Origin of the sequence: Streptomyces sp. NPDC088553, assembly GCF_044752965.1 — a bacterium.
Taxonomy (GTDB): Bacteria; Actinomycetota; Actinomycetes; order Streptomycetales; family Streptomycetaceae; genus Streptomyces.
In genome coordinates this window covers 55,278-110,299 of sequence record NZ_JBIVMG010000015.1, presented here as the reverse complement: position 1 = coordinate 110,299, position 55,022 = coordinate 55,278, and the positions used below count along the sequence as shown (strand labels likewise).

54 protein-coding genes (2 of these 54 cut by a window edge) are annotated in these 55,022 nt (G+C 71.8%); 22 read left to right on the top strand and 32 right to left on the bottom strand.

The genetic code is table 11. The features are described 5' to 3' along the window. On the bottom strand, positions 1-2,342 hold the 5' portion of the coding sequence (locus tag ACIP8Z_RS35645; RefSeq protein WP_402090828.1) for a bifunctional FO biosynthesis protein CofGH. It extends 244 nt beyond the left edge of the window; only the first 2,342 of its 2,586 coding nucleotides appear in the window; it begins with the start codon at positions 2,340-2,342; the stop codon falls past the left edge of the window. Positions 2,343-2,447: 105 nt separating this feature from the next. Then, complete coding sequence (locus ACIP8Z_RS35640) at positions 2,448-3,278, bottom strand: LLM class F420-dependent oxidoreductase (protein WP_402090826.1); 831 nt, start codon at positions 3,276-3,278, stop codon at positions 2,448-2,450. Positions 3,279-3,377: 99 nt separating this feature from the next. On the opposite strand from ACIP8Z_RS35640, the gene ACIP8Z_RS35635 reads away from it, so the two are divergent. From ACIP8Z_RS35635 to ACIP8Z_RS35625, 3 genes are all read left to right on the top strand, one after another. After that, positions 3,378-4,856: a CehA/McbA family metallohydrolase gene (locus tag ACIP8Z_RS35635; RefSeq protein WP_402090824.1), complete on the top strand. Its 1,479-nt coding sequence runs from the start codon at positions 3,378-3,380 to the stop codon at positions 4,854-4,856. A gap of 267 nt (positions 4,857-5,123) precedes the next feature. Beyond that, positions 5,124-5,864: a GNAT family N-acetyltransferase gene (locus tag ACIP8Z_RS35630; RefSeq protein ID WP_402090822.1), complete on the top strand. Its 741-nt coding sequence runs from the start codon at positions 5,124-5,126 to the stop codon at positions 5,862-5,864. A gap of 86 nt (positions 5,865-5,950) precedes the next feature. Next, entirely contained in the window at positions 5,951-6,418 is a 468-nt protein-coding gene (locus ACIP8Z_RS35625) for a carboxymuconolactone decarboxylase family protein (RefSeq protein WP_229315122.1), read from the top strand. A gap of 18 nt (positions 6,419-6,436) precedes the next feature. Here ACIP8Z_RS35625 and ACIP8Z_RS35620 read toward each other — a convergent pair whose 3' ends face one another. Then, positions 6,437-6,907, bottom strand: coding sequence for a GNAT family N-acetyltransferase (locus ACIP8Z_RS35620; protein ID WP_402090820.1), 471 nt, complete (start codon positions 6,905-6,907; stop codon positions 6,437-6,439). An 81-nt stretch (positions 6,908-6,988) separates the two neighbouring features. On the opposite strand from ACIP8Z_RS35620, the gene ACIP8Z_RS35615 reads away from it, so the two are divergent. After that, positions 6,989-7,204 carry a hypothetical protein gene (locus tag ACIP8Z_RS35615; RefSeq protein WP_319319400.1) on the top strand — a complete coding sequence of 72 codons (216 nt, stop codon included), beginning with the start codon at positions 6,989-6,991 and terminating at the stop codon, positions 7,202-7,204. A 95-nt stretch (positions 7,205-7,299) separates the two neighbouring features. Here the strand turns inward: ACIP8Z_RS35615 and ACIP8Z_RS35610 are convergent, their stop codons facing one another. The 7 genes from ACIP8Z_RS35610 to ACIP8Z_RS35580 all read right to left on the bottom strand — a co-directional run bounded on the left by ACIP8Z_RS35610 (position 7,300) and on the right by ACIP8Z_RS35580 (position 16,873). Then, the gene (locus ACIP8Z_RS35610) at positions 7,300-8,883 is read right to left on the bottom strand and encodes an APC family permease (RefSeq protein WP_402090818.1); all 1,584 of its coding nucleotides are present in this window, start codon (positions 8,881-8,883) and stop codon (positions 7,300-7,302) included. Positions 8,884-9,121: 238 nt separating this feature from the next. Further along, entirely contained in the window at positions 9,122-10,573 is a 1,452-nt protein-coding gene (locus ACIP8Z_RS35605; RefSeq protein ID WP_402090816.1) for an aldehyde dehydrogenase family protein, read from the bottom strand. Continuing rightward, entirely contained in the window at positions 10,570-12,297 is a 1,728-nt protein-coding gene (locus ACIP8Z_RS35600) for an amidohydrolase family protein (RefSeq protein WP_402090814.1), read from the bottom strand. Before ACIP8Z_RS35600 ends, ACIP8Z_RS35605 begins: the two co-directional genes overlap by 4 nt. Before the next feature lie 318 nt (positions 12,298-12,615). Then, on the bottom strand, positions 12,616-13,740 hold the full coding sequence (locus ACIP8Z_RS35595) for an LLM class flavin-dependent oxidoreductase (protein WP_402090812.1): 1,125 nt from the start codon (positions 13,738-13,740) through the stop codon (positions 12,616-12,618). Positions 13,741-13,849: 109 nt separating this feature from the next. Further along, positions 13,850-14,611 carry an SDR family NAD(P)-dependent oxidoreductase gene (locus tag ACIP8Z_RS35590; RefSeq protein ID WP_402090810.1) on the bottom strand — a complete coding sequence of 254 codons (762 nt, stop codon included), beginning with the start codon at positions 14,609-14,611 and terminating at the stop codon, positions 13,850-13,852. Between the two features lie 11 nt (positions 14,612-14,622). Next, on the bottom strand, positions 14,623-15,540 hold the full coding sequence (locus ACIP8Z_RS35585) for an LLM class F420-dependent oxidoreductase (protein WP_402090809.1): 918 nt from the start codon (positions 15,538-15,540) through the stop codon (positions 14,623-14,625). Positions 15,541-15,655: 115 nt separating this feature from the next. Next, positions 15,656-16,873 carry an amidohydrolase family protein gene (locus ACIP8Z_RS35580; RefSeq protein WP_402090807.1) on the bottom strand — a complete coding sequence of 406 codons (1,218 nt, stop codon included), beginning with the start codon at positions 16,871-16,873 and terminating at the stop codon, positions 15,656-15,658. Positions 16,874-17,057: 184 nt separating this feature from the next. On the opposite strand from ACIP8Z_RS35580, the gene ACIP8Z_RS35575 reads away from it, so the two are divergent. Beyond that, on the top strand, positions 17,058-20,339 hold the full coding sequence (locus tag ACIP8Z_RS35575; RefSeq protein WP_402090805.1) for an AfsR/SARP family transcriptional regulator: 3,282 nt from the start codon (positions 17,058-17,060) through the stop codon (positions 20,337-20,339). Positions 20,340-20,563: 224 nt separating this feature from the next. Further along, complete coding sequence (locus ACIP8Z_RS35570) at positions 20,564-20,761, top strand: hypothetical protein (protein ID WP_402090803.1); 198 nt, start codon at positions 20,564-20,566, stop codon at positions 20,759-20,761. A gap of 261 nt (positions 20,762-21,022) precedes the next feature. Here the strand turns inward: ACIP8Z_RS35570 and ACIP8Z_RS35565 are convergent, their stop codons facing one another. Together ACIP8Z_RS35565 and ACIP8Z_RS35560 are read right to left on the bottom strand one after the other, a co-directional pair. Beyond that, positions 21,023-21,682, bottom strand: coding sequence for a hypothetical protein (locus ACIP8Z_RS35565; protein ID WP_402090802.1), 660 nt, complete (start codon positions 21,680-21,682; stop codon positions 21,023-21,025). Positions 21,683-21,771: 89 nt separating this feature from the next. Next, positions 21,772-23,322 carry a FadD3 family acyl-CoA ligase gene (locus ACIP8Z_RS35560; protein WP_402090915.1) on the bottom strand — a complete coding sequence of 517 codons (1,551 nt, stop codon included), beginning with the start codon at positions 23,320-23,322 and terminating at the stop codon, positions 21,772-21,774. Between the two features lie 89 nt (positions 23,323-23,411). Here ACIP8Z_RS35560 and ACIP8Z_RS35555 point away from each other — a divergent pair, with 89 nt between their 5' ends. From ACIP8Z_RS35555 to ACIP8Z_RS35545, 3 genes are read left to right on the top strand one after another with little or no spacing between them, the layout of a single operon-like run. Beyond that, positions 23,412-24,554 (top strand): lipid-transfer protein, encoded by a 1,143-nt coding sequence (locus tag ACIP8Z_RS35555; protein ID WP_402090800.1) that lies wholly within the window; start codon positions 23,412-23,414, stop codon positions 24,552-24,554. Positions 24,555-24,567: 13 nt separating this feature from the next. Beyond that, entirely contained in the window at positions 24,568-24,993 is a 426-nt protein-coding gene (locus tag ACIP8Z_RS35550) for a Zn-ribbon domain-containing OB-fold protein (protein ID WP_402090799.1), read from the top strand. Continuing rightward, complete coding sequence (locus ACIP8Z_RS35545; RefSeq protein WP_402090797.1) at positions 24,990-25,775, top strand: enoyl-CoA hydratase/isomerase family protein; 786 nt, start codon at positions 24,990-24,992, stop codon at positions 25,773-25,775. Before ACIP8Z_RS35550 ends, ACIP8Z_RS35545 begins: the two co-directional genes overlap by 4 nt. Positions 25,776-25,806: 31 nt before the next feature. Here the strand turns inward: ACIP8Z_RS35545 and ACIP8Z_RS35540 are convergent, their stop codons facing one another. After that, positions 25,807-26,418 (bottom strand): hypothetical protein, encoded by a 612-nt coding sequence (locus tag ACIP8Z_RS35540; RefSeq protein ID WP_402090795.1) that lies wholly within the window; start codon positions 26,416-26,418, stop codon positions 25,807-25,809. A gap of 125 nt (positions 26,419-26,543) precedes the next feature. Here ACIP8Z_RS35540 and ACIP8Z_RS35535 point away from each other — a divergent pair, with 125 nt between their 5' ends. Further along, positions 26,544-27,176: a hypothetical protein gene (locus ACIP8Z_RS35535; protein ID WP_402090793.1), complete on the top strand. Its 633-nt coding sequence runs from the start codon at positions 26,544-26,546 to the stop codon at positions 27,174-27,176. A gap of 52 nt (positions 27,177-27,228) precedes the next feature. On the opposite strand, the gene ACIP8Z_RS35530 is transcribed toward ACIP8Z_RS35535, so the two are convergent. Then, a complete protein-coding gene (locus ACIP8Z_RS35530; protein WP_402090791.1) occupies positions 27,229-29,697 on the bottom strand; it encodes a PQQ-binding-like beta-propeller repeat protein in 2,469 nt (822 codons plus the stop codon). Positions 29,698-29,834: 137 nt separating this feature from the next. Next, on the bottom strand, positions 29,835-30,620 hold the full coding sequence (locus ACIP8Z_RS35525) for a VOC family protein (protein ID WP_402090789.1): 786 nt from the start codon (positions 30,618-30,620) through the stop codon (positions 29,835-29,837). Positions 30,621-31,005: 385 nt separating this feature from the next. Here ACIP8Z_RS35525 and ACIP8Z_RS35520 point away from each other — a divergent pair, with 385 nt between their 5' ends. Further along, positions 31,006-31,653: a TetR family transcriptional regulator gene (locus tag ACIP8Z_RS35520; RefSeq protein ID WP_319319436.1), complete on the top strand. Its 648-nt coding sequence runs from the start codon at positions 31,006-31,008 to the stop codon at positions 31,651-31,653. A 138-nt stretch (positions 31,654-31,791) separates the two neighbouring features. Here the strand turns inward: ACIP8Z_RS35520 and ACIP8Z_RS35515 are convergent, their stop codons facing one another. Together ACIP8Z_RS35515 and ACIP8Z_RS35510 are read right to left on the bottom strand one after the other, a co-directional pair. Next, complete coding sequence (locus ACIP8Z_RS35515) at positions 31,792-32,262, bottom strand: nitroreductase family deazaflavin-dependent oxidoreductase (RefSeq protein WP_402090788.1); 471 nt, start codon at positions 32,260-32,262, stop codon at positions 31,792-31,794. Further along, the gene (locus ACIP8Z_RS35510) at positions 32,263-33,465 is read right to left on the bottom strand and encodes an acyl-CoA dehydrogenase family protein (RefSeq protein ID WP_402090786.1); all 1,203 of its coding nucleotides are present in this window, start codon (positions 33,463-33,465) and stop codon (positions 32,263-32,265) included. A 105-nt stretch (positions 33,466-33,570) separates the two neighbouring features. On the opposite strand from ACIP8Z_RS35510, the gene ACIP8Z_RS35505 reads away from it, so the two are divergent. The 3 genes from ACIP8Z_RS35505 (at position 33,571) to ACIP8Z_RS35495 (ending at position 36,913) form a co-directional block, all read left to right on the top strand. After that, a complete protein-coding gene (locus ACIP8Z_RS35505; protein WP_402090785.1) occupies positions 33,571-34,818 on the top strand; it encodes a thiolase C-terminal domain-containing protein in 1,248 nt (415 codons plus the stop codon). Positions 34,819-34,958: 140 nt separating this feature from the next. Beyond that, positions 34,959-36,263: an FAD-dependent monooxygenase gene (locus tag ACIP8Z_RS35500; RefSeq protein ID WP_402090783.1), complete on the top strand. Its 1,305-nt coding sequence runs from the start codon at positions 34,959-34,961 to the stop codon at positions 36,261-36,263. Continuing rightward, positions 36,260-36,913: a pyridoxal 5'-phosphate synthase gene (locus ACIP8Z_RS35495; protein WP_402090781.1), complete on the top strand. Its 654-nt coding sequence runs from the start codon at positions 36,260-36,262 to the stop codon at positions 36,911-36,913. The genes ACIP8Z_RS35500 and ACIP8Z_RS35495 overlap by 4 nt, the downstream gene beginning before the upstream one ends. 27 nt (positions 36,914-36,940) lie before the next feature. Here ACIP8Z_RS35495 and ACIP8Z_RS35490 read toward each other — a convergent pair whose 3' ends face one another. The 4 genes from ACIP8Z_RS35490 to ACIP8Z_RS35475 all read right to left on the bottom strand — a co-directional run bounded on the left by ACIP8Z_RS35490 (position 36,941) and on the right by ACIP8Z_RS35475 (position 41,733). Next, positions 36,941-38,824, bottom strand: a complete 1,884-nt coding sequence (locus ACIP8Z_RS35490) for an AMP-dependent synthetase/ligase (RefSeq protein ID WP_402090780.1) — start codon at positions 38,822-38,824, stop codon at positions 36,941-36,943. Positions 38,825-38,989: 165 nt separating this feature from the next. Continuing rightward, positions 38,990-39,634: a TetR/AcrR family transcriptional regulator gene (locus ACIP8Z_RS35485; protein WP_402090779.1), complete on the bottom strand. Its 645-nt coding sequence runs from the start codon at positions 39,632-39,634 to the stop codon at positions 38,990-38,992. Positions 39,635-39,757: 123 nt separating this feature from the next. Then, a complete protein-coding gene (locus ACIP8Z_RS35480; RefSeq protein ID WP_402090777.1) occupies positions 39,758-41,098 on the bottom strand; it encodes a dicarboxylate/amino acid:cation symporter in 1,341 nt (446 codons plus the stop codon). Positions 41,099-41,472: 374 nt separating this feature from the next. Next, complete coding sequence (locus tag ACIP8Z_RS35475) at positions 41,473-41,733, bottom strand: DUF4229 domain-containing protein (RefSeq protein WP_402090775.1); 261 nt, start codon at positions 41,731-41,733, stop codon at positions 41,473-41,475. Positions 41,734-41,877: 144 nt separating this feature from the next. Here ACIP8Z_RS35475 and ACIP8Z_RS35470 point away from each other — a divergent pair, with 144 nt between their 5' ends. After that, positions 41,878-42,411 (top strand): GNAT family N-acetyltransferase, encoded by a 534-nt coding sequence (locus ACIP8Z_RS35470; RefSeq protein WP_402090773.1) that lies wholly within the window; start codon positions 41,878-41,880, stop codon positions 42,409-42,411. 118 nt (positions 42,412-42,529) lie between these two features. After that, positions 42,530-43,408, top strand: coding sequence for a GyrI-like domain-containing protein (locus tag ACIP8Z_RS35465; RefSeq protein ID WP_402090771.1), 879 nt, complete (start codon positions 42,530-42,532; stop codon positions 43,406-43,408). Positions 43,409-43,475: 67 nt separating this feature from the next. On the opposite strand, the gene mqnE is transcribed toward ACIP8Z_RS35465, so the two are convergent. Then, the gene (mqnE, locus tag ACIP8Z_RS35460; RefSeq protein WP_402090769.1) at positions 43,476-44,639 is read right to left on the bottom strand and encodes an aminofutalosine synthase MqnE; all 1,164 of its coding nucleotides are present in this window, start codon (positions 44,637-44,639) and stop codon (positions 43,476-43,478) included. A gap of 48 nt (positions 44,640-44,687) precedes the next feature. Next, positions 44,688-45,143, bottom strand: coding sequence for an Lrp/AsnC family transcriptional regulator (locus ACIP8Z_RS35455; RefSeq protein ID WP_030324379.1), 456 nt, complete (start codon positions 45,141-45,143; stop codon positions 44,688-44,690). Positions 45,144-45,256: 113 nt separating this feature from the next. Here ACIP8Z_RS35455 and ACIP8Z_RS35450 point away from each other — a divergent pair, with 113 nt between their 5' ends. Then, positions 45,257-45,394, top strand: coding sequence for a hypothetical protein (locus tag ACIP8Z_RS35450; protein WP_402090767.1), 138 nt, complete (start codon positions 45,257-45,259; stop codon positions 45,392-45,394). Here the strand turns inward: ACIP8Z_RS35450 and ACIP8Z_RS35445 are convergent. The 3 genes from ACIP8Z_RS35445 to ACIP8Z_RS35435 form a co-directional block, all read right to left on the bottom strand. Continuing rightward, positions 45,391-46,062, bottom strand: coding sequence for a UbiX family flavin prenyltransferase (locus ACIP8Z_RS35445; RefSeq protein WP_266973575.1), 672 nt, complete (start codon positions 46,060-46,062; stop codon positions 45,391-45,393). The genes ACIP8Z_RS35450 and ACIP8Z_RS35445 overlap by 4 nt on opposite strands. A gap of 85 nt (positions 46,063-46,147) precedes the next feature. Further along, the gene (gene mqnP / locus ACIP8Z_RS35440; protein WP_402090765.1) at positions 46,148-47,050 is read right to left on the bottom strand and encodes a menaquinone biosynthesis prenyltransferase MqnP; all 903 of its coding nucleotides are present in this window, start codon (positions 47,048-47,050) and stop codon (positions 46,148-46,150) included. Beyond that, positions 47,047-48,504, bottom strand: a complete 1,458-nt coding sequence (locus ACIP8Z_RS35435; RefSeq protein WP_319319460.1) for a menaquinone biosynthesis decarboxylase — start codon at positions 48,502-48,504, stop codon at positions 47,047-47,049. Before ACIP8Z_RS35435 ends, mqnP begins: the two co-directional genes overlap by 4 nt. Before the next feature lie 89 nt (positions 48,505-48,593). Here ACIP8Z_RS35435 and ACIP8Z_RS35430 point away from each other — a divergent pair, with 89 nt between their 5' ends. Next, the gene (locus tag ACIP8Z_RS35430) at positions 48,594-48,986 is read left to right on the top strand and encodes a PLD nuclease N-terminal domain-containing protein (RefSeq protein WP_402090762.1); all 393 of its coding nucleotides are present in this window, start codon (positions 48,594-48,596) and stop codon (positions 48,984-48,986) included. Next, positions 48,986-49,870, top strand: coding sequence for a LysR family transcriptional regulator (locus tag ACIP8Z_RS35425; protein ID WP_402090760.1), 885 nt, complete (start codon positions 48,986-48,988; stop codon positions 49,868-49,870). Before ACIP8Z_RS35430 ends, ACIP8Z_RS35425 begins: the two co-directional genes overlap by 1 nt. Here the strand turns inward: ACIP8Z_RS35425 and ACIP8Z_RS35420 are convergent. The 4 genes from ACIP8Z_RS35420 to ACIP8Z_RS35405 all read right to left on the bottom strand — a co-directional run bounded on the left by ACIP8Z_RS35420 (position 49,773) and on the right by ACIP8Z_RS35405 (position 52,839). After that, a complete protein-coding gene (locus tag ACIP8Z_RS35420) occupies positions 49,773-50,702 on the bottom strand; it encodes a DMT family transporter (RefSeq protein ID WP_402090758.1) in 930 nt (309 codons plus the stop codon). The genes ACIP8Z_RS35425 and ACIP8Z_RS35420 overlap by 98 nt on opposite strands. 134 nt (positions 50,703-50,836) lie before the next feature. Next, a complete protein-coding gene (locus ACIP8Z_RS35415; RefSeq protein ID WP_383586178.1) occupies positions 50,837-51,028 on the bottom strand; it encodes a hypothetical protein in 192 nt (63 codons plus the stop codon). A gap of 204 nt (positions 51,029-51,232) precedes the next feature. Continuing rightward, complete coding sequence (locus ACIP8Z_RS35410) at positions 51,233-51,985, bottom strand: hypothetical protein (protein WP_402090756.1); 753 nt, start codon at positions 51,983-51,985, stop codon at positions 51,233-51,235. Between the two features lie 89 nt (positions 51,986-52,074). Further along, a complete protein-coding gene (locus tag ACIP8Z_RS35405) occupies positions 52,075-52,839 on the bottom strand; it encodes a multiprotein-bridging factor 1 family protein (RefSeq protein WP_402090754.1) in 765 nt (254 codons plus the stop codon). 119 nt (positions 52,840-52,958) lie between these two features. Between ACIP8Z_RS35405 and ACIP8Z_RS35400 the strand changes: the two genes are divergently transcribed. From ACIP8Z_RS35400 to ACIP8Z_RS35390, 3 genes are all read left to right on the top strand, one after another. Then, positions 52,959-53,144, top strand: coding sequence for a hypothetical protein (locus tag ACIP8Z_RS35400; protein ID WP_402090752.1), 186 nt, complete (start codon positions 52,959-52,961; stop codon positions 53,142-53,144). Next, positions 53,128-53,598: a glycine-rich domain-containing protein gene (locus tag ACIP8Z_RS35395; RefSeq protein ID WP_402090750.1), complete on the top strand. Its 471-nt coding sequence runs from the start codon at positions 53,128-53,130 to the stop codon at positions 53,596-53,598. The genes ACIP8Z_RS35400 and ACIP8Z_RS35395 overlap by 17 nt, the downstream gene beginning before the upstream one ends. Positions 53,599-53,667: 69 nt before the next feature. Then, positions 53,668-54,339 carry a class I SAM-dependent methyltransferase gene (locus tag ACIP8Z_RS35390; protein ID WP_402090748.1) on the top strand — a complete coding sequence of 224 codons (672 nt, stop codon included), beginning with the start codon at positions 53,668-53,670 and terminating at the stop codon, positions 54,337-54,339. Here the strand turns inward: ACIP8Z_RS35390 and ACIP8Z_RS35385 are convergent. Then, entirely contained in the window at positions 54,326-54,670 is a 345-nt protein-coding gene (locus ACIP8Z_RS35385; RefSeq protein WP_402090746.1) for a hypothetical protein, read from the bottom strand. The two genes, ACIP8Z_RS35390 and ACIP8Z_RS35385, sit on opposite strands and share 14 nt — an antisense overlap. Next, positions 54,667-55,022 carry the 3' portion of a hypothetical protein gene (locus ACIP8Z_RS35380; protein WP_402090744.1) on the bottom strand. Its footprint extends 4 nt past the window's final position, so the window shows 356 of its 360 coding nt (coding positions 5-360); its start codon lies off the right edge, out of view; it ends in the stop codon at positions 54,667-54,669. The genes ACIP8Z_RS35385 and ACIP8Z_RS35380 overlap by 4 nt, the downstream gene beginning before the upstream one ends.

Here is a 55,022-nt window from a genome sequence, read left to right as displayed (position 1 = left end):
ATTTCGGCGGCGCCTTCGGTACCGAGTTTGACCCAGCTGGTCTGGATGTTGGGGATGTGGGGGTGGAGGAGGAGGCGGGCCATGGCGATGACGGCGCGGTTGTCGCGGTGGGTGGGGCCGGGGCGTGCGATGCCGGCGAGGTAGACGGGTGCGTTGGTGTGGATGAAGGGGAGGGTGACGAACTCGGTGAAGCCTCCGGTCTCCTGCTGGATGCGCGAGAGGGTGCGGAAGTGGCCGAGCCAGTGGCGGGGCTGGTCGACGTGCCCGTACATCATCGTGGAGGAGGAGCGGATGCCGAGTTCGTGGGCGGTGGTGATGACCTCGATCCAGGTGGCGGTGGGGAGTTTGCCCTTGGTCAGCACCCAGCGGACTTCGTCGTCGAGGATCTCGGCGGCGGTGCCGGGGATGGAGTCGAGCCCGGCTTCCTTGGCGGCCGTCAGCCATTCGCGGATCGAAAGGCCCGTCCTCGTGGCGCCGTTGACGACTTCCATGGGTGAGAAGGCGTGGACGTGCATGCCGGGGACCCGCTTCTTGACCGCGCGGGCGATGTCGAAGTAGGCGGTGCCGGGCAGGTCGGGGTGGATGCCGCCCTGCATGCAGACCTCTACGGCGCCGACGTCCCAGGCCTGTTCGGCGCGGTCGGCGACCTGGTCGAGGGAGAGGGTGTAGGCGTCGGCGTCAGTGCGACGCTGGGCGAAGGCGCAGAAACGGCAGCCGGTGTAGCAGACGTTGGTGAAGTTGATGTTCCGCGTCACGATGTACGTCACATCGTCGCCGGAGACGGACTTGCGGACGTCGTCGGCGATGCGGGTGAGGGCGTCGAGGGCGGGCCCGTCCGCGTGCAGCAGCGCCAGCGCCTGGGCGTCGGTGAGTCCGGTCGGGTCGTCGGCGGCGACGGCGAGGGCCTCGCGCACGTCGGAGTCGACGCGCTCGGGCACCATCCCGGGAGCGGCTGCCTCCCGGAGCGCGTCCCAGTCGCCGTAGACGTCGTCGAAGTCGTCGCGGCGGTCGTGGGTGCGGCCGGTGGTGTCGATGGTCGCGTGCAGGTCGGTACGGCCGGACGCGGTGAACGCCTCGTCCGGCTCCTGCCACGGCAGTCCACGCACGGGTGCGTCGGGGTCGGCCAGCCCCGTGGCGGGGTCGGCGAGGGCGCGGACGTGCGGGAGGAGACGCGGGTCGAGCCAGGGCTCGCCGCGCGTGACGAACTCCGGATACACACAGAGCCGTTCGCGCAGTTCGAACCCGGCGGCCCGGGACTTCTCGGCGAGCTCCTCGATCCGGGGCCAGGGGCGTTCGGGGTTGACGTGGTCGATGGTGAGGGGGGAGACGCCGCCCCAGTCGTCGATGCCGGCGGCGATGAGGCGTTCGTACTCGGAGTCGACGAGGTTGGGCGGGGCCTGGAGGCAGGCGGAGGGGCCCATGATGTGCCGGGCGACGGCGACGGTGGCGACGAGGTCGTCGAGCTCGGCGTCCGGCATCCCGCGCATCGCCGTGTCCGGCTTGGCACGGAAGTTCTGGATGATCAGCTCCTGGACGGAGTGATACGCCCGCGAGACCCGCCGCAGCGCGAACAGCGACTCCGCCCGCTCCTCAAGCGTTTCCCCGATACCGAGGAGCAGTCCGGAGGTGAAGGGGACGGACGAACGGCCGGCGTCCTCAAGGACACGGAGCCGGACGGCGGGCTCCTTGTCGGGCGACCCGTAGTGGGGGCCGCCGGGTTCCGACCACAGCCGGGTCGCGGTCGTCTCCAGCATCATCCCCATCGAGGGGGCGACAGGCTTGAGCCGCTGGAGATCCGTCCACGACATCACCCCGGGGTTGAGGTGAGGCAGCAGTCCGGTCTCCTCCAGAATCCGGATCGCCATGGCCCGTACGTAGGCGATGGTGTCGTCGTAACCATGCGCGTCGAGCCACTCCCGGGCCTCGGGCCACCGGTCCTCGGGCTTGTCGCCCAGGGTGATCAGGGCCTCCTTGCAGCCCATTGCGGCCCCGCGCCGTGCGATGTCGAGGACCTCGTCCGGCGACATGAACATCCCGTGCCCGTCACGACGCAGCTTGCCGGGGACGGTGACGAAGGTGCAGTAGTGGCACTTGTCCCGGCACAGCCGGGTCAACGGTATGAACACGCTCTTCGAGTACGTGATGACCCCGGGCCGCCCGGCCGCCTCAAGCCCGGCATCACGCACCCGCCCGGCGGACGCGACCAGATCCGCCAGATCCTCCCCCCGCGCCCGCAACAGCACGGCCGCCTCACCGACATCGAGCGCGACCCCGTCCCTGGCCCGCTTCAGGGCACGGCGCATGGCGTTCGCGGTGGGGCGAGCTTCCTGGTCATCCGTCATGGACCGAGCATACGAGCGGGCACCACGGGCAGGCTTCGGGTCCCCGCAGGAAGCGGCGGATCCGGCCACGCGGTCAGCCGGCGTCCTTGGGGCGAAGTCAACAGATCAGAGGTACTCGGCGTACGCGTCCAGGACGCGCAGGACCTCCGGTTCGGCGGCCGGGGGAAGCTGGAGGACGACCTCCTCGCAGCCCAGTTCCGCGTAGTGCGCGAGCTTGCCGCGGGTCGGGAGGACCGCGTACGGGACGATCTCCAGGGTCTTCGGGTCCCGGCCGGCCTCTTCCCACGCCTGCTTCAGGACCGGGAGCGACTCCGTCAGGCCGCGGCCGCCGATCGGCATCCAGCCGTCCGTCTGCGCGGCGATCCGAGCGAAGAGCTTCGGGCCCGCCGCGCCGCCCAGGAGGATGCGGGGCGCGCCGCCCGCGGGCTTCGGCCAGACCTCCGAGGCCCGGACGGAGTGCCCGAACCCGCCCTCGTACGCGGTGGGTTCCGGGGCCCATAGCGCCCGCATCAGGTTCAGCCGGTCGCGGCCGAGCTCCCGGCGGGTGCTCCAGTCCACGCCGTGGTCGGCCGCCTCCTCGCGGTTCCAGCCGAAGCCGAGGCCGAGGGTGAAGCGGCCGCCGGAGACGTGGTCGAGGGTCGCGATCTGCTTGGCGAGGGCGATCGGGTCGTGCTCGGTGATCAGCGTGATGCCGGTGCCGAGCACCAGGCGCTCGGTGACCGCCGCGGCCTGGCCGAGGGCAACGAAGGGGTCGAGGGTGCGGCCGTACTCGCGGGGCAGTTCGCCGCCCGCCGGGTAGTCCGTGTCCCGTGCGACGGGGATGTGGGTGTGCTCGGGCAGGTAGAGCCCGCCGAACCCGCGCTGTTCGAGTTCGCGCGCGAGCCGCACGGGGCTGATGGTCTCGTCGGTCAGGAAGATCGTGGTCGAGATCCGCATAGCGGCACGGTAGGGCGTGCGGCCCGGATTTCCGAGGGGTGCGACACGAGTGCGTTCCGCGTTGGCCGGGCGTTCACGGGTACGCACCAAGGTGCCTCCATGAGCGAACCGAGCAGACGTGTACTCCTCGCGACAGGCATCACGACAGGCATCGCTTCGGCCCTGACGCTGGGCGGTGTGAGCTTCGCCCACGCCGAGGGCGGCGAACAGACGCAGACCGTGACCGGCACCCTGCCGCCCGGCTCCCCCGACTACGTGTACCTCCCCGTCGAGCTGCCCCGCGGCGTCCGCGAGCTCCATGTCGCGTACGCGTACGAGCGGCCGGCCGTCCCCGCCGGCACCCAGGGCAACGCCCTCGACATCGGCCTCTTCGACCGGCGCGGCACCGCGCTCGGCGGGAACGGCTTCCGCGGCTGGTCGGGCGGCGCGCGCAAGGAGTTCTTCGTCCGGACGGACGAGGCGACGCCGGGGTACATCGCCGGACCGCTGAAGGCCGGGACCTGGTACGTCGTCCTCGCCCCCTACACCGTGGCCCCGCAGGGACTCCCGTACAGCGTCACGATCACCCTCCGGTTCGGCGCGGCGCTGCCGGCGCGGCGTCCCGGGTACCCGCCGGAGCGGGCCGCGGGGCGTGGCCGCGCCTGGTACCGCGGCGACTGCCACCTCCACACCGTGTACTCGGACGGGCGCCGCACCCCCGCCGAGGTCGCCGCGCTCGCCCGCGCCGCCGGTCTCGACTTCCTGACGGCCACCGAGCACAACACCCACGGCGGGCACGGCGCGTGGGACGGGCTCGGCGGGGACGACCTGCTGATCCTGCTCGGCGAGGAGGTCACCACCCGCAACGGGCACGTCCTCGCGATCGGGACCGACCCGGGCACGTTCGTCGACTGGCGCTACCGGGCCCGGGAGAACCGTTTCGGGCACTTCGCGCGGGAGATCCGCCGGGCCGGCGGTCTCGTCGTCCCCGCCCATCCGCACGCCACCTGCATCGGCTGCGTGTGGAAGTTCGGCTTCGGCGAGGCGGACGCCGTCGAGGTGTGGAACGGACCCTTCACCCCGGACGACGAGGTGTCCCTGGCCGGCTGGGACGCGGCGCTCGCGCAGGGCCGCTGGACCCCCGCGATGGGCAACAGCGACGCCCACCGCGACCCGGATCGCGTCGGCACGCCGCAGACCGTGGTCCTCGCCGACGACCTGAGCCGGCGGTCGATCCTCGCCGGGCTGCGGGCCGGCCGCTCGTACGTCGCCGAGTCCTCGGCGGTCTCCCTCGACTTCTCGGTGACGGACGGACGGGGGCGGACGGCGGGGATCGGGGAGCGGCTGCGGGTCGGGGAGGACGAGCCGGTGACGGTACGGCTGGGGGTGACGGGTGCGCCGGAGGACGGCGCGGTCCGCTTCGTCACGGATCAGGGGGTGCTGCACACGGCGCCGGTGGGGGCCGGGGCCGCCGAGTGGGTGACGACGGCCGCGTACGCCACGTACGTGCGCGCCGAGGTCCGCCACCCGGCGCCCCTGCCGCCGCTGCCGGGCCCCCTGTCAGCCTTCACGAACCCGGTGTTCCTGGAGACCCGCTGACGGACCCGGGCCGTCAGGGCCGCGCCGCGTCGAGCGCGCCCACCGCTCGCGCCTCGCCCCGGCCTGTGCGGACTGCGCCCTCGCCTCCCGCCGTGTGGGCCGCGCCCGCCACCTTGCGCCGCCGCCCCAGCGGAACAGATGCCCACAACGCGGGTGGCGGGTGGGCGCCGCCCCCGCGGTGGGCGCCGCGCCGGGGGCGGTGGTAGTGGCGCTGGGCTCGCTTTAAATACACGGGCGGTCTTCCGCGGTGGCGCCTAGCGTGGGCCCGTGCTGAAGCGAATCGAGACGTACTACGACGCCGCCCCCCGTTCCGCCGCCCGCGCCGAGGCGTTCGGGCCCCTGACCCTGTTCGTGCGGGAGGGCGCGGGCTGGCCGTACTACGCGCGGCCCGCGCTCGGGTACGACGGGGAGGCGACGGTCGCCGACGTGGACCGGGTGCGGGCGCGGCAGCGGGAGCTGGGGGCGCCCGAGGCGTTCGAGTGGGTGGCGGAGACGACGCCGGGGCTGCGGGCGGCCGTGGAGGCGAGCGGGCTCACCGTCCACGAGCATCCGCTGATGGTCCTGGAGGGCGACGGGCTCCCGGTGGCCGGGCCCGAGGGCGTCACCGTACGGATGGTCGGCGCGCGCGATCCGTTCCTGGCGAGCGCGGTCGCCGCCCCGTACGCGGCCTTCGGCGCCGAGCCGACGCCGGACGTCGTCGCGCAGGTGGCCGACCGGATCACGGCGGGTCTCACCCATCTCTCGGCCGCCCTGGACGACGCCGGCACGGCGCTCTCGGCGGGGCAGCACCAGCCCGTCGGGGCCGTGTCCGAGGTCGTCGGCGTCGGCACCGTCCCGACGGCCCGGCGCCGGGGTCTCGGTCTCGCGGTGACGGCGGCCCTGGTGGCCGACGCCCGGTCCCGCGGCGTGGATCTGGTGTTCCTGTCGGCGTCGGACGCGGACGTGGCCCGGCTCTACGGGCGCCTCGGTTTCCGCACCGTCGCCACCGCCCTCATCGCCGAGGCGTAGCCCGGTTGTCACATTTCCCGCGTCCGCTTCGTCAGTGCGGTGAAGGCAATCGACACCGCACACCGAGACGCTGAGGAGCGATCACCATGGCGCACGCGACCACCCCCCGGATGACCAACCCCGCCTATGTCCTCCCCGGAGCGGGCCCGGCGATCCAGGAGCTGGTGAAGGCGACCCGCGAGGGCGGTGTCCCGGAGTCGACCCTGGAGCTGGTGCACCTGCGGGCCAGCCAGATCAACAGCTGCGGGTTCTGCGTCGACTACGGCGCGAAGAGCGCCCGGAAGAACGGCGTGAGCGACGAGAAGCTGTTCGCCGTCGCCGCCTGGCGCGAGGCCCCGTACTTCTCCGACGAGGAGCGCGCGGCCCTGGCCCTGGCCGAGGCGGCGACCCGGCTCGCCGACACGTCGGACGCCGTGCCGGACGAGGTGTGGGACGCCGCCGCCGACCACTACGACGAGAAGCAGCTCGCCGCGATCGTCCTGATGGTCGCGGTCACCAACCTGTTCAACCGGATCAACGTCACCGTCCGCCAGCCGGCCGGAGTCGCCCTCTGACCGGGGGCGGCCGGCCGGTCAGGCGGGGGCGGCGGCCCGTGGCTCGCGTACGAGCAGGACGTCCACCGGGTCCTCGGACTCGTACGTGAAGCCCTCCCGCTCGTAGAGGCGGCGGGCGGCGCTGCCCTGGAGCACGACCAGGCGGACCGGGGCCTCGGCCCCGTCCGCCCGGGCGAGGAGGTCCCGCAGCACCGCCGTCCCGAGGCCCCGCCCCTGGACCTCGGGGGTCAGGTAGAAGTGCTCCAGGTGGTAGCCCGCACCGGCTTCGTACGGGCGCAGGGTCACGCAGCCCGTGAAGCCGCCGTCCACCTCGATGACCGAGGTGTGCTCCGGCGAGAAGCCGTCCCGCAGCCGCTGCCGCACCCGGTGTTCGTCGTAGCGTCCGAGGCGCTCCAGGTCGTCCCGCATGACGACGGCCCGCAGCTCGGCCATGGCCTCGATGTCCTCGGTCCGCCCGGGGCGCAGCGACCAGTTCGTTTCCCCATACATGGACGCATCCTAGGGATGCGTCCATCGGGGCTTCGGGCGCGCCCACGTAACCGGATCCATGCCGTCCGCGTTGGTGCGGGCATGAAGAAGATGCTCACCGCAGTCGCCCTGACCTGTTTCGCCGCGTCCGGCGGCCTCGCCGCCGCCGGAACCGCCGCCGCCGACGCCGGCGGGGTGAACCTGCCGTCGGTCGTGCCGCTCAGCGGCGTCCTGACCCCGAAGGCCAAGCCGGCCGGTACGCCCGACCTGCCGCCCGCCAACGCGGCGGTGGAGCGCCTGCTCCCCGGACACCACTGAGCCGTACGCGGACGACGAAGGACGAAGGTGGCGGGACCCCCCACGGGCCCGCCACCTTCGCGTTCTCCCGTCGACTCAGGAGGACCGCGCCGGACTCAGTCGGCGACCACCAGCGACGGCGTCTCCTTCGTCAGGACCTCGCCGCGGAAGAACGCGGGGCTCCGGCGCTGCATGACCAGCATGATCACCACGCCGATGAGCAGCAGTCCGACGCCGATCACGAAGACCGAGCCGACGCCGAAGACCGCGGAGCCGGAGCCGTACGCCGGGTCCCACATGTCGTACAGCGTCTTGCCGAAGACGGCGGTCAGCATCAGTCCGCCGAGCAGCGGCATCAGGCCCTTGTAGGCGAAGTCCCGGCCGGAGCGGAAGAGCTCGCCGCGGAAGTACCAGACGCAGGCGAAGGCCGTGAGCGCGTAGTAGAAGCAGATCATCAGGCCGAGCGCGTAGATGGTGTCGACCAGGACGTTCTCGCTGAGCAGGGTCATCACGGTGTAGAAGACGCCGGTGGCGACACCGGCCACGATCGTGGCCTTGCCGGGGGTCTTGAAGACCGGGTGGACCTTGGTGAAGGACTTCGGCAGGGCCTCGTACGTGGACATCGCGAGCACCGTGCGGGCGACCGGGATGAACGTGGTCTGGAGGCTGGCGGCCGCCGAGGCGAGGACCGCGACGAAGAGCAGGATGCCGAGCGTGGGGCCCATGACCGGGCCGGCGAGGGCGGCGAAGACGTTGTCGGAGGTCTCCGGGTTGGCGAGGCCGAGGCCCTCCTCGCCGGAGCCGACGACCATCTGGGCGGCGATGCCGGTGGCCAGGTAGGAGCCGACCAGGACGACCATCGCGATGAGCGCGGCGCGGCCGGGGGTCTTGGCGCTGCCGGTGGTCTCCTCGTTGGTCGCCATGCAGGCGTCCCAGCCCCAGTACATGAAGATCGAGAGCGAGAGGCCGGCGGTGAAGGCGGCGAAGGACTGGACCGCGAAGGGGTTCATCCAGGACCAGGAGAAGTCGACCGAGGTCTCGAAGGAGCCGGCCTTCGTCAGGGCCATGCCCACGAAGACGGCGAGGACGACGAGCTGGAGGCCGACGAGGGTGTACTGGACGCCCTTGGTGGCGGTCATGCCGCGGTAGCTGATCGCGGTGGCCGCGGCGATGAGGGCCAGGCAGGTGACGATGTGGACGGCTTTGTTGTCGTCCAGGGCGGCGATGGACTCACTGCCGCTGATCTCACCGGCGAGGAGCCAGAAGTAGGAGGTCGCGACGCCCGCCAGGTTGGAGAGGACGATGATCGTCGCGATGACGAGGCCCCAGCCGCACATCCAGCCGATGCGGGGCCCGAAGGCCTTCACGGTCCAGGTGAACGAGGTGCCGCAGTCGGGCATGACCTTGTTGAGCTCCCGGTACGCGAAGGCGACGAGGAGCATCGGGAGGAAGCCGGCGAGGAAGATCGCGGGCATCTGCAGTCCGACCTCGCCGGCGGTGGAGCCGAGTGTCGAGGTCAGGCAGTAGACGGGGGCGACGGTCGAGATGCCGATGACGGCACTGCCGAGGAGTCCGACGGAGTTTCCGCCGAGGCCTTTGGTGCGCACACCCTGGGTACCGGCCGCGCCGTCGGTGTCACCCGGGGCGTTGACGCCCCTTACCGTGTCTCCGGCCTGGGGCCGCGCTTCCACCTGAGTCATGAACAGGACGTTAAATGCTGCGGTTTCCATATCCGGAGGATCAAAATCCGCTCATCTGATCGACCACCGCCTTGCATTGCGAGGGTCGAAGCGGGCACGCACCAATGATTGAAAGATCGACCAACGGCACGGGCCGACCAACTGGTAGGTCGGTCGACCCATGTCCGATATGCGGGAACCGCAGCCAGGCCCGAAATGTCCGTTTCGAAATTTTCCCGAGGAATTTTCGGGGACGTCGTCAGCCCGGCCACACCACCGCTTGCAGCTCGCTGTAGGCGTGCAGCGCGTACGAGCCCACGTCCCGTCCGACCCCGCTCCGCTTGAATCCGCCGAACGGCGCCTCCATGTTCCGCCCGATCGTGTTCACGCCCACCCCGCCGGCCCGCAGCCGGGCCGCGATCCGGAAGGCGCGGGCCACGTCGCCCGACCACACGTAGTCGAGGAGCCCGTACTCGCTGTCGTTGGCGAGCGCGATGCCCTCCTCCTCGTCGTCGAAGGGGACCACCACGACGACCGGCCCGAAGATCTCCTCCCGCACCACCCGCATCTCGTTGGTGCAGTCGGCGAGCAGGGTCGGCGCCACGTAGAAGCCCTTCGGGAGGTCAGGCCGCTCACCGCCGACGACGACCCGCGCCCCCTCCTTCCGGCCGAGCTCGACGTACGACTCCACCCGGTCGCGGTGGGCCGCCGAGATCACCGGGCCGACGATCGTGCCCCGCTCCGCCGGGTCCCCCACCTTCATGAAGGCCAGATAGCCGGTGAGCTTCTCGATCAGCCGCTCGTAGATCCCGCGCTGGGCGAGCACCCGGGTCGGGGCCGTGCAGATCTGTCCGCTGTAGAAGGAGAACGTCGTCCCGATCCCCATCACCGCCGAGTCCAGGTCGGCGTCGTCGAGGACGAGCGCGGCTCCCTTGCCGCCCAGCTCCATCAGCTGCCGCTTGAGCGTGCGGCCGCAGACCTCGCCGATCGCCTGCCCGACCGCCGTGGAGCCGGTGAACGACACCATGTCGACGTCCGGGGAGTCCACGGCCGCCTGCCCCGCCTCGGCCGAGGAGCCGGTGACCACGTTGACGACACCCGGCGGGACACCGGCCTCCTCCAGGGCGCGGGTCATCGCGTACACCGAGAGCGGGTCCTGCGGGGCCGGCTTCACCAGGACCGTGTTGCCCATCGCGAGCGCGGGGGCGATCTTGCCGGCCGGGTTGGCCCAGGGGTTGTTGTACGAGGTGATGCAGGTGACCACGCCGACCGGGCGGCGCACCGCCACCGCACCGAACACCCCGGCCTTGCCCATCGGGCCCGCTTCGTTGATCTGCGGGGGCAGCGCCTGCTCGACCGGTTCCATGGCCCCGCGCGCGTACCGCCGGAAGCGGGCCGAGCCGACCGCGACCTGCATGCCGCGCGCCGTGCCGGTGGTGGCGCCGGTCTCGGCGCGGGCGAGGAGGGTGTTCGCCTCGGCGTCCCTGGCCATCAGGTCGGCCGCCCGGTCCAGGATCGCGGCCCGCTCCTCCGGTCGCGTCCGGGACCAGGAGCCGAAGGCCTCGCGGGCCGCGGCGGCCGCCTCGTACACCTGGGCGCGGGAGGCCTCCGGGGCGAGGCCGACGACCTCCTCGGTGGCCGGGTCGATCACCTCGTAGTGACCACCGTCGGGCTCGACCCACGCGCCGCCGATGAAGAGCTTCTGGTTCACCTGGTCGCCACCGTCCTCGTGTCACGGCCGGAGCGCAGTACCTTCCCCGGGACCGCGCCGGTCACCTCGTCGTCCCGCACCGTCTCCACGCCGTTGACCCGTACCGACACGATCCCGACCGCCCGCGAGTCCAGCCGCGGGCTGTCCCCCGGCAGGTCGTGCACGAGGGTCGCAGGGCCCGCGTCGATCCGCTCCGGGTCGAAGAGCACCAGGTCCGCGTGGAAGCCCTCGGCGATCCGGCCGCGCTCGCGGAGCCCGAAGAGCCGGGCCGGGTCGTCGGTCAGCATCCGCACCGCCCGCTCCAGGGGAACGAGCCTGCGGCCGCGCAGACAGTCGCCGAGGAACCGGGTCGTGTACGGCGCTCCGCACATCCGGTCCAGGTGGGCGCCCGCGTCGGAGCCGCCGAGCAGCACGTCCTCGTGGTCCCAGGTCTCGCGGCGCAGCGCCCAGGAGTCCGGGTCGTTGTCGCTGGGCATCGGCCACAGGATCGTCCGGAGCTCGTCGTTGGCGCAGATCTCGACGAGGCACTGGAAGGGGTCCTGGCCGCGCTCGGCCGCGATGTCGCCGACGACACGGCCGGTGAGGCCCTCGTTCTCGGGGCTGTACGTGTCCCCGATGACGTACCGCCCGAAGTGGGCGAGGCGCCGGAAGACCCCGGCCTCCCTGGAGTCGGCGCGCCGCAGCATCTCGGCCCGCACGTCCGGGTCGCGGAGCTTCGCGATCCGGTCGGGGACGGGAAGTCCGAGGATCTCGCCCCATCCCGGGATGAGGTTGAGGGCGCAGAAGGTGCCGAGCGACATGTTCATCGGGGTCAGGATCGGCATGGTGAGCGCGACGATCCGGCCGCCGGACTTACGGGCCCGCTCGGAGGCGGTGAGCTGGCGCGGGACGCGTTCGGGGACGGCGGCGTCGATGGTGAGGACGTTCCAGTTGAGGGGGCGTCCGGCGGCGGCGGTCATCTCGACGAACAGCTCGATCTCGTCGTCGGAGAACTGGTCGAGACAGCCCGCCAGGATCGCTTCGAGCTGGGTGCCCTCGTGCTCGCCGACGGCGCGGGAGAGCGCGATGAGCTCCTCCGGGCCGGCGTGCCGGGAGGCGACGGGGGCGCCGTCGCCGTCGGAGTGGGTGGACGACTGGGTGGTGGACAGCCCCCAGGCGCCGGCCTCCATGGCCTCCTTGAGGAGGGCGACCATCTGCGCGAGCTGCTCGGGGGTGGGCTGCCCGCCGACGGCGTCGGCGCCCATCACGTACCTGCGCAGGGCGCAGTGGCCCACCATGAATCCGGCGTTGACGGCGATGCGGCCGTCGAGGGCGTCGAGGTACTCGGCGAACGACGACCAGCTCCAGTCGACGCCCTCCTCCAGGGCCTTCAGGGCCATCCCCTCGACCTTGGACATCATGCGGCGGGTGTAGTCGGCGTCCTCGGGCCGGTCCGGGTGGAGCGGAGCGAGGGTGAAACCGCAGTTGCCGCCGGCGACGGTGGTGACGCCGTGGTTCATGGACGGGGTGGCGTACGGGTCCCAGAACAGCTGGGCGTCGTAGTGGGTGTGCGGGTCGACGAAGCCGGGCGTGAGGACGAGACCGGTGGCGTCCTCGGTGGTCCGGGCGGGGGCGCCGGGCTCGGCGAAGACGATCCGCCCCTCGCGCATGCCGATGTCGGCGATGTAGCCGGGGGCGCCGGTGCCGTCCACGACGGTGGCGCCCGTGATGAGGTGGTCGAGCATGACGGTCCCTTTCTGGACGTGGACGCGGGTGTGCCCCGGACCGGGGGCCGCCGCGGAACGGCCTCCGGCCGGGGCCGGTACGGGGCGGCGGTCCGGGAAGACACCACCCCGCGCTCGTCGTGCGCGGCCCGCCGAGGTCCGGGCGCACCCGTTGCGGGCTGCGCCCCGCCGCCCCCTCGTTGTGGCCCTTCGCACCGCTGGCCCGGTGCCCACCCGCCACCCACGTCGTGGGCAGTCGTTCCGCTGGGGCGTGGCGGTCCCCCCGGACGGAGTCTGAGGGAGGGACGATCGCCCCACACGAAGGCGGGGCGGGGGCCCTCAGGCGCCCGCGGAGTGGCGGAAGCGGGTCGTGCGGTGGATCGGGTCCGTGTCGATCTTCGGGATCACATGCTCACCGATCAGCTTGATCGAGTTCATCGTGTCCTCGTACGAGATCCCGATCGGCAGCCCGAAGGACAGCTGGTCCGCCCCCGCCTGCTCCCACCGCTTGCACTGCGCCAGGACCTCCGACGGATCGCCGCAGATCATCAGCTCCTCCTGGATGAGGAGTTCGATGATCTCGGCCGAGTACTCCGGCAGGAGCTCCGGCCACTCCGGGATGCCCTCCGGCCGCGGGAAGGTGTCGTGGTAGCGGAAGAGGAGGGACTGGAGGTAGTTCAGCCCGCCGCCGACCGCGATCTCGACGGCCTTGTCGTGCGTCTCGGCGCAGATCGCCGTCGAGGTCACCATGACGTTGTCGTTGACGAAGTCGCCGATCGCCTTGGCCTCCTTGATCGCGGTCTTGTACGACTCGACGACCCACTCCATGTCGGAGACCTTCTGCACGCTGAAGCCGAGGACGCCGAGGCCCTTCCTGCCGGCCATGGCGTACGAGGACGGGGACCCGGCGGCGTACCACATGGCGGGGTGGGACTTCCCGTACGGCTTCGGGAGGACCTTGCGGGGCGGCAGCGACCAGTGCTTGCCCTGGAAGCCGACGTACTCGTCCTGGAGCCACATCTTGGGGAACTCGGCGATCGTCTCCTCCCACAGCTCCTTGGTGTGGTTCATGTCGGTGATGCCCGGCATGAACCCGAGGATCTCGTGGGAGCCCGCGCCGCGGCCGGAGCCGAACTCGAAGCGTCCGCCGGAGAGATGGTCGAGCATGGCGACCTTCTCGGCGACCTTCACCGGGTGGTTGACGGGGGCGAGGGGGTTGAAGATGCCGGAACCGAGGTGGATCCGGTCGGTGGCGTGGGCGAGGTAGCCCAGGTAGACGTCGTTGGCGGAGAGGTGCGAGTACTCCTCCAGGAAGTGGTGCTCCGAGGCCCAGGCGTACTTGAAGCCGGACCTGTCCGCCTGGATGACGTACTCGGTCTCCTCCATGAGCGCCTTGTGCTCGGCTTCGGGATCGGTCTCGGCGCGCTTGCCGACGTATCCCTGTACGAAGATCCCGAATTCCAAGGGGGTTCACCGTCCTCGTGAGTTTCTGACGTGTCGTCAGATTCGTGATGTGCCCGACTGTCGCACCGCGGGGTGGGCCCGTCAATACCTGACGAGCCGTCAGGTAGGACTAGAAGAGGCTGACTCCCGCCAGCCAACCGCCGTCGATCACGAACGGCTGCCCCGTGATGTACGCCGAGTCCTCCCCGGTCAGGAACAGCGCGAGGGCCGCCACCTCGTCCGGGCGCCCGATCCGCCCGAGCGGCACGAGCTTGCGGTACAGCTCGGCCGTGGCGGCCGGGTCCACGCCCTCCGGGTTGCTCATGGGGGTGTCGATGGCGCCCGGGCAGACGGCGTTCACCCGGATCCCCTTCGCGGCCAGCTCCAGGGCGGCCACCCGGGTCAGCCCGAGGACGGCGTGCTTCGAGGCGGCGTACGCGCCGACCCCGGCCATCCCCGTCAGGCCCGTGTACGAGGCCGTGTTGACGATCGTCCCGCCGCCGGCCGCCGCGATCTCGGGCGCGACGGTACGGATGCCGAGGAAGCAGCCGGTCTGGTTGACGGAGACGACCGCCTGGAACTCCTCCAGGGGCGTGGAGAGCAGCTCGTTGAAGCGGAGGATGCCGGCGTTGTTGACGAGCCCGTCGATCTTCCCGAACCGCTCCTTGGCGACGGCCACGGCCGCGGTCCAGTCGTCCTCCCTGGTCACGTCCAGATGGACGTAGACGGCCCGCTCCTCCCCCAGCTCCTTGGCCAGCGTCGCGCCGGCCTCGTCGAGGACGTCGGCGAGGACGACCCTGGCCCCCTCCCCGGCGAACAGCCGGGCCTCCTGCTCGCCCTGTCCGCGCGCCGCGCCGGTGACGAGGACGACCCGCCCGTCGAGTGTGCCCATGTCCGTACTCCCTAGAGGTGAGGGGCGACCTCCGTGCCGAAGGCCGCCATCTGATCGATGAGTTCGGTACGGCTCCGGGAGCGGAACCGGACCTGGATCTGGTGCACGCCCATCTCCCCGTACGCGCGCAGGGAGGCGGCGATCTCCTCCGGGCGGCCGCTGAGGGTGCGCCGGCCGACGGGCCACTCGGGCGTGCCGACGTACAGCGGCTCGGCGATCGCGCCGACGGTGATCGGCTCCGCGATCCCGGCCTCGGCGCGCAGCCGCAGCAGCTTCTGGATCTGCGCGGCGAGCCGCTCTCGCGGGTCGCCCTGCGGGAGCCAGCCGTCGCCCTTGAGCGCGGCGCGGCGCACGGCGGCCGGGGAGGAGCCGCCGACCCAGAGCGGGACGCGCTCCTGTGCGGGCCGGGGCAGCTGTCCGAGGTCCTTGAAGGCGAACCGCTCCCCCAGGTGCTCCGGGTACTCCTCGGGCCCGAGCGCGGCACGCAGCGCGTCCATGGTCTCGTCGAGGACGGCGCCCCGGCGGGCGAAGTCCACGCCGAGCGCCTCGAACTCCTCCTGGACGTGCCCGGCGCCGACCCCGAGGACGAGCCGGCCGCCGGAGAGGTGGTCGAGCGTCGCGTACGCCTTGGCGGTGACGAGCGGATGGCGCAGCCCGACGACGGCGACGTGCGAGAGCAGCCGGACGCGTTCGGTGGCGGCGGCGAGGAAGGAGAGCGTGGCGACCGGGTCGTACCAGACGGTGCTCATGGCCTCGGCGAGCCGGCGCGGGATGGCGACGTGGTCGCAGCTCGCGAGGTAGTCGAATCCGTGCTCCTCGGCGGCGCGGGCGACGGCGAGCAGATCGGCGGCCCCCGCGGCCGCCTCCCAGGGCTCGGCGTAGATCGCGCTCTGCGACTGGACCGGCAGCTGCATCCCGTAGACCACCATGAGGAACCCCCTTGAGCCCTGGCCTCGCGGCCCTTGTCTGACGATCCGTCATTTCATGAGCGGGGCCCATGCTCGTACCTGACGACCCATCAGACAAGGGGTGGGGGTCACCGGTCTACGGGCGCCAGAGGCCGTCCGGGGTGAGGCCGAGGAGGTCGATCGCGTTGCCGCGGACGATGCGCTCGACGACGTCCGGGGCCAGGTGCCCCATCTGCGCCTCGCCGACCTCCCTCGACTTGGGCCAGGTGGAGTCCGAGTGCGGGTAGTCCGTCTCGTAGAGGACGTTCCCTGCCCCGATCGCGTCGAGGTTCCTCAGGCCGAACGCGTCGTCGAAGAAGCAGCCGAAGACGTGCCCGGCGAAGAGCTCCGACGGCGGGCGCAGCACCTTGTCGGCGACCCCGCCCCAGCCGCGGTTCTCCTCCCACACGACGTCGGCGCGCTCCAGGATGTACGGGATCCAGCCGATCTGCCCCTCCGCGTACATGATCCGCAGGTTGGGGAAGCGCTCGAACTTGCCGCTCATCAGCCAGTCGACCATCGAGAAGCAGCAGTTGGCGAAGGTGATGGTCGAGCCGACGGCCGGCGGGGCGTCGGCGGAGGTCGAGGGCATCCGGCTGGACGAGCCGATGTGCATGGCGATGACCGTGCCGGTCTCGTCGCACGCCCGGAAGAAGGGGTCCCAGTGGTCCGTGTGCACGGAGGGGAGCCCGAGGTGCGGCGGGATCTCCGAGAACGCGACCGCCCGCACCCCGCGCGCGGCGTTGCGGCGGACCTCGGCGGCGGCCAGCTCCGGATCCCAGAGCGGGATGAGGGTGAGCGGGATGAGCCGCCCGTGCGCCTCGGGCCCGCACCACTCCTCCACCATCCAGTCGTTGTACGCCCGGACGCAGAGCAGCCCGAGCTCGCGGTCGCCCGCCTCGGTGAAGGTCTGCCCGCAGAAGCGGGGGAAGGTCGGGAAGCAGAGCGCGGACTGGACGTGGTTGACGTCCATGTCGGCGAGCCGCTCGGGCACCGAGTGGGAGCCGGGCCGCATCTGTTCGTACGTGATGACTTCGAGCCGTATCTCGTCGCGGTCGTAGCCGACGGCGGTGTCGAGGCGGGTGAGGGGCCGGTGCAGGTCCTCGTAGACCCACCAGTCGCCGATCGGGCCCTCGTCCCCCCTGGCCCCCATGACGGGGGCGAACTTCCCGCCGAGGAAGGTCATTTCCTTGAGCGGGGCGCGGACGATCCGGGGTCCGGTGTCGTGGTACCGGGACGGGAGGCGGTCCCGCCAGACGTGCGGGGGCTCCACGGTGTGGTCGTCCACCGAGATGATCTTCGGGAAGGTCTCCATGGCTTTCACGGTAGCGCTGATCTGACGACCCGTCAGCTATCGTGCGGGGAATCAGCGGTGTGACGGGCTCACTACGGCCGCATCACGGCCCGGACTACGGCCGACCCGATGCTGACGGACTCCCTCCGGACAAGGCAGACTGTCCAGGGCGAAACAAGCGTGGGCGGTACGGGCAGGGGGAGCGATGGACCGTGAGAGCGGGCCGCGAGTTCCGGTGCAGCGGGCTCCGAAGACGGGCGCGGACGCCGGCACGGGCCTGAGCCCCGACGAGGGCGGTCGCGGACGGGCGGACACGGAGGCGCAGGCCGTCACGGGCCGGGACGGGACCGGAAGCGAGGGCGCGGGCCAGGGCGCGGGTACGAAATCCGGCCACGCCGCGGGTACGGACGCGGGAACGGACGCCGGGCCGGACACGGGTACGAACACGGGACCGGACGCCGGACCGGACACGGGCACACACGCCGGGCCGGACACGGGCACGGACACCGAGCCGGACGCGGGCGCGAACCCGGGAACGGACACCGACCCCGGTTCCCACCCCGCTCCCCACCCCGCCGCCGCACCCGCCTCCGGGCCCCTCCGGTTCGCCGTGCTCGGCCCCGTCCGGGCCTGGCGGGACGGGGAGCCCGTACCCACCGGGTCGCCCCAGCAGCGGGCCCTGCTCGCCGCCCTGCTCCTCCGGGGCGGGCGCACCGCCACCGCCTCCGAGCTGATCGACGCCCTCTGGGGCGAGGAGTCGCCCTCGCAGGCCCTCGCGGCCGTGCGGACGTACGCCTCTCGGCTCCGCAAGGCGCTCGGCCCCCAGGTCCTCGTCAGCGAGTCCGGCGGCTACGCCCTGCGCACCTCCGCCGCCGCCCTCGACGTCGCCACCGCGCAGGAACTCGGCGCCGAGGCCGAGAAACTGCGGGCCGCCGGGGACCGGGCGGCCGCCCGCGACCGGCTCGCGGAGGCCCTGAACCTGTGGGACGGCGAGGTGCTGGCCTCCGTACCGGGGCCGTACGCCGAGACACAGCGGACCCGTCTGGAGGAGTGGCGGCTCACCCTCCTGGAGACCCGGCTCGACATCGACCTGGAGGTCGGCGCGCACGCGGAGGCCGTGTCCGAGCTGACCGCGCTCACCGCCGCCCACCCGCTGCGGGAGCGGCTCCGTGAGCTGCTGATGCTCGCCCTCTACCGGAGCGGACGGCAGGCCGAGGCGCTCGCGGTGTACGCGGACACGCGCCGGCTGCTCGCCGACGAGCTGGGCGTCGACCCCACTCCCGAACTCTCCCGCCTCCAGCAGCGCATCCTGCAGGCCGACGCCGAACTCGCCCGCCCGGTGGAGGAGGCCGCCCCGGCCGCCGCGCCCGTCGCGCGTCCCGCGCAGCTCCCGGCTACGGTCCCGGACTTCACGGGCCGGGCGCCGTTCGTACGGGAGCTGGGCGCCCGGCTCGCCACCGCCGAGGGCCATGTCATGGCGGTGTCGGCGCTGGCCGGCATCGGCGGGGTCGGCAAGACGACGCTGGCCGTGCACGTCGCGCACGAGGCGCGGCCGCACTTCCCGGACGGGCAGCTGTACGTGGACCTCCAGGGGGCGGGCTCCCGCGCGGCCGCGCCTGAGACGGTCCTCGGGTCCTTCCTCCGCGCCCTCGGCACCCCGGACTCGGCCATTCCGGACTCGCTCGACGACCGGGCGGCGCTGTACCGCTCGACGCTGGACGGACGCCGGGTCCTGGTCCTCCTGGACAACGCGCGTGACGCGGCGCAGATCCGCCCGCTGCTGCCGGGGACGGCGGGCTGCGCGGCGCTGGTGACGAGCCGGATCCGGATGGTCGACCTGGCGGGGGCGCATCTGGTGGACCTGGACGTGATGTCCCCGGAGGAGGCGCTCCAGCTGTTCACCCGGATCGTGGGCGCCGAGCGGGTCCAGTCGGAGCGCGAGGCGGCCCTCGACGTGGTGGCGGCCTGCGGTTTCCTGCCCCTGGCGATCCGGATCGCGGCCTCGCGCCTGGCGGCCCGCCGGACGTGGACGGTGTCGGTCCTGGCGGCGAAGCTGGCGGACGAGCGGCGGCGCCTGGACGAACTCCAGGCGGGCGACCTGGCGGTGAAGGCCACCTTCGAACTCGGCTACGGCCAGCTGGAGCCGGCGCAGGCGCGCGCGTTCCGGCTGCTCGGCCTGGCGGACGGCCCGGACATCTCGCTCGCGGCGGCCGCGGCGGTCCTCGACCTCCCGCTCTGGGACACGGAGGACCTCCTGGAGGCGCTGGTCGACACGTCCCTCCTGGAGTCGGCGGCACCGGGCCGCTACCGCTACCACGACCTGGTGCGGCTCTACGCGCGTGCGTGCGCCGACCGGGACGAACAGCCCCCGTCGGGTAAGGAGGCGGCCCTGTCCCGCCTCCTGGACTTCTACCTGTCGACGGCGGCGCGGGTGTACGCGATCGAGCGCCCCGGCGACCGCCTCGTCGACCACCTGGAGCCCACCACCCACGAGGGCCTCACCTTCACCGACCGCCACACGGCCCAGGACTGGCTCTACGCCGAGGCGAACTCCCTCCTGGCGACGGTCCGCCAGTCCGCGGCGTCCCCTCAGGCGCTGCGCCGGGGCGTGGACCTGCTGTGGGCGTCCCTCGACCTCGCGGAGTCGGGCGCGAACTCCAGGGAGTACGAGGCGGTGGCCACGGTCCTGCGGGAGGCGGCGAGCGCGTCGCGCGACGTACGGGCCGAGGCCCGCGCCGCCAACACCCTGGCGTACGTCCACCACTATCAGGGCCGCTTCGACCAGGCCGACCGGGAGGCCGACGAGGTCGTCCGCATGGCCCGCTCCGTCGGCGATCCGCTCCCCATCTGCTGGGCCTCGAACGCCAGGGGGGCCATCGCGCTCTACCAGGCGCGCTACGACGACGGGGACCAGCACCTCACGCTGGCCATCGCCGAGTTCCGCGCGGCGGCGGACCGGGCCGGCGAGGCCGCGGCGCTCTGCAACCTCTCCCGCATCCACCTGGCGACGGGCCGTCGGGAGGACGCCGTGCGCATGGCCCAGCAGGGCACCGACATGTACGACGAGATGGGCCACGCCCTCAAGGGGGCGAACGGCCGGTACGCGCTCGGTCTCGCCCTGACCGAGAGCGGCCAGCTCCCGGCCGCCGGCGAGCGGCTGCGCGAGGCACTCGCCGTCTTCGTCGACAGCAGGCAGAGGCTGTGGGAGGGCATGACCCTCTTCCGTATCGCCGAGGTCGACATCGCGGCCGGCCGGTACGGGGCGGCGGCGGCGGGCGCGGAGAAGGCCTTGACCGTGCTCCGGGGCATCGGGGGCGACTGGCGCCGCGGCAACGTCCTGACGGTGCTCGGCCGGGCCCTGCACGGCATCGGGCAGTCCGGCCGCGCCCAGGTCTGCTGGCGTGAGGCGCTCGACGTCTACGAGGAGCTGTCCGCGCCCGAGGCGTCGGAGGTCAGGGCACTGCTGGCCCCGCAGGCCGCCGTCTGAGGCCCGCTCCCGGCCGGGGCGTTCATCATTCGTTTATCGCGGCCGGGCAGAGTCGTACTCGACGATCCGTCGCGTCGGGGGGCACGCGGGTCGCCCACAAGGTCACCATCCTGACGCACTAGGGTGAGCGGCCCTGAGGAGCCCGTCCGGCCGTCCACGGGCGAACACGCCGGACGGGCTCCACCCAGCACCACCCGGAAGCCACCCACCAGGAGGGGATCACCATGGGCGACATCGACCCGACCGTCACGCCGGACAACCTGCACGCCACGGGGACCGAGGACGAGCAGATCGGCACGAAGAACCTGCACGCCACGTCCGCGCCGGCCAACGCGATCGCGGACAAGGTCCTCACGCAGAACCCGGACGGCGCCGGGGCTTCGACGAACAACCTGCACGCCACGTCGGAACCGGCCAAGTAGACCACTCCTGAAGGGAGTGGTCCGCGGCGGCGACTTCGGGGGAGCCGCCGCGGGCCACCAGGAGGGTCCGGTCGACGGGGGAGCACACGGGCTCGGGGGACACCCGGGACGGAACCAGGGGGGATCCGTCCGGGCAGGGCCCGTGCGCAACGCGATCGGACCACCGCAAGTGGAGGGGCCGGGCAGCTGCCCGGCCCCTCCGGTGTGCGTACGGCGCGATGCCCAAGGGCGGCAACCGGCCGGTCCTCTCGGAGCGCGATGTCAGCGGGCGTACGAGCCGAGGCCGATCAGGCAGTAGACGTACTGGCTGACGACGGCGCCGTTCATCGTGTAGCGGTGCGAGAAGGCGTACTGGGTCTTGGGGTTGGCGTTGCAGCGGTTCATGTCGGAGGTGAACGGGAACGTCTGGATCACCTTGTAGTGGGCGTCGGACGCCGAGCAGGGGACCTCGTCGACGTCGCTGACGGACTGCGCGGTCTCCGAGTCCGGGAGCGAGCCGTTGAGGCAGGTGCCCTTCTCGTACGGATCGGGTTCCTTCTCCGTCGGGGTGGCGCCGGCGGTGGGCGTGCCGTCCACGTCGAAGGTGGGCGGGGGCGGGTAGGAGAACGTCGGGATCGGGCCGGGGCCCGTCGAGCCCGCCGTGTCGTCCTTGTCGTCGCTCAGGAGGTACGAGCCCCCGATGATCGCTCCGATGACGGCGAGCGGGATCAGGCAGCCGAGGAGGCCGCCCTTCTTCTGTCCGCCCGCGACGGTGATGCGCAGGTACACCGTGCCCTCGCCCAGCCGCGCGGCGACGAGTTCGCCGTGGCGGCAGGGGCGGACGCTGAGGTGGGCGGGGCCGGTCGGCAGCGTGACCGCGATGATCACGCCCTGGGCCGCCTGCTGCGGGGTCAGGGTGAGGGGGATCTCTTGCGTCGACACCGGCGCTCCTGGGGAGATGGGGGACGAACGATTGCCCTTATGACGTGTACATGGACGGCATCGGTTGCGCTTCCCCGTTCACGCCTCCGTCAGGACGCCACCCGCGCCCGCAGCTCCCCCTTCACCACCTTCCCGCTCGCGTTCCTCGGCAGCTCCGACACGAACTCGACCTCCCTCGGCACCTTGAAGTTCGCCATCTCCCGCCGCGACCAGGCGATCAGGTCGTCCGCCGTGACCCTCGCCCCCGGCCTCCGGACCGCGAACGCCTTGCCCACCTCCCCCAGCCTCGGGTCCGGGACGCCGATGACGGCGACGTCCGCGATGTCCGGGTGGAGGCCGAGGAGTTGCTCGATCTCGGCCGGGTAGGCGTTGAAGCCGCCCACGATGAACATGTCCTTGAGGCGGTCGGTGATGCGCAGGTTGCCCTGCTCGTCGAGGACGCCGATGTCTCCCGTGTGGAGCCAGCCGTCCTCGTCGATCGCCGCCGCCGTCTCCGCCTCGTCCTCGAAGTAGCCGGCCATCACGTGGTGGCCGCGGACCAGGACCTCGCCCGTCGACGAGACGCGGACCTCCGTGCCGGGGATCGCGCGGCCCGACGTGGTGGCCACCGTCCCGGCCGGGTCCTCGCGGCGGCACATGGTGACGATGCCGCTCGCCTCGGAGAGGCCGTACGCCGTGAGGACCGTGCCGACGCCCAGGTCGGTGCGGAGGCGCTCGACCAGCCGGAGGGGGACCACCGCCGCGCCCGTCACGACGAGGCGGAGGGTGGAGAGGTCGTGGCCCCCACGGGCCGGGTGGTCCAGGAGGGACTGGTGGAGGGTGGGCGGGCCGGGGAGGACGGTGATGCGTTCCGCCGCGATGTTGGCGAGGACCGTGTCGACCGTGAAGACCGACTGCGGGACGATCACCGCGCCCCGCATCAGGCAGGCGAGGATCCCGGCCTTGTAGCCGAAGGTGTGGAAGAAGGGGTTGACCACGAGATAGCGGTCGCCCTCACGCAGGCCCGCCAGTTCGGACCAGATCGCGTAGCAGCGCAGGCTCTGGGCGTGGCTGATGACGGCGCCCTTGGGACGGCCGGTGGTGCCGGAGGTGTAGATGATGTCCGAGGGGGCCGCGGGGTCGATGGCGGCGGCCCGCGCGTGGACCTGGGCCGCCGGAACGGCGTCTCCCTCCGCCAGGAACTCCTTCCAGGTCGTCCACTCCTCGGGCGCGCTGTCGCCGAGGACCACGACCCTCTCCAGGTCCGGGAGCGCGACCCCGGAGCGGCGCAGGGAGGCCACGTACGAGGTGCCGAGGAAGGTGCCGGTGACGAAGAGCAGCCGGGCGCGGGAGCGCTGGAGGACGTACCCCGCCTCGGTGCCCTTGAAGCGGGTGTTCAGCGGGACGAGGACGGCGCCGGCGGTGACGGCGCCGAGCGCGGAGACGATCCAGTCGAGGGTGTTGGGGGCCCAGATCGCGACCCGGTCCCCCACGCGTATGCCGGTGGCGAGACAGGCCGCCGCGGCCCGCTCGACGCGTTCCCCGAGTTCGGCGTAGCCGACGCGGTTGCGGCCGTCGACGACGGCCTCCCGATCGCCGTACCGCTCGGCGGCCGCTCGTACGAGACCGGGGATCGTGCCCCACTCCAGGTCGCCGCGCATGTCCATACCCAACCTCCTGTAGCTGACTATCCGTCAGATTAGTTGTAGCCTGACGCGCTGTCAGCAGTGCTGCCCCATGAGGAGGTTCGGTGCTCAAGGACGCCACGGCCATCGTCGGCATAGGTCAGACCGCCTTCGCGAAACAGCTCCCCGAGACGGAGAAGACACTCGCCTGCCGGGCGATCCTCGCCGCCCTCGACGACGCCGGGATCGAACCCTCCGAGGTCGACGGCTTCGCCTCGTACACGATGGAGGAGACCGACGAGGTCGAGGTCGCCAAGGCCATCGGCGCCGGCGACGTCACCTTCTTCTCCAAGGTCGGCTACGGCGGAGGCGGTTCCTGCGCCACCGTCGGCCATCTCGCCGCCGCCGTCGCCACCGGACAGGCGAGCGTCGGCGTCGCCTGGCGGTCCCGGAAGCGGGGCAGCGGCCCCCGCCCCTGGAAGAACACCGCCGTCCAGCTGCCCACCCCCGGCCAGTGGACCCGCCCCTTCGGCCTGCTCCGCCCCGCCGACGAGATCGGCATGCTCGCCCGCCGCTACATGCACGAGTACGGCGCCACCCGCGACCACCTCTTCAACGTGGCCCTGGCCTGCCGCAACCGCGCCAACCAGAACCCCGCCGCGATCATGTACGAACGCCCCCTGACCCGCGAGATGTACATGACCTCCCGCTGGATCAGCGAACCCCTCTGCCTCTTCGACAACTGCCTGGAGACCGACGGGGCGCTGGCCTGCGTCATCGTCTCCGCCGAGCGGGCCCGCGACTGCCGCCAGAAGCCCGTGTACGTCCACTCCGCCGCCCAGGGCCTGCCCGCCCAGCACCACGGCATGGTCAACTACTGGAACGACGACCCGCTCTCGGGACCCGCCTGGACCGCCGCCCGCCACCTGTGGAAGCAGGCCGACTTCGGCCCCCAGGACGTCGACGTCGCCCAGATCTACGACGCCTTCACCCCGCTCGTCCCGCTCTCCCTGGAGGGCTACGGCTTCTGCGGCCGCGGCGAGGGCGCCGCCTTCACCGAGGGCGGCGCGCTGGAGATCGGCGGCCGGCTGCCGCTCAACACCGGCGGCGGAGGACTCAGCGAGGCGTACGTCCACGGCTTCAACCTCATCAACGAGGGCGTGAAGCAACTCCGCGGCACGTCCACCGCCCAGGTCCCCGACGCCGCCACCTGCCTCGTCACGGCGGGCGAGGGCGTCCCCACCTCCGCCATCCTGCTGCGCGCCTGAGGAGCTGATCCGCATGCTGACCCCCGTCACCGACGAGGACGGCGCCCCCTTCTGGGAGTACGCCGCCCGGGGCGAACTACGCGTCCAGAGCTGCGCCGACTGCGGCGAGCTGCGCTTCCCGCCCCGCCCCTGCTGCCCGCACTGCCAGTCCTTCGCGAGCGAGTGGCGCCCGATGTCCGGCCGCGGCCGGATCTGGTCGTACGTGCTCCCCCACCCGCCCCTGCTGCCCGAGTACGCCGCCCAGGCCCCGTACAACGCGGTGATCGTCGAACTCGCCGACGCCCCCCGCATCCGCCTCGTCGGCAACGTGGTCGCCGCCCCGGACGCGCCCCTGAACTCGGTCGACCCCAGCCGGCTCCGGATCGGCGCCCCGGTGCGGGTGGCCTTCGCCGAGGTCGACGGCGTCGTCGTCCCGCGCTGGCTCCTGGAGCGCGGATGAGCACCCCCGGCGTCACGGTCGAGCGGGACAAGGAGACCGGGGTCGCCGTCGTCACCCTCGACCGGCCGGAGAAGCACAACTCCCTCACCCTGGAGATGGCCCGCGAGCTCGGCGCCGTCTGGCGGGGGTTCCGGTACGAGGACGAGGTCCGCGCGATCGTCGTCACCGGGGCCGGCGGGCGGGCCTTCTGCACCGGCATCGACCGGGCCGCCGTCGGGAACGTGCCGCAGCCCTCGTCCCCGTACACGATCGACGACCCGCTCCTCACGATCGGCCCCAAGGCGAACGACCTGTGGAAGCCGGTCGTCTGCGCCGTCGAGGGGATGGCCTGCGGCGGGGCGTTCTATCTGCTCGGCGAGTCGGAGTTCCTGGTCGCGGGCGAGGACGCCACCTTCTTCGACCCGCACACCACCTACGGCATGGTCAGCGCCTTCGAGACCGTCCACATGGCGCAGCGGATGCCGTACGGGGAAATCGCCCGGATGGCCCTCATGGGCAGCGCCGAACGGATCACGGCCCGGCGGGCGTACGAGACGGGCCTCGTCTCCGAGCTGACCCCGCCCGGCGGCGCGCTGGCCGCCGCGCGCGAGGCCGCCGCGGTCATCGCGGGCCACCCGACGGAGGCGGTGCAGGGGACGGTCCGGGCGCTGTGGTCGGCGAAGGAGGCCGCCAGGGCCCAGGCGCTGGCGCACGCGCCGCACCTGGTCGCCCTGGGCAATCTCACGGCGGACCGTCAGGCGGAGCTGTTCGGGAGGCGGGGGGCGGGGTTCAAGGCGAGGTAGGGGCAGCGGACGGGGTCGCGTCGGGCGGGGTTCAGGACGAGGTGGCCGACGGGGTGGCGGTGGAGGCGGTGGGCCCCGGCACCTCGCCCTCGACGTAGGCGACGCAGTCCTTCACCCGGCCGACGGTCCCGGGGTGGGCCATCCCCACCTCGAAGGTCTTCGTCCCCCTGCGCTCGACCGTGACCGTCGTCTCGGCCTCGTCCACCTTCTTGTAGCCCGCGTCCCTGAACTCCACGTGGACCCGGAACGTCTTCTCCTCCCACGCGTCCGAGGTGATCCTCAGCGTGGTCGTGGTGTCCGCCCGGCGGGCCGGCTTGCCCTTGCGCTTCTTCTGCGCGGGCTTCACGCAGTCGACGGTGGTGACATGGACGGCCGCGGTCGGCGAGGCCGTCGGCGTGGGGTCGTACGTGTACGGCTCGGCGGTGCTGCCGCCGCCCGAGCCGCTGTAGTCGTCGTTGCTCTTCTCGTCGCTTGAGCAGCCGCCGCCGGAGTCGTCGTCCGAGCCGCGGCTCTTGCTCTTGCCGCTCTTGCTCTTGCCGCTGCCGCCACCGCTGCTGCTGCCGCCGTGGCCGGTGTGGAAACCGGTCAGCGCCAGCACCACCACCGTGAGTGTCGCCGCGAGCTTCAGGCGTGTGCGTACCATCGCCGCCCCCCGTCTTCCCTGTCGTGTTCGCGCCACTTTAGCGGCGCGACTCGGCCGCGTGGCGGGGCCCCCACAGCGGGCGTAGCGTCGGGAACGAGAGCCGGACCGTCAAGGAGGCCGCATCGATGATCCGCAACATCGCCGGCTCGGTCCTGGCTCTCGCCGGAGCGACGGCCGCCGTCTGGAGCCCCTTCCGTGCCTGGTACGACGGCCGTCACGGACGGGACTACGCGATCGACGAGCTGTTCACCGGCATCACCGACGCCAAGGGCGAGCTGCTCGCCTCGATGCTCGCGCCGTTCCTCTTCGCCGCCCTCCTGACCCTCCTCGGAGTGGTGCTGCGCTCCCGGCTGCTCGTCGCGTTCGCCGGGCTCGTCGTCCTCGGCTTCACCGTCCTGTGGATGGTGCGGGTGGGGCAGGCGGAGGGCAGCCTGACGATCGGCGGCGACGGTACGGGGCTCGGTGACGGGGTCGCGGCCGCCTTCGGCGGCGGGATCCTGCTGCTGCTCGGCGCGCTCGTCATGTCGGGCAGATCCCGCCCGCCGCACCACGTGGACCGGCCGCCGCGACCCACCCACCCCACGCTCGACGGGCCACCCCCGGACGACACCTCCACCCTGGAGGCGCCGCGCGCGCACCCGCAGGCCCCGGCGCCGTACGCGACGACGCAGACGTACGACGCACCGGCCTGGGACGACGCACCGGTCCGGGACCCGGAACAGGAGCAGGAACGGGGAAACCCGCCGCCGCAGCGCTGAAGCGCTTCGGCGGCGGGTCCCCGTCCGCGCGTCGTACGGCCTGCCGGCCCCGCTACCGGCCCCCGGCCCCCCGGCCCGTGGCCGTGCCCTTGACCGCGTCGAGCGCGTACACGCAGCGGTCCTTGCTGCAGGCGTACACGACCCCGTTCCTGACCACCGGCGAGCCGGTGATCTCGCCGCCGGTCGCGAGCTTCCAGCGGAGCTGCCCGCCGGTCGCGTCCAGGGTGTAGAGGACGTGGTCGGCCGAGCCGAAGTGCACCCGGCCGTCGGCGACGACGGGCGAGCCGACCAGCTCGCCGCCCGCCGCGAACCGCCACCGGGGCGTGCCGGTGACCGCGTCGAGCGTGTACAGCGCGCTGCCGCTGCCGACGTGGATGTTGCCGTCGGCGACGAGGACCGGCTCGGTCGACTGGCGCGGCTCGGTCGCGATGCGCCAGCGGTCCTGACCGGTGGTGGCGTCGATGGCGTACACCGTGCCGAGGTGGTCGGAGAGGTACACCCCGCCGCCGGTGACCGCCGGGCCCGGCGCGAACGCCGGCGGGGAGGTGAAGACGGCCGGCGCCTCGAAGTGCCAGCGGACGTGACCCGCGGCGACGTCGATCGACAGGACCCGCGTCCCGGCGGAGACGTACACACAGCCGTCCTCGGCCGGGGCCACCCGGACGGGCACGTTGGCACAGGAGGCGGCGTCGCCGATCGGGTACGACCAGCGCTCCACGCCGGTGCGGGCGTCGAGGGCCTGGAGCCGGGCGTCCCGCCACACGTACACGGTGTCGCCGTGCACGGCGGGCCCCGCCTCCGGGGTCTCGAAGTCGGTCTGGGCGCCGGTGATCTCCCACAGCTTGGCGCCGTTGGAGGCCTCCCAGCCCTGCACTCCGCCGCCGCGCGTGCCGGTGACGACGGTGCCCCGGTCGACCTGGAGCGAGTACACCCAGGCGTCCGTCCGCAGCCGCCAGCGCTCGGCGCCGTCGGTCGCGTCGAGGGCGTAGAGCGTGGGCCCGTCGGAGGCGTGGATACGGCCCGCGGCGACGGCCATGGACCAGGCCACGTCCCGGGTCTTGAACTGGCGCCGGCCGCTGCCGGTGTCCAGGGCGTGTACCTCGAAAGAGGTCACGTACAAGAGGTCGCCGTCCACCACCGGGGTGCCCCAGACGTCGTTCGACATCCGGAAGCGCCACGGCCGCCAAGGGCCGGCTCCGGCCGGCGCTGCCTGGTCGGAGCCCTGCGGCGGCACGTTGACCGGGCGGGAGCCTGGCGGCGGGCCGGGCTCCCCGGCGTAGGAACCGGCGTACGAACCGTGGTCCACGCCGTGCGGGCCGCCGCCGGGCGGACGGATCCAGCCGGTCGCCGGGCCCGCGTCGGCGCCCCGGCCGACGGCGAGCGCCGCACGCGTGTCGGCGACCCGGGGGCCGGGGCCGATCGGGACGGTCGCGCCGCCGAGGCGTACGGGACCGCCCGAGCTCTCGGCGGGCCCCGCGTGCCGGCCACCGCCGACGGGCGCGGGCTCGGCGTGCCGGCCACCGCCCCCGACGGGCGCGGGCTCCGGGAAGCGCGGGTCGCCGCCCCTCTCGGCGGGACCCCGGGGCGGGCGCGGCGGCATCGGCGGCGCGGTCGACGCCGGAGCCGGGCGGCCGCCGCGGCGGGTCTCGATCATGTCGGTGGCGCTCCGCGGCAGCCAGGCCGAGGCCGTGCCGCTGTCGTCGCTGCCGGGGCCGAAGAGATGCGGGGCCAGCTGGGCCTGGAGGTCGGCCGGGGTGGGCCGCCGGCTGACGTCCGTCTGCATGCAGGAGTCGATGAGGGGCCGCAGCTCGTCGGGCAGACCCTCCAGGTCGGGGCCCTCGCGCAGCAGCATGAAGACGGTCTCGACCGGGTTGGCGCCGTGGAACGGCGCGTGACCGGTGGCGGCGAAGACCAGCATCGAGCCCAGCGAGAAGACGTCGCTCGCGCCGGTGACGCTGCGCGAGTCGCGGGCCTGCTCGGGCGACATGTAGGCCGGGGTGCCGACGGCGACATTGGTCATGGTCAGGCGCGTGTTGGAGACGCCCGACGCGATGCCGAAGTCGATCACCCGGGGGCCGTCCTCGACGACGAGGACGTTGGAGGGCTTGAGGTCACGGTGGACCAGGCCCGCGCCGTGGATGGACTGCAGGGCCTCGGCGACGCCGGCGGCCAGCCAGCGCACGGCCTGGGCCGGGAGCGGTCCGCACTCGTTCACTATCTCTTCGAGCGAGGGCGCGGGGACGTACGCGGTCGCCAGCCAGGGCACGGCGGCCCGCGGGTCGGCGTCCACGACGGCGGCCGTGTAGAAGCCGGAGACCGCCCGCGCGGCCTCCACCTCACGGGTGAAGCGGACCCGGAACAGCTGGTCCTCAGCGAGCTCCGTGCGCACGGTCTTGATCGCCACGCGCCGGCCCGAGGCCGAGCGCGCGAGATAGACCAGGCCCATTCCGCCCGCGCCGAGCCGGCCCAGCACCTCGAAGGGCCCGATACGTCTCGGGTCGTGCTGCGTCAGCTGTTCCACTTGCCTGCCACCTCCCCGTACGGGCCATGAGGGTACGGCCCCGTGGCCCTGATTCTTCCTGTCCGAGGGCCCGGTTGCGAACCCGGGGGCGGATCGGGGTGTCTCAGGTCATATGGAAGCCATCCGGAGGGGAAGCCTCAGGTCGTGCCGGACGGCTCCGAGAGGACCGCGAAGCGCGCGCCCTGGTTGTCGTGGAGGACGGCGACGCGGCCGTGCGGGGTGTCGAAGGCGGGGGTGGCGACCCGGCCGCCGAGCCGGACGGTGGTCTCGCAGGCCTCGTCGCAGTCGCGGACGGCGAAGTAGACGAGGACGTGTCCCGGCATCTCGGCGGGGAAGTCGTCGCTGATGACGGCACGTCCGCCGAAGGCGCTGTCGTCGCCGGTCCGGGAGCCGGGGGGCGACCAGACGCGGTAGTCGAAGCCGGCGTCCCTGCCCTCCGCGTCGGCGTCTGCCTGCCGGCCGAGGTAGCCGAAGACGCTGGCGTAGAAGGTGTCGACGGCGTCGGGGCGGCGCGTGTACACCTCCATCCAGCAGAAGGAGCCCGGTTCGTCGGTCGTCTCGAAACCGTCGTCGTCACCGGACTGGCGGAGGCCGAAGACGGCGCCGCCGGGGTCGGCGGCGAGCGCGAGGACGCCGAAGGGGCCGACGGGGTAGGGCTCCATGACCATCTGGCCGCCGGCGGCCTTGATCCGGGCGGCGAGGGTGCCGGCGTTCTCGGTGGCGAGGTAGACGGTCCAGGTGGTGGGCATGCGACCGTCGCGCTTGGGGAGGAGGCCGGCGACGCGGCGTCCGTCGAGGAGGGCCTCGTCGCGCTCGGGGTCGAAGGTCCAGCCGAAGAGCTCGCCGTAGAAGCGCTTGCCCGCCTCCAGGTCGGGGAGCTGCGCGTCCACCCAGCAGGGGGTGCCCTCAGTGCGTACGGCCATGTCCACACGCTAGGTCGGCGGGCACCGTCCCGCAGCGTCCGCCACCGCCCGGAAATACGAACAAAGTGGCGATTTATCGGCCCAGAACCCTTGGGGCGCTTGAGTTGTCCACCGAAGTTGTCCACAGGCTGTTCATAAGCCTATTCGGGTACGGGAAGCCCTCGGTGATCACGCGGCCCGGGTACGCGAATCCCCCGGTCCGGGTGCGAAGATCCCGCCGACCTCCCGCCCGCCCGTCACAAGTGGCGCGATCCCGCCCCTCCCCCGCGCTGCCGCGCCCGGAGAGACACGCGTGCCGACCTCGGAGAACACGAGTGGCCGGGGGGTGCACCCCATTTGCAGTCGGCCGAATCGCGCGCCGACACCCCCTCGGTAAGCTGACGGCATGACAGGACAAGTACGCACCGTCGACGGCCGCGTGGCCGGACGACGCGGCCAGGCGACGCGGCAGAAGCTGCTCGACTGCCTCGGTGAGATGCTCAGCTCCTCGCCCTACCGGGACGTCAAGGTCATCGATGTGGCCCGGAAGGCGGGTACTTCACCCGCGACGTTCTATCAGTACTTCCCGGACGTCGAGGGAGCGGTTCTCGAGATCGCGGAGGAAATGGCCAAGGAGGGCGCCGGGTTGACCGAGCTGGTCTCCGGCCGTTCCTGGGTCGGCAAGGCCGGCTGGCAGACCTCCGAGGAACTCGTCGAAGGCTTCCTGGACTTCTGGCGGAAGCACGACGCCATCCTCCGGGTCGTGGACCTCGGCGCCGCGGAGGGCGACAAGCGGTTCTACAAGATCCGCATGAAGATCCTGAACTCGGTCACCAACTCCCTCACGGACGCGGTGAAGGAGCTCCAGGCCAAGGGCAAGGTCGACAAGGAGGTCAGCCCCGCCGCCATGGCCGGCTCGCTCGTGGCGATGCTGGCCGCGGTCGCCGGCCACCAGAAGGGCTTCACGACCTGGGGCGTGAAGCAGTCCGAACTCAAGCCCAACCTCGCCCTGTTGGTGCATCTGGGCATCACCGGCAAGAAGCCGACCCGATAGCCCACCCGCCCTCCTCCACCCGTCCTGTCGTCGACGCCGACGGCGGCCCGTCCCCACGGACCGCCGTCGGCGTCGCCGTGTCCGGACGGGCCCCGCGCCCCCGCCGTACGGGCCACGGGCGGCGCCGGCCGCGAGGCCTCACCGCCTGCTCAGCCGGAAGAGTCTGATCTCGCGCTCGATCCGCGCCTGGTACGTGGCGTACGGGGGCCAGAACACGAGCGCCGCCCGCCATGCCTCCGCGCGTTCCTCCCCCGCGAGCAGCCGCGCCCGTACGGGGATGTCCTCGCCCTTCCAGTTCACCTCGACGTCCGGATGGGCGAGCAGGTTCGCCGTCCACGCCGGATGTCCGGGGCGGCCGAAGTTGGAGCCGATCAGCAGCCAGCCGCCGTCCGGCTCCGGCATGCAGGCGAGCGGGGTGACCCGGGGCAGCCCGCTCCTCGCACCCCGGGCGGTGAGCACGACGCCGGGCAGCATCTGGGCGCTGAGCAACACCTTTCCCCTGGTCAGCCGGTGCACGGCCTTGTCCATGGCGGGCACGACGTGCGGCCCGATCCGGGCGAAGGTCCTGGTCGAGGACATCTTCTGCATCAGGGTGCGTCCGACGGGCATCTACGCCGCCACCTCTCCGAAGAGTCCGGTCCGTTCCGCCGCGCGGGCGCGCAGCCGCCGCACGGGCCCGAAGAGCAGTTCGTCGGAGGCGGCCCGCTTGAAGAAGAGGTGCGCCTCGTGTTCCCAGGTGAAGCCGATGCCGCCGTGGAGCTGGATGGACTCGCCCGCGGTGGCGCGGAGCGCCTCCAGGGCGTGGGCGAGGGCGAGCGGCCCGCTGTCGGGCCCTGGCCCTGCTTCCCCGGCCGCGCAGGAGGTGAGCGAGCCGGCGGCCTCGACCTGGACGTACAGGTCGGCGAGGCGGTGTTTGACCGCCTGGAAGGAGCCGACGGGCCGGCCGAACTGTTCGCGCGCGCCGACGTGGGCGACGGTCCTGTCGAGGGCCTCCCGGGCCGCGCCGACGGCTTCGGCGGCCAGCATGACGGCGGCGGCGCGGCCGGTGACGGCGAGCGCGCCGAGGACGTCGGCCGGTTCCTCGCCGAGGAGTTCGGCCTCGGTGTCCCTGAACTGGACGGTGGCCTGGGTCCGGGTGGAGTCCAGGGTGGTCTGCCGGGTGCGGACCAGTCCGACGGCCGGCGAAGCCCCTGCCCGTACCAGGAAGAGCAGGGTGCGGCTGCGGGCGAAGCCGCCGGTGTGGGCGGCGACGAGCAGCAGTCCGGCACTGTGTCCGTCGAGCACCTGGGCGGCCTCGCCGTACAGCCGCCAGCCTCCGTCGACGGCGCGGGCCTGGACGCCGCCCGCGCGGCCGCCGCCGGACCAGTCCTCGGCGCTGTTGTCGCCGGTGAGGCCGAGGGCGAGCGCGAGTGAGCCGCCGGGGACGGCGAGGGCGCAGGTCAGGCTGCCGTCGGCGAGCCTGGGGAGGAGTGCGGCGCGCTGCTCGGGGGTGCCGAGGGCGGCGAGGAGCGGGGCGGCGAGGACGCTGGTCGCGAGGAGCGGGGAGGGGGCGAGGGCGCGGCCGGCCTCCTCGCAGGCGAGGGCGAGTTCGGCGGGCCCGCAGCCGACTCCTCCGTACTCCTCGGGGAGGGCGAGCCCGGCGACGCCGAGGGTGCCGGACATCCGGGCCCAGAGGTCGGGGTCGTACCCCTGCGGGGTGGCGGTGGCCGCGCGGTTCTGCTGCGGTCCGGCCCGTTCGGCCAGCAGGTCGCGCAGGGTGCGGCGGATCTCCTGCTGCTCCTCGGTGAGCGGGACGGCGAGCGAGGCGTCCATGAGGCTCCCTCCGTTTCTGACGGTGCGTCATGCTAGGCCCGCGCCGGGCCGGTTGCCAGAGTCGCGCCGGTTCCGTTCAGATGAATCTGATGTACCGTCAGATTCATGCCGACCACTGTGCCGCCCATCGGGCCGACCACCGTGCAGCCCGACGCGCCCGCCACCGCGCCGACCACCGCCGGCGCCCCCGCACGCACCACCGTCCGCCGCCCCCGCCGCGTCGCCGTCGCCGGCGTCGCCCTCGCCGACTGCGGCCGGGTCGACGAGGCCACCCCCTACGCCCTGCACGCCCAGGCCGCCCGGCGCGCGCTGGCGGACAGCGGCCTGGACCGCTCGCTGATCGACGGCCTCGCCTCGGCGGGCCTCGGCACCCTCGCCCCGGTCGAGGTCGCCGAGTACCTCGGGCTCCGGCCCCGCTGGGTGGATTCGACCGCCGTCGGCGGCGCCACCTGGGAGGTCATGGCCGCGCACGCCGCCGACGCGATCGCCGCGGGCCACGCGAACGCGGTCCTCCTCGTCTACGGCTCCACCGCGCGCGCCGACATCCGCGCCCGGCGCCGCACCGCGAACCTGTCGTTCGGCTCGCGCGGCCCGCTCCAGTTCGAGGTCCCGTACGGGCACACCCTGATCGCCAAGTACGCGATGGCCGCCCGCCGCCATATGCACGAGTACGGGACGACCCTGGAGCAGCTCGCCGAGGTGGCCGTCCGGGCGCGGGCGAACGCGGCCCTCAACCCCGAGGCGATGTTCCGCGACCCGATCACCGTCGACGACGTCCTGGCCGGGCCGATGATCGCGGACCCGTTCACCAAACTGCACTGCTGCCTGCGCTCGGACGGCGGCTGCGCGGTGCTGCTGGTCGCCGAGGAGTACGTCCAGGACTGCCGTACAGCCCCGGTCTGGGTGCTCGGCACGGGCGAGCACGTCTCCCACACCACGATGTCGGAGTGGGAGGACTTCACCGTCTCCCCGGCGGCGGTCAGCGGCCGGCTCGCCTTCGAGCGGGCGGGCGTGACCCCGGCGGACGTGGACCTCGCCGAGGTCTACGACGCCTTCACCTACATGACCCTGGTGACCCTGGAGGACCTGGGCTTCTGCGCGAAGGGGGAGGGAGGGGCGTTCGTCCAGGAGAAGGACCGGCTGCCGGTGAACACCGACGGCGGCGGGCTCTCGGCCTGCCATCCGGGGATGCGGGGGCTCTTCCTGCTGGTGGAGGCGGTACGGCAGTTGCGCGGGGAGGCGCCGGGGCTCCAGGTGCGGCGGCCGGACGGAAGCCTGCCGGAGGTGGCGGTGGCCTCGGGCACAGGGGGCTGGTTCTGCTCGTCGGGGACGGTGGTCCTCGGCCGGTCGTGACCCGCGGCGGGTCGTGACCCGCGCCCGGGATCCGACGACCAGGAATCTATACAAGCGTCATAGACAGGCGTGTAGGACATCCGTATAGTCATGTCCGCGGGCAGGGGAACGGCCCGCAGCCACCGACAAGGAGTCCTGCCGTGAACAGCACCGCGAACAGCACCCCGAACACCGCCGCACACACCCCCGCGAGGACCGTCCTCATCTCGGGCGCCTCGGTCGCCGGCCCCGCCCTCGCCCTCTGGCTCCACCGCTACGGCTTCACCCCCACCGTCGTCGAGCGCGCCCCCGAACTCCGCACCGGCGGCTACAAGGTGGACATCCGCGGCACCGCGATCGAGGTCTGCCGCCGGATGGGCATCCTCGACGACATCCGCGCCAACTCCACCGACATGCGCGGCGGTTCCTACGTCGACGACCGCGGCCGCACCATCGGCGAACTGTCCGCCGACATCTTCGGCGGACGCGTCGAGGGGGACGACGAGATCATGCGCGGCGAACTGGCTCGCATCCTCCACGAACGGACCCGCGACGACGTCGAGTACCTCTTCGACGACTCGATCGCCACCCTCGACGAGGACACCGACGGCGTCACCGTCACCTTCGAGAGCGGCACCGTCCGCCGCTTCGACCTGGTCGTCGGCGCCGACGGACTGCACTCCCACACCCGGCGCCTGGTCTTCGGCGAGGAGAAGCGCTTCAAGCGCCACCTCGGCGCGTACGTCTCCATCTTCACCGCCCCCAACCACCTGGGCCTCGACCGCTGGGAGACCTACCACGCGCTCCCCGGCAAGCTGGTCTGCGTCTACAGCTCGGCCGGCGAGACCGACGCCAAGAACCTCTTCATCTTCTCCTCGCCCGAGGAACTCCCCTACCACCACCGGGACATCACCGCCCAGCGACGCCACCTCACCGAGGCCTTCACCGGCGACGGCTGGGAGATCCCCCGGCTCCTCGGCCACGCCGCCGACGCCGACGACCTCTACTTCGACTCCATCTCCCTCATCGAGATGGACCGCTGGTCGAAGGGACGCGTCGTCCTCATCGGCGACGCCGCCCACTGCTCCTCCCCCGCCTCCGGCCAGGGCACCGGACTCGCCCTCACCGGCGCGTACGTCCTGGCGGGCGAACTGGCCCGGGCCGGCGGCGACCACCGCGTCGCCTTCGAGCGCTACGAGGCGCACATGCGGCCCGGCGTGGAGCGGAACCAGAGGATGGCGGAAGGCTTCGTCAAGGAGATGACCGTCGACTCCCGCTGGAAGATCGCGCTGCGGATGTTCATGGTGCGCACGCTGCCGAAGACCCCCTGGAAGAACCTCATCGCGAAGAAGATCCGCGACGAGATCCAGGCGGCGGCCACCGCGGTCCCCCTCATGGACCACCGGACACCGGCCACCGGCCGCACCCCCGCCGCCACCGCCCCGCGCTCTACCGTGGGCTCATGACCGACTTCCACCACGCCCTGCGCTCCCTGAAGGTCTGGGACACCGAGCTGCCCACCTTCGACCCGGCGGGCGCCCCGCCCGAACCGCTCCCCCTCTTCCACGACTGGTTCACGGCGGCGGTCGCGGCCGGCCAGACCGAGCCGCACACCCTCTCCCTCGCCACCGTGGACGAGGACGGCAGGCCCGACGTCCGCACGGTGATGCTGCACGACGCCGACGCGCGCGGCTGGCACTTCGCCTCCCACGCCACCAGCGCCAAGGGCCGCCAGCTCGCCGCCCGCCCCGAGGCCGCCCTCGGCTTCTACTGGCCGGTCCAGGGCCGCCAGGTCCGGATCCGGGGCCGCGTCACCACCGGGACCCCCGGGGAGGCGTACGAGGACCTCCACGCCCGCTCCACCGGCGCCCTCGCCTCCGCCCTGGTCGGCCGGCAGAGCGAGCTCCTCGACTCCCCCGAGACCCTCGCGGAGGCGAGCGCCGAGGCCTGGCGCCGGGCCGAGGCGGAACCGGACGCCGACGCCCCCACCTGGACGCTCTACCTCGTCGAGCCGGCCGAGGTCGAGTTCTTCCAGGGCGACGCGCGGCGACGCCACCTCCGCCTCCGCTACCGCCGCACGGACGCGGGCTGGACCCGCGAACTCCTCTGGCCGTGAAGGACGTCCGGCCGACCGGGCCCGCCCCTACTCGGCCGCCCCGGAGCCGTACATCTCCTCGATCTCCCGGGCGAAGTCCCGCAGCACCGCCCGCCGCCTGAGCTTGAGGGACGGGGTCAGATGCCCGGAGCTCTCCGAGAACTCGGCGTTCAGGACCCGGAAGTCACGGATCGACTCCGCCCGTGAGACCAGCCGGTTGGCATCGTCCACCGCACGCCCGAGGGCGGCGACCAGTTCCTCGTCCCGGGCCAGCTCCCAGAGCGCCAGGTGGTCCTTGTGCCGCATCCGCCGCCAGTGCGTCAGACCCTCGTGGTCGAGGGTGATCAGGGCCGTGACGTACGGGCGGTTGTCGCCGAGGACCACGCACTGGGCGACCAGCGGATGCGCGCGCAGCCAGTCCTCCAGCGGGGCCGGGGCCACGTTCTTCCCCGCCGAGGTGATGAGGATGTCCTTCTTCCGGCCGGTGATCCGCAGATAGCCGTCGGCGTCGAGGGAGCCCAGGTCCCCGGTGGGGAACCAGCCGTCGTCGGTGTACGGCACGGCCGCCCCCCGCTGGGCGTCCCAGTACCCGGCGAAGACATGACCACCCTTGAGCCAGACCTCGCCGTCACCGGCGATCCGTACCGACGTGCCGGGCAGCGGCCAGCCGACCGTGCCGGTACGGGGCCGCCGGGGCGGGGTCACCGTCGACGCGGCCGTCGTCTCCGTCAGGCCGTACCCCTCGAAGACCTCCACCCCCGCCCCGGCGAAGAACTCGGCCAGCCGCGCGCCGAGCGGGGAGCCGCCGGAGATCACGTACCTCACCCGGCCGCCGAGCGCCGCCCGGATGCGCCGGTAGACGAGCGGGTCGTAGAGCGCCCGCGCGGCCCGCAGCGAGAGCGACGGGGCGGCCTCCTGGCCGTACCGGCGGGCCACCCGGGCGGCACGGTCGAAGGAGGCGGCCTTCCCGCCCCGTTCGGCGGTGGCCCGGGCGGAGTTGAAGACCTTCTCCAGGACGTACGGGATCGCGAGGAGGAACGTGGGGCGGAACCCGGCAAGATCGTCGAGGAGCTCCTGGCCCTCCACCGAGGGGGCGTGCCCGACGCGGACCCGGGCCCGCACGCAGCCGATCGCCACCATCCGCCCGAACACATGGGAGAGCGGCAGGAAGAGCAGGGTCGCGGCCGGGTCCTTGTTCTCCGAGACGAAGACCGGGTGGAGCAGCCGGACCGCGTTGTCGACCTCGGCGAAGAAGTTGGCGTGCGTGAGGGCGCAGCCCTTGGGGCGGCCGGTGGTACCCGAGGTGTAGATGAGGGTGGCGAGGGTCTCCGGGGTGAGCAGCCCGCGCCGGGCGGTGACGGCCTCGTCGGCGACCCGGGCGCCCGCCGTACGGAGCTGGTCGACGGCGCCGGTGTCCAGGACCCAGAGATGGGCGAGACCGGGCAGCTGCCGCCGCTCGGCGGAGACCAGCCGGGCCTGGACCGGGTCCTCGACGACACAGGCCGCGGCGCCGGAGTCCTGGAGGATCCAGCGGGTCTGGAACGCGGAGGAGGTCGGGTAGACGGGGACGGTGACGAGCCCGGCGGCCCAGGCGGCGAAGTCGAGCAGCGTCCACTCGTAGGTGGTCCGCGCCATGAGGGCGAGCCGGTCACCCGGCCGCAGACCGTGCGCGATGAGGCCCTTGGCGACGGAGTGGACCTGGGCGGCGAAGGCGGAGGCGGTGACATCGGCCCACGCCCCGTCCGGCCCCTTGCGGGAGAAGAGCACCGCCTCGGGGTCCTGACGGGCGTTGTCGTACGGCAGGTCGGCGAGCGAGCCCCGGCGGACCACGGGGACGAGCGCGGGCACGGAGACCTCGCGGACCACCCCGTCCACCAGGGTCTTGTGCGGTTCGACCGGTTCGCTCCCGGGCAGTGCGGTGACGACGGACACGTGCGGCTCCTCGGTCTGCGCGATGAACTGAGGTCGTGCGTCGGTGAACTGAGGTCGTGCGTGGGTCAATTGCCACCGCGCGACGGCGAACCACCGCCGCACGCCGGGACGTTGCAGGCACTGCAACTGCCTTGACCAGCCGGTAACCTTACTGCCAGGTAAGCGTCAACGGGGAGACCAGCGCTCGCTTTTCATGAGGTTCCCCAGACCGGACCACGCGAAGTTCATCAGCGTCGCGGCCGCCTCCTTCGCCGTCACCCCCGGAGTCGCGTTGGCCCAGCTCGCCAGCGACTCGGCGGACCCGACGAGCGCCTGCGCGAGCGCGTCGACATCCCGCCCGGTGATCCCGGCACCGCCCGGCGCCTCCCGCGCCGCCTCACCGATCAGCCCCGCGACGAACGCCGTGATCTCGTCCCGCATCCGCGCCGCCTCCCCGGCGAACGGCTCCCCGTGCGTCCGCGCCTGCCGGCTGAGCACCGTCCAGGAGTCCGGATGGTCGGCGGCGAACGTGAAGAAGGCCATCAGCCCCGCCCACAACCGCTCGTCGGGCGGCGCGGTCCGGTCGACGACCGCCTCCGCCACGACCCCGAGCAGGGCCTGCGCCTCCCGCCGGATCACCGCGGTGAAAAGCTCCTCCTTGGAGTTCAGATACAGATAGACGAGCGGCTTCGACACCCCGGCCGACTCGGCGATCTCGTCCATGGAAGCCGCCTGGTACCCGTTCCGCGCGAAACACCGCACGGCCGCGTCCACCATCTGCCGCTCCCGCACGGCCCGCGGCAACCGCCGCGCCTTAGCACCACCGGCCATGGCGGCCCACCCCTGCTCCCAAGATCCACTGGCTGCCCCGCCGAAAGCCTACGTGCCCCCTGCCCGGACGGGGCAGGGGGCACGAAGGGTGTGGGTGCGACGAGGGTCGGGCCGCGATGAGGGTCAGGCCGCGACGGCGACCTTCTCCTGGCTCTCGCGGGTCTCGACCAGGTCGTCGATCGGGGACGCCGAGGCGTTCTCGTACGCCGTGAGGTCGAGGATCTTCTCGCGGGCGGAGACGATCACCGGGACGAGCGCCTGGCCGGCGACGTTCGTTGCAGTCCTCATCATGTCCAGGATCGGGTCGATCGCCATCAGGAGGCCGACGCCCTCCAGGGGGAGGCCCAGGGTGGAGAGGGTGAGGGTCAGCATGACCGTCGCGCCCGTCAGGCCGGCGGTGGCCGCCGAGCCGATGACCGAGACGAAGGCGATCAGCAGGTAGTCACCGATGCCGAGCTGCACGTCGAAGATCTGCGCGATGAAGATCGCGGCGAGCGCCGGGTAGATCGCGGCGCAGCCGTCCATCTTGGTCGTCGCGCCGAACGGGACGGCGAAGGAGGCGTACTCCTTCGGGACGCCGAGGCGCTCGGTGACCTTCTGTGTGACCGGCATCGTGCCGACCGAGGAGCGGGAGACGAAGGCCAGCTGGATGGCCGGCCAGGCGCCCTTGTAGAACTGGATCGGGTTGACCTTGGCGACCGTCGCGAGCAGCAGCGGGTAGACGCCGAACATGACCAGGGCGCAGCCGATGTAGACGTCGGCGGTGAAGGTCGCGTACTTGCCGATCAGGTCCCAGCCGTAGTCGGCGATGGCGAAGCCGATGAGGCCGACGGTGCCGATCGGGGCGAGGCGGATGACCCACCAGAGTGCCTTCTGGAGGAGTTCCAGGACCGACTCGGAGAGGGTGAGGATGGGCTTCGCCTTGTCGCCGAGCTTGAGGGCGGCGATGCCCGCGACGGCGGCCATGAAGACGATCTGAAGGACGTTCAGCTCGGTGAAGGGCGTGATGACGTCCGTCGGGATGATGCCGGTCAGGAAGTCGATCCAGGAGCCTTCGCGCTTCGGCAGCTTGCCGTCCTGCGGGGTGAGGCCGGTGCCGGCGCCCGGATTGGTGATCAGGCCGATGGCGAGGCCGATGGCCACCGCGATCAGCGAGGTGATCATGAACCAGAGCAGCGTGCGGGTGGCGAGCCTGGCGGCGTTGTTCACCTTCCGCAGGTTGGTGATCGAGACCAGGATCGCGAAGAAGACGAGCGGGGCGACGGCCAGCTTCAGGAGCTGGACGAAGATGTCGCCGACCTGGCCGAGGGTCTCCTTCAGCCAGGAGACGTCCTGGCTGCGGGCGATCCAGCCGAGCAGGGCGCCGAGGACCAGACCGGCGATGATCTGGGCCCAGAAGGGAATCTTCGGTATGCGCGAGGAAGCGGGGGACTGCTTCTCGGGTGTGGTCGCGGACGCGGACACAGACACACTCCACAGGTGCGTATCGGGCAATACGGGACGGGGGTGCGGCACACACGCGTTTTCACGCGGGCCGCTGCATGATGCCGGGTCAGACCCCGCGGCAACAGACCGCGGACATACAGCGGCACAGATCGACGTGCAGGCGCGCCACGAGCGGGGTGCTCGCGGCATGGGAGAGGCGCACAACTGTCGTCATGTCGAACACGTTAACACTTGAACTTTGAGAACCTCAAAGCCCTTCTTTGAGGTAGAGGAACCCGACTTTCGCCTCCGAAACGCAGAACGCCCCAGGCGGGAGCCTTGGAAGCTCCCGCTCGGGGCGGATGATCTGTGAGGAAGCTTACGCGACCTTTACAGGCGGCACAGGGGGTGGACTAGTCCTCCTGGGACCGGTTCGCCGCCAGCCGGCCCTTCGCGCGGTCGACCTTCGCCACGACCTCGGCGCTCGCCTCGTCGCGCACCGAGCGCAGCAGGACGAAGCTCAGCGGTGCGGAGATGACGATGGCGAGGACGAGGACCCAGAGCAGGTTCGAGTCGCCGAGGCCGCGCGGCAGGACCTCGATGTAGACGAGACCCCACAGGGCGAGGAAGCATCCGGCGAAGATGCCGAGACGCATCAGCGTGTAGCGGAGCATGTCAGCCCACTCTTCCGTTCCGACGTTCCGAAAAGTTCCCAAGATCCCATACGGGACACGAGCCCCTCCAGTGAAGCACGCCCCTGCCAGGACGCCGGGGCCGGGCCTCTTGAGCCCTCGGTGCGTAATGGTTACGCTATCGACATGACCCTTACTTTCGAGGTGGATCCGGCGATCGACCCCGCCCTGCGCGACGGCGTGCTCTCCCTCTGGGCCGACGTCTCCAACGCCGGCGGCGCGGTCGGCTTCGTCCCGCCCGTCACTCCCGACGAGATCCGCCCCTCGCTGCTCAAGCACCTCGTCGCGATGAGCGAGGGCGGTACGCGGCTGCTCGTCGGCCGCGACGAGACCGGCGCGGTCGCCGCCACCGCGTTCTTCACCTTCAACACCCACCCCCTGATGAAGCACTGGGTGTGGCTCTACACGGTGATGGTCGACCCCCGGCACCAGGGCAGGGGATACGGCCGCGACCTCATGGCGGCGGTCGAGCACACCGCCCGTACCGCCGAGGGCTTCGAGGACATCGAGGCCGTGCGGCTGGCCTGCCGGGGCGGCACCGGCGTCGACGGCTTCTACGCCAAGTGCGGCTACAAGGAGGTCGGCCGCGTCCCCGACGCGATCCGGGTCGCCCCCGGCGACGACCGCGACGACATCATCATGCTGCTGCCACTCACCTGAGCTCCCGGGACGACCCGACCGGACCGGACACGACCCGATCGGACCGGACACAGGATGTCGGGTCCGGGCTCCTGACCTCTTCCTACGGTGAGGACAAGGAAAGGGAAGGACGGACCACGTGCTGGAGCGGCTCAACCAGGCACTCGACCACATCGAGGAGCACCTCGTCACCGAGTTCCGCGGCGACCTCGACCCGGCCGAACTCGCCCGGATCGCGACGACATCGGAGCACCACTTCCGGCGCATGTTCTCGGCGCTGGCCGGCATGCCCCTGTCGGAGTACGTACGGCGCCGGCGGCTCACCGTCGCGGGCGCCGAGGTGCTCGCCGGGGAGCGGACGCTCCTGGAGATCGCGGTGCGCCACGGCTACGGCTCCGGGGAGGCCTTCGCCCGTGCGTTCCGCGCGGTGCACGGGGTCGGCCCCGGCGAGGCCCGCCGTACGGGGGCCGCGCTGAACGCCCAGCCGCGGATGTCCTTCCGACTCGTCGTCGAAGGGAACAGCAGCATGCGGTACAGGGTCGTGGAGAAGAAGGACCTCCGGGTCGTCGGGCGGAAGGCCCGGGTTCCGCTGGTCCACGAGGGGGAGAACCCGGCGATCGCCGCGCACATCCGGTCCCTCGGCCAGGAGGCGATCGAGCGGCTCGGGCGGCTCTCGGACCAGGAGCCCCGGGGGATCGTCTCGGCGGTCGTTCACCTCACCGACAGCAGGGAGGAGGGGGCCCAGCTCGACTACTGGCACGGCGTGGTGAGCGACGCCGGGGTCCCTGCGGAGTTCGAGGTGCTTGACGTGCCGGCCGGGACCTGGGCGGTGTTCGAGAACGAGGGCCCACTGCCGGAGGCCGTGCAGCACCTGTGGCGGGACGTGTTCACCCAGTGGTTCCCGTCCAACCCGTACGCGATCAGGCCGGGCCCCGAGATCATGAGCCTCCGTCCGTCGGCGGACTGGACGACGGCCGCGGCGGAGCTGTGGATCCCGGTGGATCACACGGCGGGATGAGAGGAGGGCCGGTGGGTGATCCCACCGGCCCTTCCCGTCCGTCCTCAGAACCGCTTCACCTGCGGACTCAGAACCGCATCGCCTGCGGCGTCTCGCGCCGCTCCGCGTCCGGGCCCGGGTACTCGCGGATGATCTCGTACCGGGTGTTCCGCTCGACCGGGCGGAAGCCGGCGTCACGGATCAGTTCGAGGAGGTCCTCGCGGCCCAGCTTGTTCGGCGTGCCGTAGTTGTCGGCGTCGTGCGTGATCTTGTACTCGACGACCGAGCCGTCCATGTCGTCGGCGCCGTGCTGGAGCGCGAGCTGTGCCGTCTGGACGCCGTGCATGACCCAGAAGACCTTGACGTGCGGCACGTTGTCGAAGAGGAGCCGGGAGACCGCGAAGGTCTTCAGGGCCTCGGCGCCGGTCGCCATGGTGGTGCGCGCCTGGAGCTTGTTGCGGACCTTGCCGTCCTGCATGTCGACGAAGTCGTGCTGGTAGCGCAGCGGGATGAAGACCTGGAAGCCGCCGGTCTCGTCCTGGAGCTCACGCAGCCGCAGGACGTGGTCCACGCGGTGACGGGGCTCCTCGATGTGCCCGTACAGCATGGTGCTGGGGGTCTTGAGCCCCTTCTCGTGCGCGAGGCGGTGGATCCGGGACCAGTCCTCCCAGTGGGTGCGGTGGTCCACGATGTGCTGCCGGACCTCCCAGTCGAAGATCTCGGCGCCGCCGCCGGTCAGGGACTCCAGACCGGCCTCGATGAGCTCGTCGAGGATGTCGGAGGCCGACATGCCCGAGATGGTCTCGAAGTGGTGGATCTCGGTGGCGGTGAACGCCTTGAGGGAGACGTTCGGCAGGGCCTTCTTGAGCTCGGAGAGCGAGCGCGGGTAGTACCGCCAGGGCAGGTTGGGGTGCAGCCCGTTGACGATGTGCAGCTCGGTGAGGTTCTCGTTCTCCATCGCCTTCGCGAGGCGCACGGCCTCCTCGATGCGCATGGTGTACGCGTCCTTCTCGCCCGGCTTGCGCTGGAACGAGCAGTAGGCGCAGGAGGCGGTGCAGACGTTGGTCATGTTCAGATGCCGGTTGACATTGAAGTGCACCACGTCGCCGTTCTTGCGGGTCCGGACCTCGTGGGCCAGACCGCCGAGCCAGGCGAGGTCGTCGGACTCGTACAGCGCGATGCCGTCCGCACGGCTCAGCCGCTCACCGTCCCGGACCTTCTGCTCAAGGTCGCGCTTGAGTCCCGCGTCCATGTACGGCCGCCTCCCTTTTCTCCGAAATACGCCGTGCCAACCGTACTCTCAGCCCTCTTCGGGCAGCTCTCCGACCCGGTTCTCCCACTTCGTGGAGAGCACGATGGTGGTGCGGGTGCGGGAGACGCCCTTGGTGCCGCTGAGGCGGCGGATCGTCTTCTCCAGGCCGTCGACGTCGCTGACGCGCACCTTGAGCATGAACGAGTCGTCGCCGGCGATGAACCAGCAGTCCTCGATCTCGGCGAGGTCCTTGAGCCGGCGGGCCACGTCCTCGTGGTCGGCGGCGTCCGAGAGGGAGATGCCGATGAGGGCGGTGACGCCGAGGCCGAGCGAGGCGGCGTCGACGGTGGCGCGGTAGCCGGTGATGACTCCGGCCGCCTCAAGACGGTTGATGCGGTCGGTGACGGAGGGGCCGGAGAGCCCGACGAGCCGGCCGAGCTCGGCGTACGAGGCACGACCGTTCTCGCGCAGAGCCTGGATGAGCTGCCTGTCCACGGCGTCCATAGGTATGAAGCCTTCCATTGTCCAGCGATACCGCGAGTTTAGGTATAGAATCTAAGGTACACAGGGGAGACGCCCTGTGAATCTTTCAACTGATCAAAGACGATCTTTCAGGAGTGGTGTTCACCGTGTACACGATCGAGATGGCCTACGCACGCATGCGCGAGCTGCAGGACCTGGCCAACCGCTCGCGTGCCCACCAGCCGACCGTCGCCTCGAAGCGTGCCGAGAAGAAGCACGCCAAGAAGCGCTAATCCGACCGGGGGGTCGCTCCACCGAGCTCTCCCTCCCACCGGCGGTACAGCCGATGCGGCACCCCTGCCGCGTCGAGCACCCGCCCCGCGACGAAGTCCACCAGATCCTGGATGTGCGTCGCCCCCGCGTAGAACGCCGGAGAGGCGGGCAGCACCACGGCTCCCGCCTCGTCCAGCGCCACCATGTGCTTGAGCGTCTGTCCGTTCAGCGGGGTCTCCCGCACGGCGACGACCAGCGGCCGCCGCTCCTTCAGCGTCACGCTCGCGGTCCGCTGCAGCAGGTCCTTCGAGAGCCCCAGTGCCACTCCCGCCACCGCCGCGGTCGAGGCCGGCACGACCAGCATCCCCTTCGCCGGGTACGACCCCGAGGACGGCCCCGCGGCCAGATCCCCGGCCGCCCAGTACCGCACGTCGTCGAGGGCGTCCGACACGTCGAAGGTGTCCGGCTTCCCGTCCGCGCCCCGCGCCAGCCAGGCCGCCAGGTCCTCGCGCCAGTGCGCGTCACGGAAGGAGATGCCCGTCTCGTCGAGCAGCGTGAGCCGCGAGGCCCGCGACACGACGAGGTCGACGCTCTCCCCTGCGGCGAGGAGGCCCCTCAGTACGGCGGCGGCGTACGGCGTACCCGACGCCCCGGAAACCCCCACCACCCAGGGCCGACGACTCTTCATCTCCTGCGACTCCACGACAGAGAGCCTATCCGGCCGGGAAAAGCCAGGCCCGGGCGCGGCTCACCGCTGCGCCCCCGGGCCGGGGTTACGGGGTGAGCCCGCGGACCAGCAGGTCGAGGAGGGCGCACACGAACAGCGCCATGCCGATGAAACCGTTCACCGTGAAGAACGCCCGGTTCAGGCGCGACAGGTCGTGCGGCTTCACGATCGAGTGCTCGTAACAGAAGGCGGCCACCACGATCACGAGGCCCACCCAGAAGAAGACACCGGCGTCGGTCGCGAGGGCGTACCAGACGAGCAGGCCCGTGGTGACGACCGCGGAGGCGCGGGCGCCCCACAGCGCGGCCGGGATCCCGAAGCGCGCCGGTACGGACATGACGCCGTGGGCCCGGTCCGCCTGCACGTCCTGGCAGGCGAAGATCAGGTCGAAGCCGCCGATCCAGACGCCCACCGCGAGGCCCAGGACGACCGCGTCCCAGGACCACTCGCCGCTCACCGCGAGCCAGGCGCCGATCGGCCCGATGGCCTGGGCGAGGCCCAGGATGGCGTGCGGGAAGTTGGTGAACCGCTTGCCGTACGGATAGACGACCATCGGGATGACGGCGAGCGGCGCGAGGGCCAGGCAGAGCGGGTTGAGCAGGGCGGCGGCGCCGAGGAAGACGACGACGGCGATCCCGGCCCCGGTCCACGCCGACCGCACGGACACGGCACCGGTCACCAGCTCGCGGTTGGCGGTGCGGGGATTGCGCGCGTCGATCTCGCGGTCGATGATCCGGTTGCAGGCCATGGCGAAGGTCCGCAGCCCCACCATGCAGACGGTGACGAGGAACAGCGTCCACCAGTGGATTTCCTTGTCCATCTGGTACATCGCGGTGAGCGCGGCGGTGTACGCGAAGGGCAGCGCGAACACCGAGTGCTCGATCATGACGAGGCGCAGGAACGCCTTCGTACGCCCCGGCTGTGCGCCGGGCACGGCGGCCGTGGTCACAGCCCGTACTCCTTCCAGCGGCGGTCCACGAGCGCGGCCGTCGCCGGGTCCGACTCGACCATGTCCGGCCAGCCGCCGTCGCGGGTGTAGCCCTCCTCGGGCAGCTTCTTGGTGGCGTCGATGCCCGCCTTGCCGCCCCAGAACTGCTGGTAGGAGGCGTGGTCGAGGTGGTCGACCGGCCCCTCGACGACCGTGAGGTCACGGGCGTAGTCGGTGTTGCCGAGCGCCCGCCAGGACACCTCGTGCAGGTCGTGGACGTCGCAGTCCTTGTCGACCACGATGATCAGCTTGGTCAGCGACATCATGTGCGCGCCCCAGATGGCGTGCATCACCTTCTGCGCGTGCTTCGGGTACTTCTTGTCGATCGAGACGATCGCGCAGTTGTGGAAGCCGCCCGACTCCGGCAGGTGGTAGTCGACGATGTCCGGCACGATGATCTTGAGGAGCGGCAGGAAGAAACGCTCCGTCGCCCGGCCGAGCGGGCCGTCCTCGGTCGGCGGCCGGCCGACGACGATCGACTGGAGCAGCGGGCGCTTCCGCATCGTGATGCAGTCGATCTTCAGCGCCGGGAAGGGCTCCTGCGGCGTGTAGAAGCCGGTGTGGTCGCCGAACGGCCCCTCGGGCAGCATCTCGCCCGGCTCCAGCCAGCCCTCGACGACGACCTCGGCCTGCGCGGGCACCTGGAGCGGGACGGTCTTGCAGTCGACCATCTCGATCCGCTTGCCCTGCACGAAGCCGGCGAAGAGGTACTCGTCGATGTCACCGGGCAGCGGGGCGGTGGAGGCGTACGTGACGGCCGGCGGGCAGCCGAAGGCGATCGCGACCGGCAGCCGCTCGCCCTTCGCGGCGGCGACGGCGTAGTGGTTGCGGCTGTCCTTGTGGATCTGCCAGTGCATGCCGATGGTGCGCTTGTCGTGGCGCTGGAGCCGGTAGAGCCCGAGGTTCCGGACGCCGGTCTCCGGGTGCTTCGTGTGCGTGAGGCCCAGGTTGAAGAAGGAGCCGCCGTCCTTGGGCCAGGTGAAGAGCGCGGGAAGGAGGTCGAGATCGACGTCGTCCCCGGTGAGCACGACTTCCTGCACGGGCGCGGCGTCCGACTTCACCTTCTTCGGCGGCACGTGGACCATCGAGCCGAGCTTGCCGAAGGCCTCGCGGACGCCGACGAAACCCTGCGGGAGTTCGGGCTTGAGCAGCCCGCCGATCTTCTCGCTGATCTCGCCGTACGACTTCAGGCCGAGGGCCTTGAGCAGCCGGCGGTCGGTCCCGAAGACGTTCATCGCGAGCGGCATCGAGGAGCCCTTGACGTTCTCGAAGAGAAGCGCCGGCCCCCCCGCCTTGTTCACCCGGTCGACGATCTCCCCGACCTCCAGGTACGGGTCGACTTCGGCCTTGATGCGCTTGAGGTCGCCTTCGCGCTCGAGGGCCCTGAGCAGCGAGCGGAGATCGTCGTAAGCCATAGGGGCCAGTATCCGCCACGGGCTACGCTGGACCTGTCACCGGGGCGGTCGAAACGAGCCCCTTCACCGCTTCCAAGGGGCTGTCCCACATGCTCAGGGCGCTGCTGTTCATCATCCCGCTGGCGCTGATGATCTACGCCTTCATCGACTGCCTGAACACCCCGGAAGAAGAGGTCAAGCACCTTCCGAAGCCGGTCTGGGCCATCGTCGTCCTGCTGTTCTCCGTGGTCGGCGCGATCGGCTGGATCGTCGCGGGCAAGGACCGGCGGCCGCGGACCCGGGGCGGCGCGGGCGGCTGGGTCGCTCCCGACGACAACCCCGAGTTCCTGAAGTCCCTCAAGGACGAGGGGAAGAGCGGGCGGCCGGACGCGGGGAGCACCGGGCGGCCGGACGAGGAGGACCTCAGGGCCCGGGAGGCGGACCTCCGCCGCCGCGAGGAGGAACTGAGGCGGCGCGAGCGCGGCGAGGACACCGAGAGCTGATGGAGCTCCGGCTCCTGGCCACCTTCGAGAAGGTCGCCACCGTCCTCTCCTTCACCCGGGCCGCCGCCGAACTCGGCTACGCCCAGTCCAGCGTCACCGGTCAGATCCGGTCCCTGGAGTCCTCGCTCGGCGTGGAGCTGTTCGAGCGGCTCGGCAGCCGCATCCGGTTGACCGAGGCCGGGGAGCGGCTCCTGCCGTACGCCCTCCGCATGGGCGAGCTGGCCGAGGAGGCCCGCACCGCCGTCGCCGTCGCGGCCGAACCGGCCGGGACGATCGCCATCGGCACCATGGAGTCCCTCACCTCCTATCGGCTGCCGCCGCTCCTGGAGTACTTCCACCACCGCTACCCGGGGGTGCGCCTCACGCTGCGGCCCACCCTCGGCGACGAGACCCGGCAGGCGCTGCGGCAGGGCACGTACGACGTCGGCTTCCTGATGGAGCCCGACACCGAGCACGAGGGCCTGGAGTCGGAGGTCCTCGCGCCCGAGCCCCTGGTCCTGGTGGCGGGTCCCGGCCATGCCCTGGTGGGGCGTACGGGGCTGACCGCCGCGGATCTGGCCGGGGCGCAGCTGGTGGGCACCGAGCCGGGCTGCCCGTACCGCGACCTCTTCGAGGCGGAGCTGCGGGAGTGGGCACCGCCGTTCATGGAGTTCGGCACGATCGAGGCGACCAAGCGCGGGGTGGCCGCGGGTCTCGGGGTGGCGCTGCTGCCCCGGGTGGCCGTCGCGGCGGAACTGGCGAACGGAACGCTGGTCCCGCTGGCCTGGGAGGCCCCGTTCACCCTCTTCACCCAGCTCGCGTGGCGGCGGGGGAAGCGGCTTCCGGCGCACGTCCGCCTGTTCGTGGAGCAGGCGCGGCGACTGGTGTCCGAGCAGCGAGGGTGACCTTGAGGCTGGCGAGGACGATCAGCGGCACGCCGAGCGCCTGGACGAGCCCGATGTGATGCCCGTACGCGGCCCAGTCGGCGCCCATGGCGACGGCGGGGTAGGTGAAGGCCAGCACGGCGATCTTGGCGGTGGGCAGCTTGGCGTACGCGGCGTACATGAGGACGTACATCAGCCCGGTGTGGATGACCCCGAGCCCGACGAGCCAGCCCCAGCCGGCGCCGAGCTCCGACGCGGCACCGAAGTCCGCGAACGGGAGCAGCAGCGGGATGCCGACCAGGACCTGGACGAGGGCGATCAGGTGCGGCCGTACGCCGGTGATCCGCTTGGTGACGATCGTCGACAGGGCGTAGAGGACGGCGGCGCCGAGCGCGAGCCCGAGGCCCTTGAGGGAGGCGGTGTCGCCGGGCCGTATGCCGGAGACGAGCACGAGCCCGGCGAACGCGACGGCGAGCCAGCCGACCTTCGCGGCGGTGATCCGCTCCCGGAACAGCACGGCGCCGAACACCACCAGGAAGAACGGCTGTGTGTGGTAGACGACGGTGGCGAAGGAGATCGAGGTGGCCTCGTACGCCTCGAAGAGCAGCACCCAGTTGAAGACGATGAACACCCCGCCGAGCGCTGCGAGTCCGAGCTTCCTCGGGGTGAGGCCGTGGCCGGTGAAGTAACCGCGGACCAGGCTGTACGCGCCGAGGGCGGCGGCCCCGAAGAGGCACCGGAAGAACACCACGTCGAAGGGTGACGCCCCCGACTCCACGACGAAGATGCCGAGGGTGCCGGAGAGCACCATGGCGAGGGTGAGTTCGACGGTTCCCCTGGTCTCGTTTCTCATGACGACGACGCTACGAGCGCCCTGGACCGGGGTCCACGAGCCAGTGGGGGGAGCTGCCGATGGGGGCGATCGGCGGAGCCGATGGGGGCCTCCCGGACCGCCACGCGTGGCGGGCGGCGGTCCGGGATCGGGACTCAGTTGTTCGAGCCGACGGTGTTGTCGTGACCGGCGTTGAAGACGTCGTCGTGCGCGAACTGGAGCCAGTCGCCGAAGACGACGGTGTGCGAGGCCTCCGGCTCGAGCTCGACGTGGACGTCGGCGCTCGCGATACCGGCGGCGCCGAGGACGAGGGCACCGGTGGCGAGGACGGTCAGCAGGGAACGCATGGAGGACCTCTCGGGAGAACGGCGGAACACCCCACCGGCCGGCGGAGCACCCCGCAAGCTAAGGCCACGGACCGTCCCCCCTCCCGGCGCCGGGCCGGTGGGGCCCCGGCCCTCAGCCGATCGGCGGAGGGCCCGACACTCGGCCACCGGCTGGAGATGGGACGATCTTTTCCGCCTCTCTCCGGCTCCGTGCGCGAGGCGTGGTCAGGCCACTGTCGGCTTCATTGCCGCGTGTCGCATGACCGGACGGTTGGCGGAGGTGTACTCGTCCGCAACGTTGAAGACGCTGGCACAGAGCGGGCATTCCGCACGTCCGAACAGATGGGCAATTCCGTCGACGAGTCGGTCCTGACCTGCACGAACGGCCAGCTCGAACATCCACCTGCCAGTTCCGGTCAGCTCCTCGGCCGCCGCTGGCCTCAGGTCCTTTCGTTCCACGTCACCCAGGTTCCAGTCCTGGATCGCCGAGTACCGCCCATAGTTGCCGATGGCGATCCTGACCTCGGCGCCACAGTGCGGACACCCCAAGGGGTAGAAGTCATCCTCGAAGTCGCCAAGGGCCGCCGCCCAGTGGTACTCCTCCTCGACCGCGAGCAGGGCACGCAGGGACACTAGGAAGTCAGCCGGGCGCGACCGCAGGTGCCGACCCAGCACCTCGCGGAATTCCGCAATGGCTCCGGCGCAATCCGCCAGGAGATCGTCGCAGCCATGGTGCCCTGCCGCACGCTCGAGGATCTCCCCCGCCAGGTGCCGCGCCTTCACGCTGCGCGGTGCGAGGCGTACCAGACGCGGCAGGGCGGCGAAGCTGGCCGGGGACACCAGGTCATGTTCGAGTATGAGTCGCCATCCCAGCTCCTTCCACGCTGCGGGGTTGTCATCATGCTCGACCTGCTCCAAAAGCTTCGGAACATAACCGACCTCAAACCAGCAATCGTGCATATCTGCCCAGGCGACCACTACGGCATTGAACCTCGCCCAGGCAGTCCGGAGCGACTCCGTCTTCGCGGGTTTGGCCGTGATGCCCCGAGTAACCTGTCGAACAGGACCTAGTCCGGGACGCGGCCGTAGTTCTGGAGCGTCGCCTTCGACGTGGACGTGTCGACGAGCCTCAGCTCCCACGGGCCTGTGTTGACGTCGAAGTCCTTGCCGAAACCGACCCACTTGCCTGCCATACGGCGGCCGGTCGGCTCCACGAGCATTTGCAGCGCGCCGTGGTAGCGAGCGCCTTGGTAGTAGCCGCCGACGGCGGTCTGCTCGGTCCATGAGCCGGTGACCACGCTGCGGTCGATCGTCAGGTCCAGGGTGAGCGGGCTGTCCGGGTTACTGGAAGCCCCGGGCAGACTCTGACCGGTCAGGCGGGTGCCGTGTTGGAGCAGTACGACGTAGTGCTTGGCTTCGAACGTCTCGTCGCGCGAGGAGCTGAAGAATTCATACCGAGACAGCCAGATGCCCGAGTAGTTCATGCCGTCCGGTGGCGGCTGCGCGGCGATGGCCGCCTGAATGCCTTCGGGGCCGAGGTCCATGTCGTGGCCTCCTGCGGAATCGGGATGGACGCGTGCCTGCGGCACGGGCAGGGTGAAGCCCAGGGCTTCGACGGGGCGCCCCGTGACGTGCTCAAGGGCGCGGGCGTAGACGGGGCGTGGAGCGCGGCTGGTGCCCGATTCCCAGCGCTGGACGAGGCGTTTGCTTGCCTCGTTCGGTTCGCCCAGCTCCTCGCCGGCTGCGCGGAGCGCCTTGGCCAAGTCGTCCTGGCTCATGCGCAGGCTGATCCGCACGGCCCGAAGAACGTCGTTCGTCGCGGCAGTCGTCATAGCTTCGAAGGTAGCCCCAACGGAATCTGAATGACACCGATTTGACGCCTACGAGTGACGCTCGGATGACGCCTTGTCCGCCGCCGCAATGACAGCGCCTGACGCGGACGATGAATGCCATGCCGATCCGCATCGACGCCTACAAGGTCAAGGCTGACGGGACCCGCACGGAGACCCGAACCCTGTACGAGGGCGAAGGCGGGCCACCGCTCGCCACCAGCGTGATGCCGGTCTGCACATGCCGGCGCTGCTGCCCGCAGCGCTCCGCCGAGAAGAAAGGGACATCAGGTGACCATCGCGCTTGAGCATCCCCCGATTCACCGCACCGAGCCCCGCACGCTCCTGCCCCGGGAGGTCTGGCAAGCCCTGACCTCTGACGTGATCAAGGCACACCCGGGCACGAGTCGGGTGGTGGCCGAGCGGATCATTGACCAGACCGTCGCGTTCCTGATCGCGGGGACGATGACCGACGGGCCGCTGTCCCCGTCCGAGCACGTCGACCGGGGCTGGCACGCGTTCTTGCTGCGCACCCAGGCGTACCAGGAGTTCTGCGACCGCCACGCGGGCCGGTTCATCCACCACCACCCGGGCGTCCCTGACACGGCCGAGACGGGCGGCCCCGAGCTGGCGCGGAATCGCACCGTGGCCGCGATCCGTGCGGCAGGCTTCGACGTGGACCAGGAGTTGTGGCCGGCCGCCGTCGACTGCACGCAGTGCCACGCGGGCTGCACGGACAGCCCGGTGGGCGGCAAGAAGTAGTCACGGCAGTAGCGCCCGTCCGGCGGCCTTCGGGCCGTCGGGCGGGCCTCAGCGTGTGGAAGGACGAGAGTGCGCGAACAGGACGCCGGCGCGTGGGACGTGTGGGGCGCGGCCAGGCCGGGACGCAAGGACACGAACGCGGCCGGGGCCGCTACGTGGTTCAACTGGACGCAGTGGCCCGACCACGGCCCCGACGCGAAGATCCTCGGTGACCTCTCCGGCGCCCGGGTCGTCGACCTCGGCTGCGGAAGCGGCGGAAACCTCGCCCACCTGGCCGAGCTGGGTGCCGAAGCGACCGGCGTGGACCTCTCGCCCGTCCAGGTGAGCAAAGCACGTGAACGCTGGCCGCACCTCGACGTGCGGCAGCAGTCGGCCGAGGAGTTCCTCGCGGCGGGCTCGTACGAGTTCGGGGCCGTCTGCTCGGTTTTCGGCGCCGCCTGGTTCATCGATCCCGCCGAGTTGCTGCCCCTGGTCCACGCCCGCCTCACACCCGGCGGCGTCTACGCGTTCTCCCACAACCCCCCGGCCCTGGAGGGCTGCTACGGGCCGCAGGCGTCCCAGATGCAACCGCCGGAGAAGGGCGCGGAACCCCTGTACGTGAAGCGCTGGGACTACCAGCCCGGCCGCTGGACGGAGATCCTCCGGCAGGCCGGGTTCACGGACGTGACGGCCGAGGTGATCGCGCCCCCGGAAGGGAAGCGGACGGGGACTCTGCTCGTCCGGGGCGTCAGGGCACGGTAGGCGGCGCCGGATGGCAAGGGCACCCGCACACGAGATGCCGGACCCCTCGCACGCCGCTGTCTCGGGGGACGTGGTCCCGGCAGTGGTCATGGCGGCCGACGACGCAGCGCGGTGACGTGAACTCCGGCTCGGGCGCGGCCGTGAGCGCGTGGGTCAGCAGGGACAGGCTCACGGCGTCGGCGATCTCCGGCGTCACCCACCAGCCGTCACCGGCCCGGTCGCGATGGTGGCCGTCGTGCCCCACGGCGAGAACGCAGACCGAACCGCCCCACACCGCCCGCACCACGTCCGCGACGGCGAACACGGACCGCCGCGCCCCGCACCGGCTCATCGGGCGCTCCCGGCGTGGATGTTCCGGCGGTCGACGTCCACCCCGACCGTCGCGAGCCACAGCGTCCGCCGTCGGCCGCGCTGGGCGGCTCGCGCCGAGGTGGCCGTGAGGTAGGGGCGTTCCAGGGGCGATCGGGCTCCGTCGAGCGGCAGTGCCTGCTCCCGGGCGTACGGGGACAGCCGGGCCGGGACGCGGTGGCGTGGCGCGGTGGCGACCCGCGCCGCCGCGCGGCGGGGTCGGCGGCGGCCGGCCGGCCGGGGCCGGTGCCTGCCGGTGGGCGGCAGGGTCAGCATGAGCAGCCAGAGGAGGACCGGGATCCAGACCCGGCCCAGTACGCGCGCGATAGGGTTCC

What these genes read in the sequence shown, in the direction of transcription:
- ACIP8Z_RS35640 (WP_402090826.1), bottom strand. Translation starts at nt 3,278, where the DNA reads ATGCGGATCTCGACCACGATCTTCCTGACCGACGAGACCATCAGCCCC.
- ACIP8Z_RS35635 (WP_402090824.1), top strand. Translation starts at nt 3,378, where the DNA reads ATGAGCGAACCGAGCAGACGTGTACTCCTCGCGACAGGCATCACGACA.
- ACIP8Z_RS35625 (WP_229315122.1), top strand. Translation starts at nt 5,951, where the DNA reads ATGGCGCACGCGACCACCCCCCGGATGACCAACCCCGCCTATGTCCTC.
- ACIP8Z_RS35620 (WP_402090820.1), bottom strand. Translation starts at nt 6,907, where the DNA reads ATGTATGGGGAAACGAACTGGTCGCTGCGCCCCGGGCGGACCGAGGAC.
- ACIP8Z_RS35615 (WP_319319400.1), top strand. Translation starts at nt 6,989, where the DNA reads ATGAAGAAGATGCTCACCGCAGTCGCCCTGACCTGTTTCGCCGCGTCC.
- ACIP8Z_RS35610 (WP_402090818.1), bottom strand. Translation starts at nt 8,883, where the DNA reads ATGACTCAGGTGGAAGCGCGGCCCCAGGCCGGAGACACGGTAAGGGGC.
- ACIP8Z_RS35600 (WP_402090814.1), bottom strand. Translation starts at nt 12,297, where the DNA reads ATGCTCGACCACCTCATCACGGGCGCCACCGTCGTGGACGGCACCGGC.
- ACIP8Z_RS35590 (WP_402090810.1), bottom strand. Translation starts at nt 14,611, where the DNA reads ATGGGCACACTCGACGGGCGGGTCGTCCTCGTCACCGGCGCGGCGCGC.
- ACIP8Z_RS35585 (WP_402090809.1), bottom strand. Translation starts at nt 15,540, where the DNA reads ATGGTGGTCTACGGGATGCAGCTGCCGGTCCAGTCGCAGAGCGCGATC.
- ACIP8Z_RS35580 (WP_402090807.1), bottom strand. Translation starts at nt 16,873, where the DNA reads ATGGAGACCTTCCCGAAGATCATCTCGGTGGACGACCACACCGTGGAG.
- ACIP8Z_RS35575 (WP_402090805.1), top strand. Translation starts at nt 17,058, where the DNA reads ATGGACCGTGAGAGCGGGCCGCGAGTTCCGGTGCAGCGGGCTCCGAAG.
- ACIP8Z_RS35570 (WP_402090803.1), top strand. Translation starts at nt 20,564, where the DNA reads ATGGGCGACATCGACCCGACCGTCACGCCGGACAACCTGCACGCCACG.
- ACIP8Z_RS35560 (WP_402090915.1), bottom strand. Translation starts at nt 23,322, where the DNA reads ATGCGCGGCGACCTGGAGTGGGGCACGATCCCCGGTCTCGTACGAGCG.
- ACIP8Z_RS35550 (WP_402090799.1), top strand. Translation starts at nt 24,568, where the DNA reads ATGCTGACCCCCGTCACCGACGAGGACGGCGCCCCCTTCTGGGAGTAC.
- ACIP8Z_RS35545 (WP_402090797.1), top strand. Translation starts at nt 24,990, where the DNA reads ATGAGCACCCCCGGCGTCACGGTCGAGCGGGACAAGGAGACCGGGGTC.
- ACIP8Z_RS35540 (WP_402090795.1), bottom strand. Translation starts at nt 26,418, where the DNA reads ATGGTACGCACACGCCTGAAGCTCGCGGCGACACTCACGGTGGTGGTG.
- ACIP8Z_RS35535 (WP_402090793.1), top strand. Translation starts at nt 26,544, where the DNA reads ATGATCCGCAACATCGCCGGCTCGGTCCTGGCTCTCGCCGGAGCGACG.
- ACIP8Z_RS35525 (WP_402090789.1), bottom strand. Translation starts at nt 30,620, where the DNA reads ATGGCCGTACGCACTGAGGGCACCCCCTGCTGGGTGGACGCGCAGCTC.
- ACIP8Z_RS35520 (WP_319319436.1), top strand. Translation starts at nt 31,006, where the DNA reads ATGACAGGACAAGTACGCACCGTCGACGGCCGCGTGGCCGGACGACGC.
- ACIP8Z_RS35515 (WP_402090788.1), bottom strand. Translation starts at nt 32,262, where the DNA reads ATGCCCGTCGGACGCACCCTGATGCAGAAGATGTCCTCGACCAGGACC.
- ACIP8Z_RS35510 (WP_402090786.1), bottom strand. Translation starts at nt 33,465, where the DNA reads ATGGACGCCTCGCTCGCCGTCCCGCTCACCGAGGAGCAGCAGGAGATC.
- ACIP8Z_RS35505 (WP_402090785.1), top strand. Translation starts at nt 33,571, where the DNA reads ATGCCGACCACTGTGCCGCCCATCGGGCCGACCACCGTGCAGCCCGAC.
- ACIP8Z_RS35495 (WP_402090781.1), top strand. Translation starts at nt 36,260, where the DNA reads ATGACCGACTTCCACCACGCCCTGCGCTCCCTGAAGGTCTGGGACACC.
- ACIP8Z_RS35485 (WP_402090779.1), bottom strand. Translation starts at nt 39,634, where the DNA reads ATGGCCGGTGGTGCTAAGGCGCGGCGGTTGCCGCGGGCCGTGCGGGAG.
- ACIP8Z_RS35475 (WP_402090775.1), bottom strand. Translation starts at nt 41,733, where the DNA reads ATGCTCCGCTACACGCTGATGCGTCTCGGCATCTTCGCCGGATGCTTC.
- ACIP8Z_RS35470 (WP_402090773.1), top strand. Translation starts at nt 41,878, where the DNA reads ATGACCCTTACTTTCGAGGTGGATCCGGCGATCGACCCCGCCCTGCGC.
- mqnE (WP_402090769.1), bottom strand. Translation starts at nt 44,639, where the DNA reads ATGGACGCGGGACTCAAGCGCGACCTTGAGCAGAAGGTCCGGGACGGT.
- ACIP8Z_RS35455 (WP_030324379.1), bottom strand. Translation starts at nt 45,143, where the DNA reads ATGGACGCCGTGGACAGGCAGCTCATCCAGGCTCTGCGCGAGAACGGT.
- ACIP8Z_RS35445 (WP_266973575.1), bottom strand. Translation starts at nt 46,062, where the DNA reads ATGAAGAGTCGTCGGCCCTGGGTGGTGGGGGTTTCCGGGGCGTCGGGT.
- ACIP8Z_RS35435 (WP_319319460.1), bottom strand. Translation starts at nt 48,504, where the DNA reads ATGGCTTACGACGATCTCCGCTCGCTGCTCAGGGCCCTCGAGCGCGAA.
- ACIP8Z_RS35430 (WP_402090762.1), top strand. Translation starts at nt 48,594, where the DNA reads ATGCTCAGGGCGCTGCTGTTCATCATCCCGCTGGCGCTGATGATCTAC.
- ACIP8Z_RS35425 (WP_402090760.1), top strand. Translation starts at nt 48,986, where the DNA reads ATGGAGCTCCGGCTCCTGGCCACCTTCGAGAAGGTCGCCACCGTCCTC.
- ACIP8Z_RS35420 (WP_402090758.1), bottom strand. Translation starts at nt 50,702, where the DNA reads ATGAGAAACGAGACCAGGGGAACCGTCGAACTCACCCTCGCCATGGTG.
- ACIP8Z_RS35415 (WP_383586178.1), bottom strand. Translation starts at nt 51,028, where the DNA reads ATGCGTTCCCTGCTGACCGTCCTCGCCACCGGTGCCCTCGTCCTCGGC.
- ACIP8Z_RS35405 (WP_402090754.1), bottom strand. Translation starts at nt 52,839, where the DNA reads ATGACGACTGCCGCGACGAACGACGTTCTTCGGGCCGTGCGGATCAGC.
- ACIP8Z_RS35400 (WP_402090752.1), top strand. Translation starts at nt 52,959, where the DNA reads ATGCCGATCCGCATCGACGCCTACAAGGTCAAGGCTGACGGGACCCGC.
- ACIP8Z_RS35385 (WP_402090746.1), bottom strand. Translation starts at nt 54,670, where the DNA reads ATGAGCCGGTGCGGGGCGCGGCGGTCCGTGTTCGCCGTCGCGGACGTG.